Origin of the sequence: Janthinobacterium sp. HH104 (genome assembly GCF_001758715.1) — a bacterium.
Taxonomy (GTDB): domain Bacteria; phylum Pseudomonadota; class Gammaproteobacteria; order Burkholderiales; family Burkholderiaceae_D; genus Janthinobacterium; species Janthinobacterium aestuarii.
The window spans coordinates 514,393-572,063 of record NZ_LRIB01000013.1; the positions used below are offsets into that span (position 1 = coordinate 514,393).

General features: G+C 62.7%; 46 protein-coding genes and 1 tRNA gene (1 of these 47 running past the window's edge). 19 read left to right on the forward strand and 28 right to left on the reverse strand.

Annotation, left to right across the window (positions count from 1 at the left end; translation table 11 throughout):
- Positions 1–524 precede the first annotated feature (524 nt).
- From JAB6_RS03170 to JAB6_RS28320, 6 genes are all read right to left on the reverse strand, one after another.
- Positions 525–3,791, reverse strand: coding sequence for a hypothetical protein (locus JAB6_RS03170; protein ID WP_070301335.1), 3,267 nt, complete (start codon positions 3,789–3,791; stop codon positions 525–527).
- 10 nt (positions 3,792–3,801) lie between these two features.
- Positions 3,802–5,217 (reverse strand): hypothetical protein, encoded by a 1,416-nt coding sequence (locus tag JAB6_RS03175; RefSeq protein WP_070301336.1) that lies wholly within the window; start codon positions 5,215–5,217, stop codon positions 3,802–3,804.
- A 61-nt stretch (positions 5,218–5,278) separates the two neighbouring features.
- On the reverse strand, positions 5,279–6,187 hold the full coding sequence (locus JAB6_RS03180) for a YafY family protein (RefSeq protein ID WP_070301337.1): 909 nt from the start codon (positions 6,185–6,187) through the stop codon (positions 5,279–5,281).
- A 229-nt stretch (positions 6,188–6,416) separates the two neighbouring features.
- Positions 6,417–7,499, reverse strand: coding sequence for a hypothetical protein (locus tag JAB6_RS28835; RefSeq protein WP_139143264.1), 1,083 nt, complete (start codon positions 7,497–7,499; stop codon positions 6,417–6,419).
- Positions 7,492–8,706 (reverse strand): phage/plasmid replication protein, II/X family, encoded by a 1,215-nt coding sequence (locus tag JAB6_RS03190; RefSeq protein WP_070301339.1) that lies wholly within the window; start codon positions 8,704–8,706, stop codon positions 7,492–7,494. Before JAB6_RS03190 ends, JAB6_RS28835 begins: the two co-directional genes overlap by 8 nt.
- Positions 8,707–9,050: 344 nt before the next feature.
- Positions 9,051–9,428, reverse strand: a complete 378-nt coding sequence (locus tag JAB6_RS28320; RefSeq protein WP_083292497.1) for an AlpA family transcriptional regulator — start codon at positions 9,426–9,428, stop codon at positions 9,051–9,053.
- Between the two features lie 198 nt (positions 9,429–9,626).
- Between JAB6_RS28320 and JAB6_RS28325 the strand changes: the two genes are divergently transcribed.
- The gene (locus tag JAB6_RS28325; protein ID WP_083292498.1) at positions 9,627–10,412 is read left to right on the forward strand and encodes a DUF2285 domain-containing protein; all 786 of its coding nucleotides are present in this window, start codon (positions 9,627–9,629) and stop codon (positions 10,410–10,412) included.
- Between the two features lie 101 nt (positions 10,413–10,513).
- Here the strand turns inward: JAB6_RS28325 and rng are convergent, their stop codons facing one another.
- From rng to JAB6_RS03240, 10 genes are all read right to left on the reverse strand, one after another.
- The gene (gene rng / locus JAB6_RS03195) at positions 10,514–11,977 is read right to left on the reverse strand and encodes a ribonuclease G (RefSeq protein WP_034747098.1); all 1,464 of its coding nucleotides are present in this window, start codon (positions 11,975–11,977) and stop codon (positions 10,514–10,516) included.
- A 43-nt stretch (positions 11,978–12,020) separates the two neighbouring features.
- A complete protein-coding gene (locus JAB6_RS03200) occupies positions 12,021–12,641 on the reverse strand; it encodes a nucleoside triphosphate pyrophosphatase (RefSeq protein WP_070301340.1) in 621 nt (206 codons plus the stop codon).
- Between the two features lie 8 nt (positions 12,642–12,649).
- Entirely contained in the window at positions 12,650–13,120 is a 471-nt protein-coding gene (gene rlmH, locus JAB6_RS03205; protein ID WP_034747108.1) for a 23S rRNA (pseudouridine(1915)-N(3))-methyltransferase RlmH, read from the reverse strand.
- A gap of 6 nt (positions 13,121–13,126) precedes the next feature.
- Positions 13,127–13,816 carry a ribosome silencing factor gene (gene rsfS / locus JAB6_RS03210; protein ID WP_070301341.1) on the reverse strand — a complete coding sequence of 230 codons (690 nt, stop codon included), beginning with the start codon at positions 13,814–13,816 and terminating at the stop codon, positions 13,127–13,129.
- Positions 13,817–14,488, reverse strand: coding sequence for a nicotinate-nucleotide adenylyltransferase (gene nadD, locus JAB6_RS03215; RefSeq protein WP_302622640.1), 672 nt, complete (start codon positions 14,486–14,488; stop codon positions 13,817–13,819).
- Positions 14,485–15,399 carry an oxygen-dependent coproporphyrinogen oxidase gene (hemF, locus tag JAB6_RS03220; protein ID WP_070301342.1) on the reverse strand — a complete coding sequence of 305 codons (915 nt, stop codon included), beginning with the start codon at positions 15,397–15,399 and terminating at the stop codon, positions 14,485–14,487. The genes nadD and hemF overlap by 4 nt, the downstream gene beginning before the upstream one ends.
- Before the next feature lie 107 nt (positions 15,400–15,506).
- Entirely contained in the window at positions 15,507–17,057 is a 1,551-nt protein-coding gene (locus tag JAB6_RS03225; RefSeq protein WP_070301343.1) for a class I SAM-dependent methyltransferase, read from the reverse strand.
- A gap of 70 nt (positions 17,058–17,127) precedes the next feature.
- A complete protein-coding gene (locus JAB6_RS29230; protein WP_070301344.1) occupies positions 17,128–17,937 on the reverse strand; it encodes a hypothetical protein in 810 nt (269 codons plus the stop codon).
- A gap of 125 nt (positions 17,938–18,062) precedes the next feature.
- Entirely contained in the window at positions 18,063–19,331 is a 1,269-nt protein-coding gene (purD, locus tag JAB6_RS03235) for a phosphoribosylamine--glycine ligase (RefSeq protein ID WP_046686096.1), read from the reverse strand.
- A gap of 60 nt (positions 19,332–19,391) precedes the next feature.
- A complete protein-coding gene (locus tag JAB6_RS03240; protein WP_034747129.1) occupies positions 19,392–20,117 on the reverse strand; it encodes a YebC/PmpR family DNA-binding transcriptional regulator in 726 nt (241 codons plus the stop codon).
- Between the two features lie 143 nt (positions 20,118–20,260).
- Between JAB6_RS03240 and JAB6_RS03245 the strand changes: the two genes are divergently transcribed.
- From JAB6_RS03245 to JAB6_RS03260, 4 genes are all read left to right on the forward strand, one after another.
- Positions 20,261–22,744, forward strand: a complete 2,484-nt coding sequence (locus JAB6_RS03245) for an alkaline phosphatase (RefSeq protein ID WP_254671437.1) — start codon at positions 20,261–20,263, stop codon at positions 22,742–22,744.
- A gap of 141 nt (positions 22,745–22,885) precedes the next feature.
- Positions 22,886–23,806, forward strand: coding sequence for a DMT family transporter (locus JAB6_RS03250; protein WP_070301346.1), 921 nt, complete (start codon positions 22,886–22,888; stop codon positions 23,804–23,806).
- 28 nt (positions 23,807–23,834) lie between these two features.
- Positions 23,835–24,224, forward strand: coding sequence for a methylglyoxal synthase (locus JAB6_RS03255; protein ID WP_034786684.1), 390 nt, complete (start codon positions 23,835–23,837; stop codon positions 24,222–24,224).
- Positions 24,225–24,247: 23 nt separating this feature from the next.
- A complete protein-coding gene (locus JAB6_RS03260; RefSeq protein ID WP_070301347.1) occupies positions 24,248–25,237 on the forward strand; it encodes a quinone oxidoreductase in 990 nt (329 codons plus the stop codon).
- Positions 25,238–25,547: 310 nt separating this feature from the next.
- On the opposite strand, the gene JAB6_RS03265 is transcribed toward JAB6_RS03260, so the two are convergent.
- The gene (locus JAB6_RS03265; RefSeq protein ID WP_070301348.1) at positions 25,548–26,177 is read right to left on the reverse strand and encodes a DUF4136 domain-containing protein; all 630 of its coding nucleotides are present in this window, start codon (positions 26,175–26,177) and stop codon (positions 25,548–25,550) included.
- 197 nt (positions 26,178–26,374) lie between these two features.
- Here JAB6_RS03265 and pepN point away from each other — a divergent pair, with 197 nt between their 5' ends.
- The 3 genes from pepN (at position 26,375) to JAB6_RS03280 (ending at position 30,367) form a co-directional block, all read left to right on the forward strand.
- The gene (gene pepN, locus JAB6_RS03270) at positions 26,375–29,029 is read left to right on the forward strand and encodes an aminopeptidase N (protein ID WP_070301349.1); all 2,655 of its coding nucleotides are present in this window, start codon (positions 26,375–26,377) and stop codon (positions 29,027–29,029) included.
- 143 nt (positions 29,030–29,172) lie between these two features.
- Positions 29,173–30,174 carry a class 1 fructose-bisphosphatase gene (locus JAB6_RS03275; protein ID WP_034747152.1) on the forward strand — a complete coding sequence of 334 codons (1,002 nt, stop codon included), beginning with the start codon at positions 29,173–29,175 and terminating at the stop codon, positions 30,172–30,174.
- Between the two features lie 117 nt (positions 30,175–30,291).
- Positions 30,292–30,367: transfer RNA gene (locus tag JAB6_RS03280), tRNA-Thr, on the forward strand.
- 68 nt (positions 30,368–30,435) lie between these two features.
- Here the strand turns inward: JAB6_RS03280 and JAB6_RS03285 are convergent.
- From JAB6_RS03285 to JAB6_RS03300, 4 genes are all read right to left on the reverse strand, one after another.
- Complete coding sequence (locus JAB6_RS03285; protein ID WP_034747155.1) at positions 30,436–30,855, reverse strand: cupin domain-containing protein; 420 nt, start codon at positions 30,853–30,855, stop codon at positions 30,436–30,438.
- A gap of 77 nt (positions 30,856–30,932) precedes the next feature.
- A complete protein-coding gene (locus JAB6_RS03290) occupies positions 30,933–31,760 on the reverse strand; it encodes an AraC family transcriptional regulator (RefSeq protein ID WP_070301350.1) in 828 nt (275 codons plus the stop codon).
- 83 nt (positions 31,761–31,843) lie between these two features.
- Positions 31,844–32,926: a porin gene (locus tag JAB6_RS03295; protein WP_254671439.1), complete on the reverse strand. Its 1,083-nt coding sequence runs from the start codon at positions 32,924–32,926 to the stop codon at positions 31,844–31,846.
- 16 nt (positions 32,927–32,942) lie between these two features.
- Positions 32,943–34,817, reverse strand: coding sequence for an amidohydrolase (locus JAB6_RS03300; protein WP_070301352.1), 1,875 nt, complete (start codon positions 34,815–34,817; stop codon positions 32,943–32,945).
- A 245-nt stretch (positions 34,818–35,062) separates the two neighbouring features.
- Here JAB6_RS03300 and JAB6_RS03305 point away from each other — a divergent pair, with 245 nt between their 5' ends.
- Both JAB6_RS03305 and JAB6_RS03310 read left to right on the forward strand, forming a co-directional pair.
- Complete coding sequence (locus tag JAB6_RS03305) at positions 35,063–35,761, forward strand: YoaK family protein (RefSeq protein WP_070301353.1); 699 nt, start codon at positions 35,063–35,065, stop codon at positions 35,759–35,761.
- Between the two features lie 6 nt (positions 35,762–35,767).
- On the forward strand, positions 35,768–38,848 hold the full coding sequence (locus tag JAB6_RS03310; RefSeq protein WP_070301354.1) for a sensor histidine kinase: 3,081 nt from the start codon (positions 35,768–35,770) through the stop codon (positions 38,846–38,848).
- Here the strand turns inward: JAB6_RS03310 and JAB6_RS03315 are convergent.
- Positions 38,822–39,454: a response regulator transcription factor gene (locus tag JAB6_RS03315; protein WP_070301487.1), complete on the reverse strand. Its 633-nt coding sequence runs from the start codon at positions 39,452–39,454 to the stop codon at positions 38,822–38,824. The genes JAB6_RS03310 and JAB6_RS03315 overlap by 27 nt on opposite strands.
- A gap of 210 nt (positions 39,455–39,664) precedes the next feature.
- Here JAB6_RS03315 and JAB6_RS03320 point away from each other — a divergent pair, with 210 nt between their 5' ends.
- Entirely contained in the window at positions 39,665–40,351 is a 687-nt protein-coding gene (locus JAB6_RS03320; protein ID WP_034747885.1) for a hydrolase, read from the forward strand.
- 73 nt (positions 40,352–40,424) lie between these two features.
- Complete coding sequence (locus JAB6_RS03325) at positions 40,425–40,703, forward strand: XapX domain-containing protein (protein WP_070301355.1); 279 nt, start codon at positions 40,425–40,427, stop codon at positions 40,701–40,703.
- Between the two features lie 11 nt (positions 40,704–40,714).
- Here the strand turns inward: JAB6_RS03325 and JAB6_RS03330 are convergent, their stop codons facing one another.
- From JAB6_RS03330 to JAB6_RS03340, 3 genes are all read right to left on the reverse strand, one after another.
- Complete coding sequence (locus tag JAB6_RS03330) at positions 40,715–41,356, reverse strand: response regulator transcription factor (protein ID WP_034747888.1); 642 nt, start codon at positions 41,354–41,356, stop codon at positions 40,715–40,717.
- Between the two features lie 14 nt (positions 41,357–41,370).
- Positions 41,371–42,114: a sensor histidine kinase gene (locus JAB6_RS03335; RefSeq protein WP_070301356.1), complete on the reverse strand. Its 744-nt coding sequence runs from the start codon at positions 42,112–42,114 to the stop codon at positions 41,371–41,373.
- A 164-nt stretch (positions 42,115–42,278) separates the two neighbouring features.
- Positions 42,279–43,256 carry an alpha/beta fold hydrolase gene (locus JAB6_RS03340; RefSeq protein WP_034747184.1) on the reverse strand — a complete coding sequence of 326 codons (978 nt, stop codon included), beginning with the start codon at positions 43,254–43,256 and terminating at the stop codon, positions 42,279–42,281.
- 187 nt (positions 43,257–43,443) lie between these two features.
- On the opposite strand from JAB6_RS03340, the gene JAB6_RS03345 reads away from it, so the two are divergent.
- From JAB6_RS03345 to JAB6_RS03375, 7 genes are all read left to right on the forward strand, one after another.
- The gene (locus JAB6_RS03345; RefSeq protein WP_217494597.1) at positions 43,444–43,857 is read left to right on the forward strand and encodes a DoxX family protein; all 414 of its coding nucleotides are present in this window, start codon (positions 43,444–43,446) and stop codon (positions 43,855–43,857) included.
- Between the two features lie 333 nt (positions 43,858–44,190).
- Positions 44,191–44,544, forward strand: coding sequence for a YqjD family protein (locus JAB6_RS03350; protein ID WP_034747191.1), 354 nt, complete (start codon positions 44,191–44,193; stop codon positions 44,542–44,544).
- Between the two features lie 240 nt (positions 44,545–44,784).
- Positions 44,785–47,196, forward strand: a complete 2,412-nt coding sequence (locus JAB6_RS03355) for a catalase (RefSeq protein ID WP_070301357.1) — start codon at positions 44,785–44,787, stop codon at positions 47,194–47,196.
- A 197-nt stretch (positions 47,197–47,393) separates the two neighbouring features.
- On the forward strand, positions 47,394–49,088 hold the full coding sequence (locus JAB6_RS03360) for an MFS transporter (RefSeq protein WP_034747197.1): 1,695 nt from the start codon (positions 47,394–47,396) through the stop codon (positions 49,086–49,088).
- Positions 49,075–50,256 (forward strand): HlyD family secretion protein, encoded by a 1,182-nt coding sequence (locus JAB6_RS03365; protein WP_070301358.1) that lies wholly within the window; start codon positions 49,075–49,077, stop codon positions 50,254–50,256. Before JAB6_RS03360 ends, JAB6_RS03365 begins: the two co-directional genes overlap by 14 nt.
- A complete protein-coding gene (locus JAB6_RS03370; protein ID WP_070301359.1) occupies positions 50,253–51,647 on the forward strand; it encodes an efflux transporter outer membrane subunit in 1,395 nt (464 codons plus the stop codon). The genes JAB6_RS03365 and JAB6_RS03370 overlap by 4 nt, the downstream gene beginning before the upstream one ends.
- A gap of 91 nt (positions 51,648–51,738) precedes the next feature.
- Positions 51,739–52,479, forward strand: coding sequence for a tetratricopeptide repeat protein (locus tag JAB6_RS03375; protein ID WP_070301360.1), 741 nt, complete (start codon positions 51,739–51,741; stop codon positions 52,477–52,479).
- 39 nt (positions 52,480–52,518) lie between these two features.
- Here the strand turns inward: JAB6_RS03375 and JAB6_RS03380 are convergent, their stop codons facing one another.
- The 3 genes from JAB6_RS03380 to JAB6_RS03390 all read right to left on the reverse strand — a co-directional run.
- The gene (locus tag JAB6_RS03380; protein ID WP_070301361.1) at positions 52,519–53,496 is read right to left on the reverse strand and encodes a hypothetical protein; all 978 of its coding nucleotides are present in this window, start codon (positions 53,494–53,496) and stop codon (positions 52,519–52,521) included.
- A gap of 131 nt (positions 53,497–53,627) precedes the next feature.
- The gene (locus JAB6_RS03385; RefSeq protein ID WP_070301362.1) at positions 53,628–56,744 is read right to left on the reverse strand and encodes an efflux RND transporter permease subunit; all 3,117 of its coding nucleotides are present in this window, start codon (positions 56,742–56,744) and stop codon (positions 53,628–53,630) included.
- Between the two features lie 9 nt (positions 56,745–56,753).
- Positions 56,754–57,671 carry the 3' portion of an efflux RND transporter periplasmic adaptor subunit gene (locus JAB6_RS03390; protein ID WP_070301363.1) on the reverse strand. 249 nt of this gene lie beyond the right edge of the window, so only the last 918 of its 1,167 coding nucleotides appear in the window; its start codon lies off the right edge, out of view; its stop codon occupies positions 56,754–56,756.

A 57,671-nucleotide genomic window follows, 5' to 3' on the forward strand; every position in this document is an offset into this window, starting at 1 on the left:
GGATCGGCGTCCCTTCCGTCATCATTCCAGACGAACGGAATGTGCTCATCAATCCGAAGCCACTTGTATGCACGCGTTGTGTTCATGCGCAAGTCAGGGGTGTGCCGTAAGTCGACCAGTTAGCGAAAAGCCACCATTATCGATAGTTAGCGGACGAATTTAAATGCGAGTTTTTCGCATGACATCATCATCATCATCCCTCTGCCTTCAGATATGCCTTCATACTTGCTATAACCGAGATTAAAGTAAAAAAGCCACGATCATCGCCGGCTGTGGATTCTGGCCGGGGATCAACTCGCGGTCTTCCGCCACGGCTTGTCTTCTACGAACTCAGCAACAGCGGCCACTACGCCGGACTGTGGGAGCAGCTTCATGTGCCGTCGCGCAGGAAGGCTTGCGAGCTGATATGTTTGACTTGCGACAGACTAATGGCGGGAACCCCTGTCTTCTCGGTCAGCTTCAGCGGGGCCAGCAGCACCTTGCTTTGCTAGTGTGACCGCTCATTGCTGACCCGGAAAAGAATATTATTCTATTAACTCTTGGAGGATATAGCGCCCAACAAGCAAGACGGTTTCTTCATGCTTGTTGGCATAATGAACGCCTAACATGCCACCGTCGTTGGCTGTCAGATGACGCCAGACACCGTCTTCGAGCGCGATCTCCTTAAAGAGCTTGCCATCCTGGCTCAGACGAAGCGCCGAACCACCGTTGGAGGTGAACAGGCTCAGGTCTTGCAGCTGGAAGTGGTCGTCCACATGCAGCGTCGCCTCGTGCCGGCGCCAGTCATAGCCTTTGGTCGACACAAGAATGTCGCCGGAAGAGAAATACATTAGCTTGCCGTCCAGTTGCGAAAAGAGAGGCTTGTTGCCGGAATGGGAAAAGCGCGTGTCGCTATCCCAGTCGCAGGTTTGCCAGGATTTGCCCGCTCCGTAGTACATCACGAAGGGGGGCGTGTCGGGCTTTTTCTTGTTGCGCTGATAGGACCAACTGTATTCGCAAAACGCCAGCAGCGCGTTTTCTCCGGGTAGCGAACGCATCGTTTTCACCTCAACGCCATCGTTAAGCTGCGGCGTCTGGTCCCAGCGTTGCCACGGCCCATCAAGGGTCTGCGCAGAAAAGAGTATGGACTTGGGATAGCTGTCGGTTTTCGTGGAATCGCTCCAGATGCCTTTTTCAATATAGGTATATTTTTGGTATTGCGTCGTCACCCAAAGCCACATGCCTTTGAAGTACATGATATTTTCATAAGAAAGGTGGCCGTCGTTCAGCGACAGCTGACTGTTTTTTGCGCCGCCCGGTCCGGCGCTATGCTGCCAGACTAAGGCGTCGCTCGAATAATAGATGCCTTCATCGCGCGTCCCTTCTCGTAGCGAGCGGTTCTTGATGATCCACATGCCGTTGACGACGCTGATGCTATCCAGCCAGACTTTAAATTGCGGAACATCGATCTGGATCTGCCGCCAATTGACGCCGTCCTCGCTGCGATAGAACGCGTCATCCGAATCGATTTTGGCGGCAATCAGCCAGATTTTTCCGTCCGTCTTAATATGGTTAATCTGCTCCGGATCGCACGGAGGATGCTCGACCCGCTGCCAATCGGTAGCGAACATGTGTTCCTTGCCATTCCTGCTGATGGTCACGGATTGCTTTGCCAGCTTCTCGCGCTGTTGTTGACTCAGGTATTCCGCGCGCTTCTGTTCCTTGATCGCATGGACGGACTTATCGAAGTTCCCTTCAATGAAGAACTCGATCTGTTTCATGACATTGCCGCAAGCTTCCTCGAACGCATTCAGCGTGCCCTCGATCTGGTTGTAGTAACGCTGGAACTGGTCGCCCCAATCCTCATTCTCAGCCGCGTTGTCCAAATTAAAATCGCTATGGCCGATGTCATCCTTGAACTCGAAATTAGGAATGTTCCAACGTCCAACCACGCCGTTTGCATGATGCAGCGCGTAACGGTGCTCGGACAGAAAGTCCAGCGCTTTCTTGCGGGACTCGTTCAGGCTGGACATCGCGGACTTGCGGCCTTGGGTGCATAAGGTGGCTGCGGCCTTTTCAGTCAGTCTGTCGAGGAAACTGCCGTCGGAGTAGCTGAAGAAATACGAATGCTCCATGCCTTTCACGTACACCTTGCTCATATCAGAGATAAGACTCATTCCCGCCCAGCTGGCGGCATTGAGGCGCTTCACCGCATCCGCGAAGTAGCCACTAAAACGGAGCTTACGGTATCGGATAGCGTTCTCCCAGCCTTGCGTGCACGGGGCCAGCTTGAGCGCCGCCTCCAGGACTCTGGACTCGTCGTCGTCGCCAATGATGGCCAGAAGTTGCGGCAGGGACTCCTTCAACTGGGTCGGCTTAAGAGCGCCTAGTAGCGCCTTGATTTGCGGGCTTTCAATTGGCTTCTGCGCCAGCGTTAGCAGGAAGAATGCATCGAGCAGCCAGGTGAATTTCTTTTGGTCGTCATCCAGCAGCGTCAGCATAGTGGCCTGGTATTCGTTCAGTTTGCGCGGATTGTCGGCCAGTCTGAGGATGTCTTCGCGAACTCCGGGCTGGCTGCCTTTCGCAGCCAACAGCGCGATGAACTCCAGCGCCTGCGCATTGAAAGACGCCGCAGTGTCAACGCACAGTGCCAGCAATAGCAGATAGCTGCGCTTCGATTCGTCGCTGTGTTTGCCGTCGAAGAAGGTGTGTGCATGGATATCCGGCAATGAGGGGAGCAGCGTTACGGTTTCTTCTGGCGGAGGTTTCCCGGCGGCCACTTCCAGAATCGGGTTCAAGCCATGCTGGTCCTTGTAGACATCGATAGCGACCTGGCTGCCACCGATGATTTCATACATCAGATGACGGATGCTGTAGCTTGTGCTCAGGCCAGAGAACTCCTTGCCGAAAAATTTGGAGATGATTTTTTCGCGGGCCGCATCGCTATTGCAAAGCTCGCTGTCGCTAGTTAGATCGACGATCCTCTCATATTGATCGGAAAGGAAATACAGCGCATTGAAGCCGGTGCCGGAAATATTTTTCTGGATGAAATGCGAATCCACGATATGGACATCGAACGACAGATCGATCATGTTGCGGTACTGGTCGATGCCGGGGAAGGCTATCTGGTCAATCAGTTCACTGATGAAGTCGATTAGCTTGACCTCTTCGTCGCAGTTAACATCGAGCTTTTCCAGCGTGTTGACCAGGTAGTTGCCGATATCGCGCGTACACAGCGCCACGCTCGGATGGCTGCGCATGAAGTCGTAGGTTAGGCGCAGGATCAGCAGGATTTTAGGTGTCGATTTCCATTGGCGCTTGTTCGCCTCTATGTGCAATGCCCAGTTGTTGAAGCTGGTGTTGTTTTCAACGTGGCGCAGTCGCTGGTCGATCCTGTCGACCGCTTGTTCGAGGAAGTCCCGGGTTTCGATGATGGTTTCATTCATCGTGCCCAGATTGTTGCGGATGACCGCGATGGCCTGCGAGTTTATCAAATTCTGGTACTGCAATTGCTGCAGGTAATGCCAGGCAAACTTTTGCATTTGCAGCATATCCATCTGGTTCAGCAACTGGTCTTCACTGGTCTTGCCACTGATGGCGCAGGCGAGGCGCTTGACGAACCCAGCTCCGGATTGCTGGGCAAGCCGCTGCTGGCTCGTCGTCACCAGTTTCGAGGCGTCCAGCGCCAGTTGCTGCGTCACCGCGGAGTTGTACTTGTGCTTGGCGACTAGCGCATTGACGGCATCGAACTCCGCCCCTTCCAGGGACGCTTCAAAGATTTGTTTTTGTTCCACTGTGGGTGCTTCATTCATTTTTCATACCTCAGAGCTTGTTGATCTTATCTTTCAGGCGCACGCTTTGCACCTGCATGGTTTTGACTTGCTGCGCGAAATGCTGTTCGGAAAAATACAACCCTTTGTGGAAATCGGCATAGTATTCTTGCGAGCGATGCAGGTACTGCAGCGTATCGTGAGCGGTAACTCCATTGCTGACGACCCGCTCCGTCGCAGCGAGCGTCAGCTGAAACGTTTTTTCGACGTGATTGTCCAGCGCGATACTCATCGCCAGCGAGGTGATCATGCCGCCGATCAAGCCGCCGATCAGTGCCCCCGGCGGCCCGGCCAGCGCGCCGATCGACGCGCCCACCGAGGAACCGACGACGGCGGCGCCGGTCTGGAAGACATTCTTGCCAGTACGCGTCTCCAATTCTTCACGGCTCATTTTTCCGGCGGAGAACAGCACTAGGCATTGCACCAAATCCACCACGCAGATGGCCGCGCCGGCGACCGTGCCAGTAGACAGGCTACGCGTGAAGGTGGAGCCGGCGAACAGCTCAGGCAGCGAGCGTGCAGCCATGCTGACGCTCGCCGTCGCCACGCCCGCCTTCAAGAAGCTGTCGGCGGCGGCGATCACGGTGTCTTTCAGGATCATGCGCGCCGCCTGCTCTGCGCTGATTTCGCCATTCCTGACCTGCTGGATGTGCTGGAATGCGTTAATGCAGCCGGCGACGACGCCGGTGATTACGGCCGCCGTCGTTGCCGCTTTCAGGCTTTGCTGAAGCGTGGATTTGTTCAGGTAGCCGTCCTGCATCTGTTCATGCCGCTTCTTGCCGGTCCTGGAGCCGCTGCCGAGCTGCTCTGCTTCGGACTTGCTCAGTGGTGTGGATTGCGCACCGTCGGCATCCAAATGCCCGACGGTGTTGTCACGAACCTTTTCCGCCGCGCGCGCCACTTCCGGGCGTGTTTCCTGGTTCTTCATCGCTGTTCTTTGGGCGGAAGTCCGCACGCCGTCGATCTGATCGGATGGACCGACGAACACATCGGTGTTTTCGTACTTGTGCACGCCGTTCTTGGAGGCGCGAAAGGCTTTTTGCGTTTCATCGGCGTTCTGGAAGTACTTCAGTTGCGCGCCTAGCACCTGTTCGCCGTCCTTCATGACGACGATGTCGTGCAGCTGATGGTTGCGCTCCAGCGGCGAGTTGGCGAATCCATCGGTGAATGCGCGCACGTCCTTGTTCTTCAAAATGGCGTCCAGATTGAACGACTCCGCATGAAAGGTTTCGGCGGCGATTCCGCCTTTGATGGCGTTGTTTTGCGCGGTCATGGAGATATTGCTCATCAGGGTGTTGGCCTGGTTGATTTCCTCCAGCATCCGCCCGATTTGCTCCGCCGCCTGCGCGGGCAAGATGGGGCAGGCGCTGACCGCCTGTGTGATGGCTTTTTTGCGTTCATTATTCATGGTGGCTCCGAACTCTTATATTGGCAAAATTGGCGGCGGAAAAATGTAGGCTGAATCCATCTCAACCTTCCCACATCTGGATCGCCTGCTTCAGGCCCCGAACCAGTTCCTCCTCCCACGCCCGCGGCTGGAGTATCCGCACATGGGGCAACCAGTGCCGTACAACCGGCAATAATTGATTGATGTGATTGATCCGGGTGTTGACCAGCAGCGAGCCGTCATCTTCTGCGTGTTGCCGTTGATGCGGCAGCAGCGGTTGGCGACTGAAGTAGTGGGCGACATCGGGGGCGACGCGCAGCAGCACGTCCGTGGTTTCCGTGGTGAACCACACATCGTCCTGGACATCGATGTAGTCGGCGTGCGCGGGATTGAATGGAAACTGCGCCGCTTCGTCTACTTCCAGTTGATCGATCAGCGCAACGCTGAAGTTCTTGAGCCGTGCGCCTTCCTCCGCAGCCACATACCAGATGCCGTTTTTGTGAATCAGTCGGTATGGCTGGGCAAGTCGCGGCCGGGCTTTATAGATGAATCTGCAAGGATGCCGTTTGGCGATGGCAGCATGGAGCGCGGTAAAGGTACGGGTGCCGCGCAAATCCTCTTGGGGAGTCGCCTGTACCTGGGTAGCACGGTGTACTTCGGGCGTGTTCAGTTGTTCCAGCAGATAGCGCAGGCTGCCGTCGGGGAACAGGTGTTCGGTGCCGGATAAGCGGGCGTAGCCGTGCAGGTGTTTGACGGGAATGCTGCTGCGGGCAGCGTGCGTCAGCTGCCAGCGGCCTTCCGAGTCGCGTTCGGCGATGCCGAGCAAGCGCTCCCCCAAGTCGCGTTCGATGGTGCGCACGTCGACCCCGTGCTCTTCGGCCAACTGGTGCTTGTCGATTCGGTCGCCCTGATGCAGGCGGGCGAGGATGCGGGACAAGCGCTGGGCCAGTTTTTCCCCTTTTCCGCTATTGGTCGTGTTGGTAGATGTCATGGGGCAATATAGTTGCCTCGCGCGACAGGTAGTGTCGCGGGGCAGGCAGCACCCCGAATATTTGAGGAGAAACCTTTAGTCTGAATCGTTAATTCTTTATGGAAACTTTCGGGGGAGTTTACCAAATGATAAGAAAAATAGGAAGTAGAGTTTTAGCTAAGGGGAACTGTCTTTTCTATTCATACTGCACCCCTATGCAACATCGATGCCCTTCCTATTAATATTGGTTCTAAACGTTGTCGTATTCACTACGTAGGCTATCGAGCAGTGCCGGCCAGTTCTCTGCGCAAAAGCGGAATGAAATATCGCGCGACTTTGGTGAATGGTCGCCTGGATAAATAAGCTGTTTCACGAGCAAATCTGGGCGTTGCCACTGGTACTCATGCCAAGGTTTTTTGATATCGATACCTGTTTGCTCCAGAATTACCTTTTGTGCAGTGCGCCAACCTTTCCGTTTTCCAGAGTCAAGATTGGGTGGCCTGAAAGGGAAGCCGGAAAACATCTTGGGGTCTTTGCCTGTGAAGTACTCGCGCAACAGCTGTTCGTTCCTCGGCCCCAGTTGAGCAAGTGCAGCGTTGCTCGGTTCCGGGTGTTGGGCCAACGGGCCATCCAGGCGCAGGATTCCACGCACCGCTCGATCAAAAATGTGCTTATATCGATTCCCAGCATACCCGGCATCCCAATTGCTTAGTTCGGCCCAATCGTATCGCTGGAGGTAGTTTTCATCAAGGGTGACATCAATACAAACGAAATTGGTATTGGGCCTAAAGTCGACTGACACCGTCACTCCTAGAAAATCGGTATTCGACTGATCTTCGCCGGCAAACGTGCTGCCGGGCGCAGCACGATATTGACTCTGACTATCAGCGTGGGACGGCATAATCTGTAGACCTAGCAGCAATACGTGTTGGCGAATCAATTTTTTGAAATTAGAGGCCTGTTCTGCATGCGCAAACGGCAGAATATAGGTGATAGATGCGGATTGCACTGACACATGCCCGATCCCGATCTGATCAAGCGCGGATTTTGGCAAACCGGTACGGGCCAGCGCGATTCGCACCAGTTCTAATCCTGCACGCCCGGCAGCAAACACGCTAGTGCCAAGTGCAATATTTGGTGGTAAGACCGCGTGTGGCAGCGTGATGTCGGCTACCACGGAAGTTGCAAGAGCTTTGCCGTTGATCGTCTTCCATAGCGTAAAAAATATGGCCCCTGGGAGGTTGTTGGCACCGTTCCCAAGGTCTGGTACAAGGACAAGTATTTCAGTACCCAAGTGTTCAAGATCAATGTGAATACGCACGAATTTAGTCATGATTGCCAACCTCTTTTTCTTCAACGTCGTAGTGGTAAGGATCAACGTAGATTGAACTGATGCCACGTTGCCCGATCTCTCTAGTGCGCGCGATCCATTCAGCTTGCATATCGCGGTCATAGAACAGCGCGGGGTCTGATTTGATTGCAGCAGGAATCGGCACGAAGTTCTCGATGCGCAAGATTTCACCCAATTCAATTGGCATTTCTATCGTACCCGGCGGGGGCAGGAATATATCTATGCTGTACTGTTTCTTTAGCACTCTGCGATGACCAATCAGCAGTTTTTCATCGCCCTTGAACAACCTCTGAAGATCCGCACCGCGTTGCCACAGAGCTACGGTAGAGCGATAGGGCGGGCGGATAAGCCATAGCTCTTCATCTTTCAAGAACCGCCGCAAGCTACCTTTGAGATCGTAGTTGTCCAGCAAATTCAAAAACATGCTGGCGAGTGTCTTGGGGGAAAGCATGGATGGCGTAACAGGCTTCCCGTCAAATTCCCGGCTCAAGTGTTTTAAGCGATAAACGGCCTCGAAGCGGACGGTGGTTTCCGCAAGACTCATCAGGGCAGCAGCGTTTGGGCTATCAGGCAGATTATGTTCGCGTCGCTTTTGCTTCATTTCCAGTGCTTTTACATATGCCTTTAACGACGCGAGTTGGGAATGCTGATCAAAGTAGACTGTCTCGTTGGGGTAGATGCTGGTTGTGACGCCAGCGCTTAGGGCAGCATATGCTAATGCGTTAATAATGGCTCCTGCATTGAAGCCGTCAGGTACTTTTAGCATAGCGGGGGTATCGATCCTCGTTACCTCAACACCTTCCCCCATTCTGAAAACCATAGCCTGACGCGGGTGCTGGAATTCCAGTGGATACTGACACCTGACAGCATCCAGCATCGAATACGCAGTCATGACCGCGTCGCCCGAGGTGACAATATTGTGGCCGACGTAGTGCATAGAGTTGCTGCCCTCTACTTCCAGCTTTGTCCCAGATTTTTTCGACCGGACTCGCAACGGCATTTGTTTGCCTGAGTTCGATTTTAGTTGGCCCTTGGCCCAACTGGAGTTATGTACGATCTCAGGATCATCGCTAATTTGTGCGAATTCCCGTTGAAGCTTAACGCCGAAAACACCGTGAACTCGAAGACCCATGGTATCGATCATGATGCAATCCATCATGTGCTGTAACCGCTTTTTGTCCTTGTTCATTTCAGTTCCTTTCAATGGTCATGCTGTTTTTTTGCGTTGCCTAGCCGCTAGACCATGCTATGGCAGGCTAAGTAGCGACCTTAATCGCTGTTGAAAACGGTATAAACAGTTATTCTTTAAGGGGAGCATCATTGGCAAGTAGATAGCTCTCTTTGTTAGCTATGTACGGATGCAGTTGCCATGTCTGCAAACTGATAATGACCGTCTATGTATGGTGTGTTTGTTGCCATGTTGTACGGTATTACGGTATTACGATGTTGTGCTGACATGACGCAGTTGACGTGCACGCACTAACGATCCTGCGAGACAATCAAACACATGCACGTTCATGCCGTGTGACTTGCCTAGATGGCTGTAAGCAACGAGACGAATTTCTTTATGTCCACTTTTTGCCTCGAACGCGTGTTCAGTGCTTTTGCCGCAAGTATCGCGTTCACCTCTTCAGAAATCCACGCTACAGACCTTGCTGAGACCTTGATAGGTGGTGGAAAGACTCCAGCTTTAACATCGCGCCATAAAGTAGACCTCGCGATGCCGGAACTCTCTGCTGTTTCCTTTTCTTTACGAACGGCTCGATTTGGGCTGTTTCGGGCGGTGTTGATGAGTTCTTGAAATGCTTCGGGAAGCGAGTCCAGAGCTGGGGTGACTAATAGCCGATCGTCAACCTTGTCAGCATTCTTATGGGGAGCCTTATATATTTCTCGATGTTTTACAGTTTTCATTTCTTCTCCGTGGGCATGTTTAGTATGTCGCGACAAGAAGAATTTTCTCATCAAATAGATGCAATTAAAACAACATTATTGATTGTAGTCATTGGGCACGAAAAGAGCCAATTACGCGTTATTCCGTGAAAAAGTTATAGTCTTTTGATGTATCCTGACTGTTCTGCGTGAAAAGATTTAGTTATTTAAGGGAGCTGCATGAACACATCCAAACCACAGGTTCAAGAAGTGAAGAGACAACGTCCTAGCTGGGATGATGAACATGCTTATGACATCAGTGTGAACTGGTCATTTAGGAGGTGGGCTTGGGAGTTTTTAAGGCGAAATCCTGAGTATCAGGCGATCAAACCGAATGCCCGAGGACCTGGATACAGGGACCTCTATGCTAGGTTTGGGCGGACAACTCTAAAAGACTTCAATCAGCACTACGATACCCCTACGCCTGGGGATGAAAGCCGGGCGTGGCTGCCTGAGCGGCACAGCGGTTTTTATGTACCCAAGTTTTCCAGCGAACGTGAACTTAATCTGACCTTGAAGCAAGGTGAAGTAGCAGTGGTGCTCGATCTAAGTCGTACAATTAGTGCAGGGAGGGCGGCAGTAGAGTCAATGCTCTCGCATGTCCGAGCAGATTTAATGGCGGAGATGGATCGTTATGAGTCATTGCTTCGACTTAAAGATGCGCCACTTCCTAAGATCAAGAAACCTCGACGGCACAAGCTCCTCATTCGTTTGCGAATTCTGGATGCCATTTATGCAAACGCTTCCGATGATGAAATAATTACGTGTATATATCCACCATACAATCGGACAAGGACTTTGCCAACAGGAGATGCGCTTTCGCGGGCGCGCAGAATGCTTAGCGAGGATAAAAAGCGAGCACGGGCTTTAATGAATGGCGGGTACCTTGAATTGGTGCCGCTAGATTATCTTCAAGATAAAAGCGGCACCAAGGAGGAAGATGACAGTAAATCTGATGAGGAGTAATGAGTAAACTGCAGTGCTGCTGTTTGTGTAGTCAGCTGCGTAGCTAAAACATTATTTTACAAAATTTGTAGATAAGCTATTGATTTAATTGTATAAATTTCCTACATCAAAATCACGTCGTACTGCTCCTGGTGGTAGGCATTCTCCACCTGCAGCGAGATTTTCTTGCCAATGAAATCACCGAGCATGGCCAGGTGCTGCGATTCTTCTTCGAGGAATAAATCCACGACTTCCTGCGAGGCGAGGATGCGGAATTCGCGCGGGTTGAACTGTTTTGCCTCGCGCAGCAGTTCGCGCAGGATTTCATAGCAGATCGTGCGCGAGGTCTTGACTTGTCCCTTGCCGGCGCAGGCGGGGCACGGTTCGCACAGGATGTGGGCCAGCGATTCGCGCGTGCGCTTGCGCGTCATTTCCACCAGGCCCAGCGGCGAGAAGTTGCTCACTGAAACCTTAGTGCGGTCGCGCGACAGCGTGCGCTTGAGTTCGGCAAGCACGGCGTTGCGGTGCTCGGCATTGTCCATGTCGATGAAGTCGAGGATGATGATGCCGCCCAGGTTGCGCAGGCGCAGCTGGCGCGCGATGGCGTGCGCCGCTTCCAGGTTGGTCTTGAAAATCGTGTCGGCGAAATTGCGCCCGCCGACGAAACCACCTGTGTTGACGTCGATGGTGGTCATCGCTTCCGTCTGGTCGACGATCAGGTAGCCGCCCGATTTCAGGTCGACCCGGCGGCCCAGCGCGCGCAGGATTTCCTCTTCCACGCCATACAGGTCGAACAGCGGGCGCTCGCCCGTGTAGTGCTGTAAGCGTGTCAGTTCGCTGGGCGTGTAGATCTCCGCGAATTCGCGCAATTTCACATAGTTTTCGCGCGAGTCGACCTGGATGGTGGCCGTTTCATCGCCGACGAAGTCGCGCAGCACGCGCTGCGCCAGGCTCAAATCCTGGTGCAGCAGGCTGGTGGCGGGACGCGTGCGCGCGCCGTGCGTGATGGTGCTCCAGGTTTTTCTCAGGTAGTCGACGTCCGCCTTCAGGTCCGCGTCGGACGCGTCCTCGGCCATGGTGCGCACGATGTAGCCGCCCTTTTCGTCGGGTGGCAACAGGCTTTGCAGGCGTACGCGCAACTGCTCGCGCTCCGCTTCCTTTTCGATTTTTTGCGAGATGCCGATGTGCTTGTCTTGCGGCAGGTACACGAGCATGCGCCCGGCGATGGAAATCTGCGTCGACAGGCGCGCGCCCTTGGTACCGATCGGGTCCTTGATCACCTGCACCGTCAGCACCTGGCCGTCGAAAAGGATTTTTTCGATGGGAGCGGGCGTGGCGTTCTGGCCGTCGTGGCCGCGTGCTTCCCAGATGTCGGCCACGTGCAGGAAGGCGGCGCGCTCCAGGCCGATGTCGATGAAGGCCGATTGCATGCCCGGCAACACCCGCACCACTTTGCCGGAGTACACATTGCCGGCCAGGCCGCGCGTGAGCGTGCGCTCGATGTGCAATTCCTGCACGGCGCCCTGCAGGATGAGGGCGACGCGCGTTTCTTGCGGCGTGATATTGATCAGGATGTCTTCGTTCATGGAGGCGCGGGAGTGGAGGCAACGAATGACATCATACCCGGGATCAGGGCAGGGGCAAACCTGCTTCACGCAGCAATTGCGCCGTCTCGTACAGGGGCAGGCCCATGATGCCGGAATGGCTGCCTTCGATATGCTCGACGAACAGGGCGGCGCTGCCCTGGATGCCGTAGGCGCCGGCCTTGTCGTACGGTTCCGGCGTGGCGCAGTAGGCGGCGATCGAGGCGGGCGAGAGCACGCCGAAGCGCACTTGCGATACCTGCGTGCGCTGCTCGGCGAAGTTTTTGTAGTGCACGGCGATCGAGGTGAGTACCTCGTGCGTGCGGCCCGACAGCTGCTCCAGTATGGCCACGGCCTCGGCGCGGTCGGCCGGTTTGCCGAGGATGACGCCGTCGATGGTGACGGTGGTGTCGGCCGCCAGTACGGGACGCGGGGTCAGGTGGCGGCGGCGCACGAGGTCCCACGCGAAGGCGGCTTTTTCATTCGACACGCGGGCGACATAGTCGAGCGCCGATTCACCGGGGAGGACTTCCTCGGTGACGTCGGCGCCGCGCGGGCCGTCGCTGCGCAGCAGCAGCAATTCAAAATCGACGCCGATCTGGCGCAGCAGTTCGCGCCGGCGCGGGCTTTTGGAAGCGAGGTAGATCTTGTGATCAGCCGTTTTCATGGAGGAGTTCAGACGCGGTGATAGGGGTGGTTTTGCGTGATCGACCACGCGCGGTAGAGCTGCTCGGCGAGGATCACGCGCACCACGCCGTGCGGCAGGGTCATGCTGGAAATGCGCAGCATGCCTTCGGCACGTGCCTTGAGTTGCGGATCGAGGCCGTCGGCGCCGCCGATCAGGAATGCGGTGTCGCGGCCATCCTGCTGCCACGCCATCAATTGCTGTGACAGGCCGACGCTGGTCAGGTCCTTGCCGCGTTCGTCGAGGGCGATGATGCGCACGCCCTTGGGCAGGACGGCTTCGATGCGTTCGCGTTCGAGCGCCATCGCCGTGGCGGCGGTCTTGCTGCCGGAACGCTCCACCGGCTTGATTTCTTTCAGCACGATGCGCAATTCCGGCGGCATGCGCTTCGCGTATTCTGCGAAGCCCGTCTCTATCCAGGCCGGCATTTTATGGCCGACCGCAGCGATGATGAGCTGCATCGAGGCTTACTCTTCGACTTTTTTGATACGCTTGATCACGGTTTTTGCCGGTGCAGCATCGGCTGCCGGCTTGGCCGCGCGTGGGGCGCGTACTTTTTTCTCTGGCAGTGCTTTCAGTGCTTTCACGGCAGCCGCTTCGGTCTTGGTTGGCGCGACTTTCACGGTCTTGCCGACGGCTTTGGAAGCGGTAGCTTTTTTCGCCGGGGCTTTCTTGGCGGCGGTGGCAGCCGTGGCTTTCTTGGCCGGTGTCTTTTTCTCGATCACGGGCGTCGCTTCCACATTGGCCTTGCTTGCCGCCAGATGGCCGCTGACCTTTTTCGGCTCGTCGCCGGCCGCTTTTTTCGGCGCGCGCTTGGCGGCGCCCAGCTTGACCGGCGTGTCGCCCCAGATTTCTTCCAGGCGGTAGTAGGCGCGGATAGGCGCTTGCATGATGTGGACGATCATGTCGCCCAGATCGACCAGCACCCATTCACCGGTTTCCTCGCCTTCCATGCCGATGATCTGGCCGCCGGCATCCTTGACCTTGTCGCGTACCGAGGCGGCCAGCGCCTTGGTTTGACGGTTCGAGGTGCCGGAGACGATCGCGATGCGGTCGAACAGGCTGGTCAGGTGACTCGTTTCGAAGACGGCGATGTCTTGGCCTTTGACGTCTTCAAGGGCGTCAACGACGAGGGTTTGCAGTTTTTTGATGTCCATTTAGCTTTTGTATAAATTATGTTGTTCAATATAGTCTAGCACTAGCGGGGAAACAAGCGAGTTCGCCCGATTCCCCCGTTGTAATGCCGCACGTATTTCGGTGGCGGAGATATCCACCGCGAAGTCCTGTGCCAGATAAGTCAGACCGTGCGGCGTGTTGCGGATGCTTTCCAGAGACCCCAGGCGGCGCGAAAATTCGTCGGCGACCACTTGCGGTACTGCTGTGTCATTCAGCGCGAAGCCGGGGCGGGCCGCGACGCAGATATGCGCGTATTCAAATAATTGCTGCCATTCGCGCCATGTCGCGAGCCGCTGCAGCTGGTCGGCGCCCATCAGGAAAACGATGGAAGCGCGCGGTCCCAGCTCGGCGCGTACCTGGCGCAAGGTATCGATGGTGTAGCTGGCCTGGCCATGTTCGCTGCGCTCGATTTCCTGGCGGTCGATCACCACGGGCAGGGGCAGGCCGGCAAAGGCCAGGCCGGCCATCTCGGCGCGCTGCTGGCCGGTGGCACCCAGGCTACCCTTTTGCCAGGGCGCGCCCGCCGGAATCACGCGCAGTTCATCGGCGTGCAGCAGGCTGGAAAAATGCGTGCCCAGCGCGACATGGCCCATATGCACCGGATCGTAGCTGCCGCCGAGCAGCGCCACGCACGCCGTACTACCGTCGGTCACGCCTGCAGCCAGTCGCGATGCACGAGGAAGTCAGTATACAACGCCGCTTCCGGACTGCCCGCTTCCGGGTGCCAGTCGTAGCGCCACTTGACCACGGGCGGCATCGACATCAGGATCGCCTCGGTGCGTCCGCCCGACTGCAGGCCGAACAGGGTGCCTCGGTCGAACACCAGGTTGAACTCGACATAGCGTCCGCGCCGGTAGCACTGGAAATCGCGTTCGCGTTCGCCATACGGCGTGTCCTTGCGGCGCGCCACGATCGGAACATAGGCCTCGATGAAGGCGTCGCCGGCGCTGCGCATCATGGCGAAACTGCCGTCAAAGCCCAGGGCGTTGAAGTCGTCGAAGAAGATCCCGCCGGCGCCGCGCGCTTCGCGCCGGTGCTTCAGGTAGAAATAATCGTCGCACCACTGTTTGAATTTCGGATGCAGCTCGTCGCCAAACGGCGCCAGCGCATCGTGACACACCTGGTGGAAATGCTTCACGTCGTCCACGTCGCCGTAATACGGCGTCAAATCCATGCCGCCGCCGAACCACCATACGGGTGCGCCATCGGCATTCACGGTGCTGAAAAAGCGCACGTTCATGTGCACCGTGGGCGCGTAGGGATTGCGCGGATGCAGCACCAGCGACACGCCCATCGCTTCCCATGCCTTGCCACCCAGTTCAGGGCGCGCGGCCGCTGCCGATGGCGGCAGCGCGGCGCCGGTGACGTGCGAAAAATTCACGCCGCCACGCTCGAACACATTGCCTTCCTCGATCAGCCGCGAAATGCCGCCGCCGCCCTCGGGGCGCTGCCAGGCATCGGTCAGGAAGGGCTTGCCGTCCTGCGCTTCGAGCGCCTGCACGATACGGCTTTGCAAATCGAGCAAATAAGCCTTGACGGCCGAAGGGGAGGGAGTTGACGACATCGCGTGGGCCGACGAGGCCGAAATAAAAAAGTAAGGACGGATTGTACCCTGTTACGCGTTTTTGTGATAGGGCGGCGCTGGCGCTGTGGTTTTGCGGCCAGCGCCCCTTACAGCATGTGCAACTGCTGCAGCACGGGCAGTTTCTCACGCAGGAATTCCTCGATGGCTGCATTGAGCAGCTGCTGGTGCGCCGCCTCGTCGTCGCATGCCGCGCCCTCATTGAGCAGGCGGCGCCCGCAGTGCGCCATGGCGCTGGCCGCCTGTGCCTGCAAGGTGGCCAAATCCGGCTGTTCCCCTTCCTGGATGAGCAGCGAAAACAGCAGCCGGTCGATGAATTCCGTGTCGATGCCGCTGCCTGCCAATGGCGAACACAGGACACGATTGCCGTCGCCGTAGCGCAGCTGCGCGCCGATGGCCTGGTTCAGGCGGCGCGCGGCCGCGTCGCCGCTGCCATCCTGCGCCCCAGCCGGGAAATACATCACGACCTGGCTGCCGGTGACCAGCACGGCCGCCACCTCCGCCAGGCTTTGCACGCTCTGTCCGGGCAAGGAGGGCAGTGCGGCCAGGTCGGCCAGACTATGCGGGCCGGTCGCCAGCGCATCGCAGACGGCGCCGTAGACCTGCTCGTTTCCTGTCACGATGCCCGCCTTGGTCTGGAAGGTAAAGGCCATTTTTTCACGCGGCACCAGCATGGCCAGGTGCACGCTGGCGAGGCACTCGGCCTGGCGCACGGCCCCCATGCGGCGCGCGCCCCGTACCAGCACATCCTTGCGGAAGCTGGTATTGAGAAAATAATCCTTCATCATTTCGCGCATGGCGGCGTCGGGCAGCAAGTCGATGGTGGCTTGCTGGTCGGCGTTCAGATACAGCGCGGGAAAGGCAAAAGGCAGGTCGGCGGAGCCGGCAAAATCGAGCTTGGCGCGCGCCACATCGCGCATCACGTCCGTGTGGTACAACGGCTCCCAGTTCTGGTTCAGGTATTCATGCACGCTGTAATGGGGATCGCTGTTGATGAGCGCATTGAGGCGCGGCGCGAGTGCGGGATTGTCCGCGATGTAGCCAGCCTGCAGGTTCTGCAACTGCTGCACGTAGGCGATGCCAGCCTGCATCTGCAAGTCGCTGCGGCCGGGGAAGCTGGCGGCAAATTCCAGCAGCAGGCGCTGCAGGGGCAGGGCGGAACTCCAGCCAGGCATGGCGTTATAGCTGAGCGAAACGATGCCGCCCGGTTTCAGGTAGCGGGCGATGAAGTCGACGATATGCTGGCGGTTCTCGCGGTTGACCCAGGTGTAGATGCCGTGCAGGGTAATGAAGTCGAACTGCGGCAGATCGGGCACGTGGCCCTGGGCCAATTCTTCAAAGCTGTTTTCCAGCAGGGTCAGATTGCTCGACTGGGCCTTGGCCGCCAGGGCGCGTGCGCCAGCGACATGGGCCGGGTTGAAATCGTTGCCGTAGAACCGGCCGTTGGCATTGGCGGCTGCCAGGACATTGAGCGTCTGGCCACGGCCGAAGCCCAGTTCAAAGTAGGTGTAGGGCTGGTCCAGGGGCACCGGTTCGACGCCGTTGAGGATGCAGCTGAAATTGAGGTGATGCGGACTCAGGTCGCTGTAAAAACCGTTGGTGTACTCGATATCCGACACGTATCCTTCATTCCAGGCCATGGCTTCCCCGCATTGGTGGCAAAACGGCAGTATGCCATCATGGCCGCCTGCGCGGGAAGTGCGTTGTGGTTCAAGGCGCCGGCGGCGTGGCGCCGTCCTGCACGACGGTGATGGACAGGTCCGGCCCGGCGCCCGGCAGGCGCGCGCTTTCGACGGCGTGCGCGGCGTTCTGCTGCAGCTCAGGCCGCTCGACGCCCTGCTCGGCGATGGTGGCGGGAGAGGGAGCATGCCGGGACATGATGGAGCGGCCGGCAACGGCCAATACCACCACCAGCAGCAGTACTGGCATCACCCATGTCACCGGGCGCGCATACGCGGGGCGATGGGCCCGCTGCGCGGCGCCATCGACGATGATGCGGCCCAGCTCCGAGCCGCGCTGGCGGGTGCGCAGGCGCAGTGCCTCGAATTGGGGCGCGGACAAGGTACCTTGCCGTAGCATGTCGCGCAGGGCGGCGACCGGCGAGGCGAGCAGGCGGTCCGCCGGCAAGCGGGCGTGCGCAGCGTCGCGCTGCCACTGGTCGATCAGGTCTTCGTCGTACAGGGTGTCGATGGCCTGGCGGTTGACTTGCCGCAGCGCGTCGGCGGCCAGTTGCTGGCGTTCGAGCAGGGCCGCGCCACCATGCTGGCGCGGCAGGTCGCGCACCCGCTGCAAAAAGTCGTCCTGTGGCAGCAGGTCCGTGAGCAGCAGCCATGCCAGGGTGTCGACAAGCCCCGCGCCAGCGGCCAGTTCCGGCACGTCGATGCCTTCTTCCTCGTTATGCTTGCGCTGCAGTTCGATGATCTCCAGTTCGGCGATGGCGTCGTCGAGTTCATCGTCCGTGAGCAGACCGAGCTGGCGTATCTGGGCGAGGGAAGGATGAATGTGGCTGGGGCTGGGCATGGGCGGCAGTTTTGTCTGAAAGATAAAATCTTAGCGCAAAGCCCGTTTTCCCGGCGCGCCAATTAAAACGGGGCCGGGGCGGATGACTTCCGCGCCGGCCCCGCCGTTTGCCGCTAAAGGGCTGATCAGTGTTTCAAACCGCGCCAGCCGATGTCGCGGCGGTATTGCGCGCCGTCGAAATGGATTTTTTCCACGGTTTCATACGCCTGCTTCTGCGCCATCTTGATGCTGTCGCCCAGGCCGACCACGCACAGCACGCGCCCGCCATTGGTGACCAGGCGTTCGCCGTCGATGCGGGTGCCCGCATGGAAGGTGACGGAGTCCGGCGTTTCGGCCGGGATGTCGCCGATCGCCGTACCCTTGACAGGATCGTCCGGGTAGCCGGCGGCGGCCATGACGACGCCGACGGCCGTGCGGCGGTCCCATTCCAGTTCCACGGCGTCCAAGGTGCCGTTGACGGCGTGTTCCATGACGGTGACCAGATCGGTTTTCAGGCGCGCCATGATCGGCTGCGTTTCCGGGTCGCCCATACGGCAGTTGAATTCCAGCGTCTTCGGCGTGCCCTTGTCGTCGATCATCAGGCCCGCGTACAGGAAGCCCGTGAACGTGATGCCATCCTTGGCCATGCCCTGGATGGTCGGCACGATGATTTCGCGCATGACGCGCGCATGCATGGCCGGCGTAACGATCGGCGCCGGCGAATACGCGCCCATGCCGCCCGTGTTCGGACCCTGGTCGTGGTCCTTCAGGCGCTTGTGATCCTGGCTGGTGGCCAGCGGCAGGATGTTCTTGCCGTCGCACATGACGATGAAGCTCGCTTCTTCGCCTGCCAGGAATTCCTCGATGACGATGCGCGCGCCGGCGTCGCCGAACTGGTTATCGGACAGCATCATGTCGACCGCCTGGTGCGCTTCTTCCAGAGTCATGGCAACGACGACGCCCTTGCCGGCGGCCAGGCCGTCGGCCTTGATGACGATGGGCGCGCCCATGGCGTCGATGTAGGCATGCGCGGGAGCGACGTCGGAGAACGTCTGGTAGGCGGCCGTCGGGATGCCGTGGCGCTGCATGAAGGCCTTGGCGAAGTCTTTCGACGATTCCAGCTGCGCCGCTTCCTTGGTCGGGCCGAAGATTTTCAGGCCGCGCGAGCGGAACAGGTTGACGATGCCCGCTGCCAGCGGCACTTCCGGGCCGACGACCGTCAGGCCGATGTGTTCCTGCTGAACGAAGTCGGCCAGCAATTGCGGGTCGCTGATGTCGAGGTTGACCAGGCGCGCATCGCGCGCGGTGCCGCCGTTGCCCGGCGCGACATACACCATCTGTATGCGTTCGGACTGGGCCAGTTTCCAGGCCAGGGCGTGTTCGCGGCCGCCAGAGCCGACTACCAGAATTTTCATAGGGACCGTTCGTTCAATGTGGGTTGCAGGGCGGCGGTGCCGCCCTTGAGTACAGAGTGATTAATTCTCTATCAGCGCGTTGGTAAACACTTCCTGGACGTCGTCCAGCAGTTCCAGCGCGTCGATCAGCTTTTGCATCTTGATGGCGTCGTCGCCCGAGTACACGGTTTCCGTCGCCGGTTTCATGATGACTTCGGCCACTTCGGCCTTGAAGCCGGCCGCTTCCAGCGCTTCCTTGACGGTGGCGAAATCGTGCACGGGGGTCACCACTTCGAAGCCGCCTTCTTCATCGGCGATGACGTCGTCGGCACCCGCTTCCAGGGCCGCTTCCATCAGCTTGTCTTCGTCGGTGCCCGGCGCGAACAGCAGCTGGCCGCAGTGCTGGAACATGAAGGCGACGGAGCCTTCGTTGCCCATGTTGCCGCCGTTCTTGTTGAAGGCGTTGCGGACTTCGGCCACCGTGCGCACCTTGTTGTCGGTCATGCATTCGACGATGACGGCCGCGCCGCCCACGCCATAGCCTTCGTAGCGCACTTCTTCGTAGTTGGCGCCATCGACGCCGCCGCTGCCGCGGTTGATCGCGCGCTGGACGTTGTCTTTTGGCATATTGGCGTCAGCCGCCTTGTCGACGGCCAGGCGCAGGCGCGGATTGGTGATGGCGTCGGCGCCGCCCATGCGGGCCGCAACCGTGATTTCCTTGATCAGGCGCGTCCAGATTTTGCCGCGCTTGGCATCGGTGGCAGCCTTTTTATGCTTGATATTGGCCCATTTGCTATGTCCTGCCATGTCGAATCTTCCTTAGACGGGTGTTCAATTGTGGCCGACATTTTAGCATATCGGCCCCTTGGCAAGCGGCATGGCCCCGTCATCAGGATGACATAATCTGTTGCTAAAGTGACGCGCTTTCACCATATCGAGGGCGCGACATCATGGCAAGTCAAATGGACAGGCGGCAATTTCTGAAATTGGGCGGCTTCATTACCGTCTCCGTGGCCACCGCCGGCCTGGCCGCCTGCGGCAGCACCGATTACAGCGATCCTGGCGTGCCGCTCGCTTCGGGCGGCGACTGGAAATTCCCGCAAAGCGTCGCGTCGGGCGACCCGCGCGCCGACAGCGCCATGCTGTGGACGCGCGTCGTGCCCGCCAGTTTCGACGCCGTCGCGCCCGCCGTTGCCGGCAAGTCCGACGTTGCCGTGCGCCTGATCGTCAGCGCCAGCGACAATACGGCCGCCCTGGGCGGCAACACGGCCCTGGCGGGCACGCCCATCGTCGACGCGAAATTGCCCCTGAAAGCCGATTTCGACAATACCTTGCGCCACAAGGTGACGGGCTTGCAGCCTGGCCAGGTGTATTTTTACCAGTTCATCGCCGGCGACGTGCGCTCGAACGTGGGCCGCTTCAAGACGGCGCCTGCCGCCACGGCCGACGTGCCGCAGCTGCAGTTTGCCTACCTGACGTGCCAGGACTGGAGCATCAACCACTGGGGCGCGCTGTCGCACATCGCCGCCAATGAAAACCTCGATTTCATCGTCCATCTGGGCGACTACATCTATGAAACGGTGGGCGAAGCGTTCCAGAGCGGCGCCGTGGAAAGCCGCCACGACCAGCTGAAGCTGCCCGACGGCACGTTCAAAAGCGGCGCGTCCGGCGCCAAATACGCGACCACGGTGGCCGATTACCGCTACCTGTACAAGAAATACCGCACCGATGCGCGCCTGCAGGCCGTGCACGAGCGCTTTGCCTTCATCGCCGTCTGGGATGACCATGAATTCACGGACGACGCCTGGCAGGATGCCTCCACCTACGAGGGCATCGTGGCCGCCGACGGCTCCGATCTGCACCAGCCGGCCCGCCGCCGCAGCGCCAACCAGGCGTGGTTCGAATACATGCCGGCCGACGTCACGTTCGATAGCGCCGCGACCACGTTCCAGAACATCCAGATCTACCGCGATTTCCAGTTCGGCAAACTGATGCAGCTGGTGATGACGGACGAGCGCCTGTACCGCGCCGACCATGCGATCGCCGAGTCGACCATCAACCCGGCCACGGGCAAGCCGCTGGGCAGCATCGGCAGCCGCTACCTGGTACCGCAAGCGCTGTTCGACAGCGTGGAAGGGCAGAAAATGGCGGCCGCCACCAAGGCCGGCGCGGACCCGCTGACCGCCGTTGGCATGCTGGGCAGCACGCAACGCGACTGGTGGAAAAGCAAGATGAAGGCTGCGACTTCGACCTGGAAACTGTGGGGCAATGAAGTGTCCTTGCTGCGCATGGGCTTGAATGGCACGGACGCGATCGCCACCCTGCTGGCGCTGAGCGCCATGAGCAAGTTGGGCCAGGCCATCGCCAGCACCTTGCCGCTGGTGGGGGGCAGCGTGCCGCTGGCGTCCGCCATCGTGGCAGCTTCCACGGCGGGCGCCGCGCAAAGCGTGGCGCAAGCGGCGGCCATGGCCATTGCCGGTGCGGCAGCCAACACCGGCGCGCAGGGCGCCGCTGCCGTGGGCGCCGGATTGAGCACGGCCCAGGCCGGCATCACGGTGGCCGCCTACAACAGCGCTTCGCCGGTCGCCGCCGCGCAAGTGATCGCCTTTGGCTGGATCAAGCCCGACGTGCAAGCCAAGGGCGCCGCGTCGAGCTTTGTCGCCGCATCGGGCCAGCAAGCGGCGCTGGCGCCGTTCTTCACGCGCTTCCTGCTCAATTGCGACCAGTGGGATGGCTACAACAGCGAGCGCAAGAACCTGATGTCGCACCTGAAAACCAATGCCATCGGCAACGTGGTGGCGCTGACCGGCGATATCCACTCGTTTTTTGCGGGCACCGTCAGCGACGATTTCGACGCGGCAGGAGGCGGCACGCCCGTCATGGTGGACCTGGTGTCGGCAGGCGTCAGCTCCGATTCCTTCTTCAGCTACCTGAAGTCGGCGGCCGGCAGCATGGGCGATATCGGCACTCTCGTCAGCTACCCGCTGGCCATTCCCGTCACGGGCCTGGGCACGGTCAATCTCGACGTCAATCTGCTCGACTACACCATGGGCAAGACGGCGCCCACCGTCGACAGCCTGCTCGATCAATTGCGCGTGCAGTTGCGCGGCGCTTTGGCTGCCAAGGGCGTGCCGGAAGCGCAACTGGAGGCGACGGTCGCCGCCGTGCAGGCCGGCTTGAAGGCGAGCACTGACTTCAGCACGACCCTGCTGGGCCTGGCGCAGCAATTGTCCGGCCTGGGCAACAACCCGTGGATCAAGCACCTGAACACGGATGCGCAGGGCTACACGGTGGTGACTTTGACACCAGGCAAGCTGGTGGCGCAGTTCAAGCAGGTGAATAAACTGATCGGCACGGCGGCGCCGGCGAATGTGATTGCACGGGTGACGACGGCGACGGTGACGGCGGGCGCGGCGGCGGTAGTCGTCTCCTAAATGCTGCACTGGGATGTTGTCGGGTTACGCCCTTTGGGCTAACCCGACCTACGCCTGACCTGCGCGCTATTTTGGGGTCAGACCCGCCGGGTCTGACCCCAGCACTCAGCTTCCTTTCGCTTTTGCCATTACAATCTGGACATGAGCTCCAGTTCCCCGCAAGCAACCCCATCTTCGCTTTCCCGTTCCGTCTACCTCGGTGGCCTGACCATCGCCGTGGGCGGAGCGGTGCTGTTTTCCACCAAGGCCATCGTCGCCAAGCTGCTGTACCGCTACCAGATCGACGCCGTCACCCTGATCGCCTTCAGGATGATCTTTTCGCTGCCCGTGTTTGCCGTCATTGCCTGGTGGAAGATGCGCACGGAGCCGCCGTTATCAAACAGCGACCGGCTGCGCCTCGTCGGGCTGGGCCTCGTCGGCTATTACCTGTCCAGCTATCTGGATTTCCTGGGCCTGCAATACATTTCCGTGGGACTCGAACGATTGATCCTGTTCCTCACGCCCACCTTCGTGCTCCTGATTACCACCGTGTACTTCAAGCAGAGCATCAGCCGCTTGCAGTGGCTGGCCTTGTTCACGTCCTACTGCGGCATCGTGCTGGTGTTCGTGCATGACTTGCAGGGCGGCGCCAGCAATGTGGCGCTGGGTTCCACTTTGGTGCTGGGCTCGGCCTGCTCGTATGCCGTGTATCTGCTGGGCTCGGGTGAACTGGTGAAACGCATCGGCTCGATGCGGCTCGTTTCCTACGCGATGTGCGTGGCCAGCTTTGCCTGCATCGCCCAATTTTTCATCCTGCGCCCCGTCGAGCTGCTGATCCAGCCCATGCCCGTGTATGGTTTATCCTTGCTCAATGGTATCTTTTGCACGGTGATGCCCGTCTTCATGACGATGATCGCCGTCGAGCGCATCGGCGCGCCCGTCGCTTCGCAGGCGGGCATGATCGGCCCCGTGTCGACCCTGTTCTTGGGCGCCATGATCCTCGATGAACCGATCACCAACTGGCAATTGGCGGGCACCAGCCTGGTATTGGCCGGTATTTACTTGCTGTCGAAAAAGAAATAATTCCTCCACCCACTGAAAAGTCCTCACCATGAAAACACGCATCGCCCTGATTGCCCACGACAAGAAAAAAGATGACATGATTACCCTGGCGGGCGAATACCTGGATTTTTTGAAGGGCTGCGAACTGTCGGCCACGGGCACCACGGGCGGGCGCCTGATCAACGAGCTGGGGCTGGCAGTCGAGCGCAAGCATTCGGGCCCGTTCGGCGGCGACTTGCAGATCGGTTCCCTGCTGGTGGAAGGCTTGATCGATTGCGTGATCTTCCTGCGCGACCCGATGACGCCGCAGCCGCACGAGCCAGACATCAACGCGCTGGTGCGCGCCTGCGACGTGCATAACGTGGCGTGCGCGACAAATCTGTCGTCGGCGCACCTGGTGCTGTCGCAACTGCAGGCGCGGGCCAGCGCGGCCGCCTGATTCACCCAGACAAGGAGATGAGCATGAGTGCAACGATTACCACCAAAGCTATCCGCGTGCAGCGCACGGGCGGCCCGGAAGTGATGGAATATGTGGACGTGGAACTGCCGCCGCCCGGTCCCGGCGAGGCGCGCGTCAGGCACGAGGCCATCGGCCTCAATTTCATCGACGTGTATTTCCGTACGGGCCTGTACCCGCAGCCGCTGCCCAATGGCCTCGGCGTCGAGGGCGCGGGCATCGTCGAGGCGGTGGGTGAGGGCGTCACGGAAGTGAAGGTCGGCGACCGGGTGGCGTATGCGGCGCGCATCAATGGCGCGTATGCGCAGCAGCGCAACCTGCCGGCGGCCCTGCTGCTGGTGCTGCCCGAGCGTATCGCTTTCGACACGGCCGCCGCCATGATGCTGCAAGGCTTGACGGTGCAATACCTGTTTCACCGCACGGTGGCGCTGAAGGCGGGCGACACCATCCTGTTCCACGCGGCCGCGGGCGGCGTGGGCCTGATCGCCTGCCAGTGGGCGAAGGTACTGGGCGTGAACCTGATCGGCACGGCCGGCTCCGATGAAAAGGTGGCGCTGGCCAAGGCGCACGGCGCGGCCCACGTCATCAACTACAACACGGAAAACTTCGTCGAGCGCGTGCGCGAAATCACGGGCGGCAAGGGCGTCTCCGTCGTTTACGATTCCATCGGCAAGGATACGTTTACGGGCTCGCTCGACTGCCTGGCGCCGCTGGGCATGATGGTCAGCTTCGGTAACGCTTCCGGTCCCGTGCCGGCGTTTACGCTGAGCGAACTGGCCTCGCGCGGTTCGCTGTTCCTCACGCGTCCAGCCCTGTTCAGCTATGCGTCGAACCGCACGAACCTGGAAGAGATGGCGACCTCGCTGTTCGGCGTCGTCAGCAGCGGCGAAGTGCAGATCGAGATCAATCAGCGCTACAGCCTGGCCAATATCGCCCAGGCGCATACGGACCTGGAAGGGCGCAAGACGACGGGCTCGACCATCATCGTGCCATGAGCGGCGGCAATGACGGCACGCCGAAATTCGGCCGGCTGCTGATCGCGCTGTTATTGGCCGTGGCCCTGATCGGCGCGCTGACCTTTGCGGCCGAGGCGTATTATTCTTAGGAATGAAATGCAGACATGAAAAACCCGGCTGATGCAGCAATGCACAAGCCGGGTTTTTTTAAGCATACTTCAGACTTTCCGCGCCTGACAAAACCGTAGCGAGCGGAAGGGAGCTGCGGTCGAGAAGCGCAACTGTACGAAGGTACAGTGAGCATCGCAGGCCGTAGATCGCGGCGCGCAGTAGGTTTTGGCTGGCGCTCTCAGTCCACCTTGACTTCGACTTTACGGGGTACGCCGCTCTGGCCCGGGAAGTCGGCAAAGGCGCTCGCTACCATGGCCGGCATCACTTGCGACGTGGCGCGCTTGTTGCTGCTCGATTGCACGGTCACGTCGTATAGTTTCTTGCCGTTGCGGTCATTGATCGTGATGCGCAATTCGCGCTCGTATTTATGGCGCACGCTTTCTTCCACGTCCAGCGGACCATACCAGTAGGGGTTGTAGCCGAAGCGGCCATAGCCTGGCCAGGCGCCGTAACGGTAGCCGTAGCGGCCAGGCCAGTAGCCTGGACCATACCAGAATGGATCGGTGGCTTGCAGCACGCGCTCAGGATAGTCGACGGTGGAGAAATTCATCGCTACGCGCAAATTGGCTGCCGCAGGGCCGGAAGCTTCGCCAAAGCCGTGCTTGGCCAGTTCCGCGCGCACCAGGTTCTGGTAGCTGCGGTATTCCAGCGTGTCGTTTTCTGCCGCTGGCGCTTCAAACGCATACGATTTGTCCTGCAATTGCGCAGGCCACTCATGAAAGACGGTGACATCGCTGCGTATGGTGGTGGCGCATCCGGTCAGCAACACGGTCAATGCGGCCATCATGATGGTGAGATAACGTTTCATTGCATGACCTCCAGATAGTAGACACAATTCATCGCTTAGTATTATAAGAATAGTTCTATTTGTTTCTATTCATTATTACAGAATGTTACCGAGCATGTCGGCGTGTAAGGGAATCCAACATTCCTGAGCCGAATCGCGACTATCGGGGCCTGGTGTTGGTAAAATAGGCTTTTGCCTCCGCTCCCACCCAAATCCCTATGCGCACAGACAGCCCTCAGACGATTTACCGCAAAGATTACACGCCGCCCAGCTTCCTGGTCGACAGCGTCGAACTTGGTTTCGATCTTGATCCCGCCCGCACAGTGGTGGCGAGCCGGATCCATCTGCGCCACAACCCGGCCAGCGCCAGCCGCAGCATTGAATTGCACGGCGAACATATCGAACTGGTGATGGTACGCCTGAATGGCAAGGTGCTGAAGCCGTCGCAGTACAAGCTGACGGCAGGCATGCTGACCATCCCCAAGGCGCCGGACGAGGTGCTGCTCGATATCGAGACCGTGCTGGCGCCGCAGGACAACACGTCGCTGTCGGGCCTGTACGTATCGAACCATAATTTCTTCACGCAGTGCGAAGCGGAAGGCTTCCGCCGCATCACCTTCTTCCCGGACCGTCCGGACGTGATGGCCAAGTACACGGTCATGCTGCGCGCCGACAAGGAACAATATCCGGTGCTGCTATCGAATGGCAACCTGATCGAAGAGGGCGACCTGGGCGACGGCCGCCATTACGCCAAGTGGGAAGATCCGTTCAAGAAGCCTTCCTACCTGTTCGCCCTCGTCGCCGCGCGCCTGGTGTGCCAGGAAGAGCGCTACACCTTGAAGTCGGGCCGCGAAGTGCTGCTGCAAGTGTGGGTGGAAGAGGGCAACCTCGATAAGACCGACTACGCCATGCAGTCGCTGAAAAACTCGATCCGCTGGGACGAGGAACGCTTCGGCCTGGAGCTGGACCTGGACCGCTTCATGATCGTCGCCGTGGGCGACTTCAACATGGGCGCCATGGAAAACAAGGGCCTGAATATTTTCAATACCAAGTACGTGCTGGCCAATTCGCGCGTTGCCACCGACGTCGATTACGCGGGCATCGAAGCGGTGGTGGGCCACGAATACTTCCACAACTGGACCGGCAACCGCGTGACGTGCCGCGACTGGTTCCAGCTGTCGCTGAAGGAAGGCTTGACGGTATTCCGCGACCAGGAATTCTCGGCCGACATGATCGGCACGGACACGGGCCGCGCCGTCACGCGCATCGACCAGGTGCGCACCTTGCGCCAGGCGCAGTTCCCCGAAGACGCGGGTCCGATGGCCCATCCCGTGCGTCCCGACTCCTTTGTCGAGATCAATAACTTTTATACGGTCACCATCTACGAGAAGGGCGCCGAAGTGGTGCGCATGTACCAGACCCTCGTGGGCCGCGACGGTTTCCGCAAGGGCATGGACTTGTACTTCGAGCGCCACGATGGCCAGGCCGTCCAGTGCGACGACTTCCGCGCCGCCATGGCCGAGGCGAATGGCCGCGATTTCACGCAATTCGAGCGCTGGTACAGCCAGGCCGGCACGCCCATCGTCACCGCTTCCACGCGCTACGATGCGGCCAGCCGGACGTTCGAGCTGACCCTGGCGCAAAGCTGTCCCGCCACGCCGGGCCAGGCGAAGAAACTGCCGTTCCACATTCCCGTCACCGTCGGCTTGCTGGCTGCCGATGGCCGCGACCTGCCGCTGCACGTCGATGGCGTGGCAGCTGATGGCGCCACCAGCGTCGTGCTGGAATTGACGCAAGCGTCGCAGACTTTCCGCTTCACGAACGTGGCGGAAGCGCCCGTGCCATCGCTGCTGCGCGATTTTTCCGCGCCCGTGGTGCTCGAATACGGCTATACCGACGCGGAACTGCTGCACCTGTTCCGCCACGACAGCGATCCCGTCAACCGATGGGAAGCGGGCCAGCGCCTGGCCATGGAGCGGCTGTTGAAACTGACGGGCGCCGTCGCCGCCGGCGAGACCCTGGCGCTGGACGACACCTTCATTGCAGCGCAGCGCGCTTTGCTGGCCGACGACACGCTCGATCCCGCCTTCCGCGAGCTGGCCCTGATCCTGCCGTCGGAAACCATCATCGCCGAGCGTATGGCGCAAGTCGACCCGCAGGCGATCCATGCGGCGCGCCAGTTCATGCGCCGCACCATCGCGGCAGCCCTGAAGCCTGAATTGCTGGCGCAGTACCACGCCAACCAGACGCCGGGCGAGTACAGCCCGGACGCCCTGTCGGCGGGCAAGCGCGCGCTGAAAAACCTGGCCCTGTCGTATCTGCTGATCGCGCCCGAAGCGGCGGAGCTGGACCTGGCGCGGCTGCAGTTCGACAATGCCGGCAACATGACGGACCGGGCAGCAGCGCTGGCGGCGCTGATTCATTCCGGCTCGCAGCCGCATGCGCAGGCGGCTTTGACCAGCTTCTATAGCGATTTCGAGAACGAAGCGCTGGTGGTCGACAAGTGGTTTGCCATGCAGGCGGCCGCGCCAACGACCGATGTGCAAGCCGTGCGCCGGCTGATGACGCATCCGGCCTTCACCTTGAAAAATCCGAACCGCGCGCGCAGCCTGATCTTCAATTTCACCAACGGCAATCCATCGCAGTTCCATGCACAGGACGGCAGCGGCTACGCCTTCTGGGCCGAGCAGGTCATCGCGCTCGACGCCCTGAACCCGCAAGTGGCCGCGCGCCTGGCGCGCTCCATGGACCGCTGGCGCCGTTACGTGCCCGCGCTGCAAAGCCCCATGCGCGACGCGCTGGAAAAAGTCGCCGGCCAGGCCAGTTTGTCGAACGACGTGATGGAAGTCGTTTCCAAGGCATTGGCAAATTGATTGCACGTCGGATTACGCCCTGCGGGCTAATCCGACCTACGCGCATGCATGGGCATTCATCATTTGTAGGTCGGCTTAGCGCCAGGGGCGCGTAAGCCGACAGGCACCGAACGAGACGTATTTAAAACTAACGAAGGGGTTTCATGAAACGCATCAGTCTTACGCAATACCTGGTTGAAGAGCAGCGCTCGAACAACAGCATTCCGGCCGAACTGCGCCTGCTGATCGAAGTCGTTGCGCGCGCCTGCAAGACCATCAGCCACGCCGTCGGCAAGGGTGCGCTCGGCGAAGTGCTGGGCACTGCCGACACGGAAAACGTGCAGGGCGAAGTACAGAAAAAACTCGACATCATCTCCAACGAGATCCTGCTCGAAGCGAACGAATGGGGCGGCCACCTGGCGGCCATGGCGTCGGAAGAAATGGAATCGATCCATCCGATCCCGAACCGCTATCCGAAGGGCGAATACATGCTGCTGTTCGACCCACTCGATGGCTCGTCGAACATCGACGTCAACGTCTCGATCGGCACCATCTTCTCCGTGCTGAAGGCGCCGGACGGCATGGGGCAGCCGACGGAACAGGACTTCATGCAGGCAGGCAGCAAGCAAGTGGCGGCCGGCTACGCCGTGTACGGCCCGCAAACCATGCTGGTGCTGACCTTCGGCAATGGCGTGAACTGCTTCACCCTGGACCGCGAAATGGGTTCGTGGGTCCTCACGCAAAGCAATATGCAGATTCCGCCGACGACGAAGGAATTCGCCATCAATATGTCGAACGCGCGCCACTGGCATCCGCCCGTGAAGCGCTATGTCGATGAGCTGCTGGCCGGCGACACGGGCCCGCGCGGCACCAATTTCAACATGCGCTGGATCGCCTCGATGGTGGCCGACGTGCACCGCATCCTGAACCGCGGCGGCATCTTCATGTACCCGGCCGACCTGCGCGACACCTCGATGCCGGGCAAGCTGCGCCTGATGTACGAAGCGAACCCGATGGCCTTCATCGTCGAGCAAGCGGGCGGCGCGGCCACCGACGGCCAGCAGCGCATCATGGACATCGCCCCGCACAAGCTGCACCAGCGCGTGCCCGTCTTCCTCGGTTCGAAAGACGAAGTGGCCCGCGTGACGGCCTACCACGCTGAGTAAAAAAACCGCACTTTTCCACGATTTTTAGCGGCCCGCAGCAAGGCCGCTAAAAAAATGCAAAAAAGTTCGCGTTGACACTAGCAAATTTTGTGCATTGTTTGTAGAATGTGGGTCTTCGCCGTTGTAGCTCAGTTGGTAGAGCAGCACATTCGTAATGTGAAGGTCGCCAGTTCGATTCCGGCCAACGGCACCAAGTTTCATCAGAAAACCCGCTTACTTGCAAAAGTCAGCGGGTTTTTTGTTATTTGTCGCTTTCCTGTTTCAGATCCACTGGTCGTTCTGCACCGTGCGTTCCCCCGCGCCGCCGTCGCCCGTATTGACCACGCCGCGCGGTTCGATCAGCAGCAGCCTCGTTTCGGCGCTGGCGCACGGCTTGTGTTCGACACCCTTGGGCACCACGGCCAGCTGGCCGGCAGTCAGCACGATGGCGTGTCCTTCCGCATAGCCAGGGCCGCGCACGGCGATGCGCAATTCGCCGTCCAGCACGATGAAGGTTTCATCCGTGTCGGCGTGCCGGTGCCACTGGAATTCGCCCAGTACCTTGACGACCTTGAATTGGTAGTCGTTCATTTCGGCGATGACGCGCGGTTGCCAGTGCCCGTCGATCAGGTCGATCTTGCCTGCCAGGTCGATGGATTGGCCCTGGCCGCGCGTGGTGGTGGTAATGGTAGTGTCTGGCATGCTGTGCTCCGTTCAAGTGGCGATGCAGCCAGAATACGCAGGTGCTTGCCGGCCGTATTGAACGATCGTGGGTGTTTTCAGCGTGTGCTGGCGCCGCCAGCGTAACGCAGCCAGCGGCCGGGCGTGATTCCATGGGTTTTCAGGAAATGCCGCGTCATGTGGCTCTGGTCGGCAAAGCCTGCCGCCATGGCGGCCGAGGCGAGCGTCCTGCCTGCCAGCAGCAGGCGCCGCACCATCTCCAGGCGCCGCATCGTCAGATAGCGGTATGGACTGGTGCCATAGAAAACGCGAAAGTCGTGCGACAGGCTCCAGCGGTCGCGTCCCGTCGCCGCTTCGAGTTCCTCCAGGGTGACGGCGCGCGTGCAGTGCGCTTGCAAGTAGTCGCGCGCGCGCCGCGCCGCCAGGAAATCGCCTTTTGGACGCTGCGCCGGCGTGCCGGCCGCCGCCGCCAGCGCATGCGCCAGTTCGGCCAGCGCCTCGCTCTGTTCCAGCGCTTCGAGCGGGTGGCCGTCGTGCGGCAGCAAGGTTGAAGTGGCCGCCGCCAGGCGGGGATCGGTCGACACGCCGCCCTCGATGAAGGGCAACGCGCGTCCGCCCAGCACGTCCTGAAACAGCGCCGGTTCGATATACAGCATGCGGTAACGGAAGCCGGCGTCCGTACCCGCCTGGCCATCGTGCGCCTCGTCGGGATGCAGGATCATGGTATTGCCGGGCAGGCTGTCGCGCTGGCCGCGGCGGTAGCTGAAACGCTGCACGCCCGCCAGCGTGCGGCCGATGGCGTAGGTGTCGTGGCGGTGCATGGCATAGGCCTTGCCCTGGAACCACGCCTCGATGCGTTCGATTCCCTGTACCGGTTCGGCGCACTTGACCCAGTCGCCAAGCGCCGGCGCTGATGCTCGCTTCATGGTGTCTGTTCGCAGATGCCTGCCCTGGTTGCGGAACGAAGACTGTACGCGCCGCGCGCAGGGCTGTCCATGAAAACCGTGCCTCAGAAGTTGTGCTTGATGCCCAGCGCCACGCCCGACAAGGTGGCGCCTGCAGCACCTGTTTCGCGTCCGACGCTGTTGATGGCAAAGCCGGCGATGCCGTTGCGGCCGTTGGCCAGCCGCGTGTAGTAGGCAAACAGGCTGCTGCGTTTCGACAGCTGGTAGTCGTAGCCGATGGTGGCGTGGGTGGCGCCCGTGCCGGCTCCCGCGCGCACGGTGCCGATGGTTTCCAGCGCGCTGCCGGTGGCGCTTTGCGCGTGGGCCAGACCGACACGCAGGCCGTGGCGGCCGAACTGGCGCGTGGCGGAGGCATACACCGTGCGCCGGCGCAGCTCTCCCGTCGCCGTGGCATAGCGCAGGCTTTCCAAGGCTAACGCCAGCTGCGTGGCGCTGTCGATCCGCCACGCGATGGCCAGCTTGCTGCCACGGTCGCTCAAGCCTCGTCCCTGGTAGTCGCGGTGCTCTTCCAGCGCCACGGTGGCGTACAGGGAGCCGCCGTCGTAGAGCAGGGCGGCCGACGTCAGTGCCGGATGCGCACCGTTGGCCGGCCGTTCTTCCGCCATGCCGCGCGCCACGCGCAGCGACCAGCCCTGCCACTGCGGCGTCCAGTAATGCACGCTGTTCTGCTGGCGCCGGTCGAACGAATACGTGTTGCTGGTATTGTTTTCGGTCGCGCCCGCGCCGTTGCCCATCAGGCTCATGTAGCCGGCCGTGGTGGGATAGAACGGGTCGAGCGCGGAGGTGGCGCTGTTGTAGGGCAGGGTCCAGTTGCCGGCAAACAGCGTGCCCCACGGCCCGGCGATGCCGGCACGCGTGTCGCGCGCGGCGATGGAACCTGCGCCCGTGTCGGGCGACAAGGTACCCTCGACCTGGAACAGCGCCTGCCAGCCGCCGCCCAGGTCTTCGCTGCCGCGAAAACCGAGTACCGAGCGGTTGTTGGACAGGCGCTGCACGCTGTCGCCGCTGCCGGACGAGCGCAGCGCTTCGAGCGCCACGTTCAGGCGGCCGTACAGCTGCACATTTTCCTGTGCCGTGGCGGGCAGGGCTGCCGCCAGTGCCAGGGCACCGGCGGCGCATGAAAACACGCGCGCCATACGCACCTCAGAACGCAAAGCAGCTGCACCCCAGCGCACCCCAGAAGCCGGAATGGCTGGACACGGGTACGGAACTCTTGCGCGCCACGTCGTGGGCGTGGGCATGCACGCCGCAGGCGCCTTGGCACTGGTGCTGCTGCATGACGCTGGTTTTTTGCGGCGGCGCGGCGCGGTAGTGGCCGGCCACGTTTTTCACGGGCGACCAATCGGGCAGCACGGGAATGGCAGGCGGCGCCAGCTTGGTAAATTCCGCCTGGCCGTAGACGACCTTGCCGCCGACGATGGTAAGCACGGACTCAATCGACTTGATCGCCTCTTCATCGATGCTGAAGAAATCCGCGCTCAGCACGGCCAGGTCGGCCAGCATGCCTTCCTGGATGCGGCCCTTCTTGCCTTGCTCGCTGGAGAACCAGGCGCTGCCCGCCGTCCACAGTTCCAGCGCCGTGTCGCGCGACAAACGGCTGCCCGCGTCGTACAGGCGCAAGCCGCCCACGGTGCGGCCCGACACCAGCCAGTACAGCGCCGTCCACGGGTTGTAGCTGGCGACCCGGGTGGCGTCCGTGCCGCCGCCCACGGGCACGCCAGAGGCAAGCATGCGGGCGATGGGCGGCGTGGCCTTGGCCGCTTCCGCGCCGTAGCGGTCGACAAAGTATTCGCCCTGGAAGGCCATGCGGTGCTGGATGGCGATGCCGCCGCCCAGCGCCTTGACCCGGTCGATGTTTTTCGGCGTGATGGTTTCGCAGTGGTCGAACATCCAGTGCAGGCCATCGAACGGGATATCGCGGTTGACCTTTTCAAACACCGTCAGCATGCGCTCGATTGATTCGTCGTAGGTGGCGTGCAGGCGGAAGGGCCAGCGTTTCGACACCAGGTGGCGCACGACCTTTTCCAGTTCGTCGTCCATGCCGGGCGCCAGGTCCGGGCGCGGCTCGAGGAAATCCTCGAAGTCGGCGGCGGAAAACACGAGCATTTCGCCGGCGCCGTTATGACGGTAGTAATCGTCGCCCTGGCCCGGCGTGACCATCTCCGTCCACTTCTGGAAGTCCTGCAGTTCCGCGCCCTTGTTTTGCGTGAACAGGTTGTAGGCGATGCGTATCGTCAGCTGCTCTTTTTGCGCCAGTTCCTCGACCACCGCGTAGTCTTCCGGATAATTCTGGAAGCCGCCGCCCGCGTCGATGGCGCTGGTCAGGCCCAGGCGATTGAGTTCGCGCATGAACTGGCGCGTGGAATTGACTTGCAATTCGCGCGGCAGGGTTGGACCCTTGGCCAGGGTCGCATATAAAATCATGGCGTTCGGACGCGCGATCAGCATGCCCGTGGGATTGCCGGCAGCGTCGCGCACGATTTCGCCGCCGGGCGGGTTCGGCGTATTTTTATCGTAGCCGACCACGCGCAGGGCGGCGCGGTTCAGCAGGGCGCGGTCGTACAGGTGCAGGATGAAGACAGGGGTGTCCGGCGCGGCCGCGTTGATCTCGTCCAGAGTCGGCATGCGCTTTTCTGCGAACTGGAATTCGTTCCAGCCGCCGACCACGCGCACCCACTGCGGGTTCGGCGTGCGCAAGGCTTGCTCTTTCAGCATGCGCAGGGCGTCGGCCAGCGAGGGCACGCCTTCCCAGCGCAATTCCAGGTTGTAGTTCAAGCCGCCGCGGATCAGGTGCAGGTGCGAGTCGTTCAGGCCGGGAATCACGGTGCGGCCACCCAGATCGATCACACGGCTGTCGGGCGTGCGGTGGCGCATGACGTCATCGGCATCGCCCACGGCGAGGAATTTGCCGTCGGCGATGGCCACCGCGCTCGCTTGCGGGCAGCTTTTGTCGACGGTATGGAAGCAGCCATTGAGCAGTATCAAGGGTGCGGCGGCGGGGAGGGTGTGTTCTGGCATGGTGCAGCTCCATGGTTGCGGTGCGGGGAGGGCCGGCGTGCGCGGCGCGAAAGTCACGTCGGCCAGTGTAGCGGACGTCCCGCGCCTGAACACGGGCCAAAAGATCAGGTGAAGCGGGCCGCACTGGCCGAAGGACGGGGGCGCAGGCCGGCCGCATGCCTTACCATGCAGGCAGTGGCGCCGGGGCGCTTCCCTGGCGCGTTTTTTGTTTTTTTAGTGCATTGCACGGTATCAGGAGTCATTCGATGGATCAGCCACCACACAGCCGCTTGTTCGGCACCAGCCTGGGATTTTTAGCCGGGTATGTCGATACCCTGGGTTTTATTGCCCTGTTTGGCCTGTTTACGGCCCACGTCACGGGCAACTTCGTGCTGATCGGCGCCGCCCTGGCGGACGCATCGCGCGCCTCCATCCTGCTGAAGTTTCTCGCTTTTCCCGCCTTTATCGCCGGCGTCGCCGTCACGCGCCTGATGGTGCTGGCCGTCGAGCGCCGCGCCGGCCCGTCGCTGACGCTGGCCATGCTGCTGCAGTGGGCCTTGCTGGCCGGCTTCATGGTGTTTGGCATCCTGGCCGAACCGATCGGCAAGGACGTCAGTTCCATGGCCATGGCGGCGGGTTTGCTGGGCACGGCCGCCATGGGCGTGCACAGCGCCACCAGCCGGCTGTTGCTGGCGCACCTGGCGCCCACCTCCATGATGACGGGGAACGTGACGCAGATCGTCATCGACACCGTCGACGTGCTGCGCGGCGCGGCCGATGCCGCCACCCATGCGCGCTGCGGCAAGTTCTTCTGGCCGCTGGCAGCCTTCGCCCTGGGCGCCATCGCGGCCGCCTTTGCCTACCTGGCTTTCGGCTTTGTGGCGCTGGCCGTGCCCTTGCTGCTGCTCGCCGGCCTGATCATCGTGCAGCACCGCAGCGGCCACGCGGCCGTGCCTGCCGCCTGACCGGCCGTGCGCCTGCCCGTCCTGGCCGCGCTGTGCTGGCTGCCCTTGCTGCTGCTGTTCAGCCCTCCCGGGCTGGCCATCGACGCGGCGCGCGGCATCCACCAGCTGCAGCACACCAGCTGGACGTCCAGAGATGGCGCGCCGGACGACATCAGCGTCATCGCCCAGGGCGGTGACGGCTTCCTGTGGCTGGGCACCCATGCGGGCCTGGTGCGCTTTGACGGCCTGCGTTTCGAACCCGTGCGTGCGCGCCAGGGCGCGTTTCCCGATACGGTGACCCTGGCCCTCAAGCGCGCGGCTGACGGCGGCATGTGGGTGGGCTGGCAAGTGGGCGGCATCAGCCATGTCAAGGATGGCGTGGTGCGCAATTACGGCGAGGCGCAGGGCCTGCGGCCCGGTTCCGTCTGGGGTTTTGCCATCGACGCCACGGGCGCCGTGTGGGCCGCCGGCGTGGCCGGGGTGTCGCGCTTCGACGGCCGGCGCTGGCAGGCGATGGGGCCGGCGCAGGGCTACACGGCGCAAAAGGCCTCGGCCGTGTTCGCGGACCGCGGCGGCAGGCTGGGCGTGTTCAGCGAACAGGGCCTGTTTCTCTGGCAGCCGGGCCAGGCGCGCTTTGCGCCGCCCGTGGGCCGCCTGGACCTGCGCGCGCCGCCGCAGCAGGGGCCGGACGGCCGCCTGTATCTGCTGGAGCTGCGCGGCATCCGCATCATCGACTCGCTCGAGCGCTACGACCAGCTCGACCACCGCTGGATCTACCGCGATACGAGCGGCACCAGCGGCAGCATGCTGGTCGACCGCCAGGGCACCTTGTGGTTCGACAGCCAGTTCGGCCTGCACCGCACGCGCAGCGCCGGCGCGCTGGAGCCGCAACAGCTGGGCATCAGCGGCGACACGGAATCGTTCCTGCCCCGCGACGGCTTGAGCAATGTGCTGATCGGTTCCCTGTGCGACGACAATGAAGGCAATGTCTGGGTTGCCACGTATGCGGGCCTGGACCGCTTTCGCCAGGCCGCGCCCGTGATCCTCAGCGCGCGCGCGGGACCCGAGGCGCCCGAAACCTTCCGCGCGCAGCAGCTGTCGCCCGGCACCGGCGGGCGCATGTGGCTGTCGCGCGAAGGCGATGCGCCGCTGATGCTGGCGGCGCCCGACGGCAAGGTCTTGCGCGCCCCTGCGCTGGGGCCCGTCACGTCCATCATGGCGGCGCCGGGTGGTATCCGCGTGGGCACTCGCGCCGGCCTGCTGCGGCTCGATGGCGACGATGGCCGCGTGCTCGAGACGATTGCCTATCCGCCGAAAGCGGCCGCGTTGAAACGGGTGCGCATGGCCGTGAACGCGCCCGACGGCAGCCTGTGGGCGATTTTCAGCGGCGCCGGCGTGTTCCAGTACGCGGACGGCGCATGGCGGCGCGAACCAGCCTTGCCCGAGGGCGGGCGCAAGGTGCCGCTGGCGCTGCTGGCCGATGCGGCCGGCCGCCTGTGGCTGTCCTATCCGGACGGCAGCGTGGTGGTGCTGGACGGCGGGCGCCTGGCCAGCTATGGTCCCGCACAGGGCCTGGACCTGGGCAAGGTGCCCGCGCTGATCGAGACGGGCGGCCAGCTGCTGGCGGGCGGCCAGCATGGCCTGGCGCTGTGGCACGATGGGCGCTTCGTGCCGCTGCGTGCCGCGGTGCCCGGCGTTTTCGACGGCGTGGTCGGCATGCTGCGCGCGCGCGACGGCAGCCTGTGGCTCAATACGGGCAATGGCGCCGTGCGCGTGGCCGCCGCCGAAGTAGCCCAGGCCCTGCGCGATCCATCGCATCCCATGCAGGCGCAGTTGTACGATGGCGCCGATGGCTTGAACGGCAAAATGAGTTTGCTGCATAACGACTCGATTGCCGAAGCGGATGATGGCAGGATCTGGTTTTCGCGCCAGAGCGCAACCTTCTGGATCGACCCGCGCCAGCCGGCGCCGCCGCTGCCGGCGCCGCAGGCCGAGATCGGCGCATTGATGGTCGATGGCGAGAACATCGCTGCCGCCGATTATGAGCGCCTGCCGGCCGGCACGCGCGACGTGCAGTTCGCCTACAACGCCAGCAGCCTGGGCGCGCCGTCGCGCCTGCGCTTCCGCTACCGGCTGGAAGGCTATGACAGGGACTGGCAGCATGCGGACGAGCGGCGCCAGGCGCAATACACGGGCCTGGGGCCGGGTGCCTACCGCTTCCAGGTGATGGCTATCAATGGCGACGGCGTGGCCAGCGCGGTGGCGCAATTGCCGTTCCGCGTGCTGCCCGCCTTCTACCAGACCTGGTGGTTCCGCAGCCTGTGCGCGGCGGCGCTGCTGGCGGCCGCGTATGGCGTTTGCCGCTGGCGGCTGGGCCAGCATGCCGCGCGCCTGCAGACGCGTATGGAGGCGCAGCAGGCCGAGCGCGAACGCATCGCGCGCGAACTGCACGATACTCTGCTGCAGGGCACGCAGGCGATGATTCTGCACTTTCACAATGCCAGCATGGCCATCGCCGAGGATGATCCCGCGCGCGCCGCCATGCTGCGCGCGCTCGACGACGCCGACCGCATGCTGGGCGAAGGACGCGACCACGTGCACGACTTGCGCGCCGGCGACGATGCCGGCGCGCGCTGGAGCGCTATCCTGCAGCGCGAAGGCGAACGGCTGGCGGCGCAGCACGGCATCGTGTTCCGCTATGCGGAGGAAGGCGAGCCGCGCATGCTGCATGCGCGCGCCGCGCACGAAATCTACCGCATCGCCAGCGAAGCGCTGCGCAATGCCTTCCAGCATGCGCGCGCGCAGGTGGTCGAGGTGGCGGTGCGCTATGCGTGCGGCGGCATTGAACTGCTCGTGCGCGATGATGGCCAGGGCTTGCCGCCCGTGGTGGCGGCCAATGGACAGATTCCCGGACACTGGGGCATGCCCGGCATGCGCGAGCGCGCCGCCAGGCTCGGCGCGCGTCTGTCGGTGGGCGGGCGCGACGGGGGCGGCACGCAGTGGCACCTGCGGGTGCCGGCGCGCCGCGCCTGGCCGGTGGCGCAGGGCCCGCTGCGCCGCTGGTGGCAGCGCTGGCGCCGCTCAGGCGTCGAGGATGCCGCGCCGTAGCGCGATGGTGACGGCGTGGGTGCGGTCCCTGGCGCCCAGCTTGGCCAGGATGGTGCTCATGTGCGCCTTGACGGTTTCTTCCTTGATCTGCAGCAGGGCACCCGTTTCGCGGTTGGAATTGCCTTGCGCGACCTGCTTGAGTACGTCCAGTTCGCGGTTCGACAGCACGTCGCTGCACGCATACAGCGCCAGCTCCGCCTCGATCTCGGGCGTGATGTGGCGCCGCCCCGCGTGCACGTTCTGTATCGCCGCCAGCAATTCGTGGCGCAGCGCGCTTTTCAGCACATAGCCGCAGGCGCCCGCGCGGATGGCGCGCAGCACTTGCGTGTCGCCCTTGTAGGTGGTCAGCACGATGATGCGCGCCTGCGGATGGCGCGTGCGGATGGCGCCGATCGCGTCGAGGCCGCTCATGACCGGCATCTGCAAATCCATCAGCGTGACATCGGGCAGCAGCGCGTCAAATTGTTGTGCCGCCTGCTGGCCATCGGTCGCCTGGCCCACCAGTACCACGCCGGGAAAGGCGCGCAGCAGGGCCGCGATGCCGTCGAGCAGCAACTGGTGGTCGTCGGCGATGAGGACGCGTATCGGTGCCGTATCGCTGCGCATGATGTTGTCTGGCAAAGAAGAGTTATCGATCAAGAGTCGTCGGAACATGGTAAGCAAAAGGTATTTTACCGCAGCGCCCGCCCTCCTGTAGGAGCTATTTCCCAGAGGCAATCAACATGCCAGCCTATATTTAGATAGTGGTGCGGGCGCGCCGCCAGGCATACGATGCACGGCAGTACCCACTCAACCCCAACCTTCATGGATGACATCATGACCAATCCGAAACTGGAAGTCCTTACCCCCGACAATTGCCAGATCATCTTCATCGACCAGCAGCCGCAAATGGCGTTCGGCGTGCAGTCGATGGACCGCCAGGCGCTGAAAAACAATACCGTGGGCCTGGCCAAGGCCGCCAAGGTGTTCAACATCCCCACCATCATCACCACGGTGGAAACGGAAAGCTTCTCGGGCCACACCTACCCGGAACTGCTCGACGTCTTCCCCGGCAAGGATATCCTCGAGCGCAGCTCGATGAATTCGTGGGATGACCAGAAGGTGCGCGATGCACTGGCCGCCAACGGCAAGAAGAAAGTCGTCGTGTCGGGCCTGTGGACGGAAGTGTGCAACAACAGCTTCGCCCTGTGCGCGATGCTCGAAGGCGACTACGAAATCTACATGGTGGCCGATGCCTCGGGCGGCACCTCGAAGGAAGCGCACGACTACGCCATGCAGCGCATGATCCAGGCAGGCGTGGTGCCGGTGACGTGGCAGCAGGTGCTGCTGGAATGGCAGCGCGACTGGGCGCACAAGGCAACCTATGACGCCGTCATGGCCATCGTGCGCGAACACTCGGGCGCCTACGGCATGGGCGTCGACTACGCCTACACGATGGTGCACAAGGCGCCGCAGCGCATCCATGGCGAACACACGACCCTGGCGCCGGTGCCGGCCAAGTAATCGCCGCGCGGCTATGCCATGCGCCGCGCGCCTGACCGCGCGCGGCGTTTTTTTTCATCGAAAGGAATGCGCCATGAAGTTATATGTGATTTCGCTGGCCGTGGGCTTGCTCGTTGGCATCATCTACGCCGTCTTGCAAGTGCGCTCGCCGGCGCCGCCAGCCATTGCCCTGATCGGCCTGCTGGGCATGCTGATCGGCGAACAGATCGTCCCCAGCGTCAAGCGCCTGATGGCGGGCGAAGCCGTGACGGTATCGTGGCTGCGCAGTGAATGCGTGCCGAAGATCAGCGGCGTGGAAGCCAAGCCAACGCTGGCCAAGGCCGAGCCGCAGCAGGACGACAGCGCTGCCTGATATCCGTGGCCTTAGAACGCGCCCAGCAAGCCGCGCCGGGCGGCCACCGTGGCCGCCTCGGTGCGGCTTGATACGTTGAGCTTGGTCAAAATATTATTCACGTGGAATTTGACGGTGCCCACCTCGATGCCGGCGCTGCGCGCGATCATCTTGTTGCTCTTGCCTGCGGACAGGTGCAGCAGGATGTCGTGCTCGCGTTTCGACAGGCGGTTCGCGTCGATGCGGCTGGCCTGCTGCGCCGCCAGTTCCGGCGGCAGGTAGTGCCTGCCGGCGGCCACCTGGCGGATGCACTGCGTCAGTTGCAGGAAGCCGGAATCCTTCAGCAGGTAGCCGCGCGCGCCGGCGCGCAAGGCCCGGTGCACGCTGTCCTCGCCCTGGTAGCTGGTGAGGATGACGATCTTCGCTTGCGCGTCGTCTGCGCAGATGCGCTCGATCGCCTCGATGCCATGCATCTCCGGCATGTTCAAATCCATCAGCACCACGTCGGGCCGCAGCTCCCGGTACAGCTCCACGGCGGCGAGGCCCGTGCCGGCCTGGCCCAGCAGACATAAACCAGGCAGCGAGGCGATCAGCGAGGCCAGGCCGGCCAGGATCAGCGGGTGGTCGTCGGCGATCAAGAGGGTAATCGGCGGATCGGCCGGAGGCGTGGTCATGTCCATGGTTGTCCTCATAACGCTGGCAGGGTGAAGTGGAAGACGCTGCCGTGGGGCGCGCCGGGCGCATGCCACAGGCGGCCGCCATGTGCGTCGACGATGCGACGGCAGATGGCCAGGCCCATGCCCATGCCGTCCGGCTTGCTGGAATACAGGGCGTCGTACAGGCGGTCGGCTGCCTGCGGCGCGATGCCGGCGCCATTGTCGGCGATGCTGAAATGCTGCACGCCCCCATCGAGGCGCGAGGACAGCAGCACCGTGCGCGGCCTGCCGCTGGTGCCCTGCAGGGCCTCGATGGCGTTCATCAGCAGGTTCAGGAGGACTTGACGGAATTGCACCGGGTCGGCGTGCAGCAGCGGGCGGCCAGCTGCCAGCTGCGTTTCCAGGTGGATGGCGTGGCGTTGCAGCGGTGCGCGCAGCAGCGGCAGCAGGTCTTGCACGGCGTCGTCGGCCACAAAATGATCGTGGTTGCCCGGCGCCTTGCAGGCCAGGCCATGCACGCTGCGCAGCACGGCGCTGGCATGGCTGCCGGCGCTGGCGACCAGGGCCAGCGCCGCGCGCGCCTCGTCGAGGCGGGGCGGATCGTGGTCGAGCCAGCGCAAGGCGGCATCGGCATTGAGCGCGATGGCCGCCAGCGGCTGGCGCACCTCGTGCGCGACCGATGCGGCAAATTCACCCATGCCGTCCATGCCGCCTATGTGCTGCGCGTGCGCCAGGCCGGCGTCTTGCTTCTGAGGGAAATAATGCATGCTGGCCATCGCCGTGCTCCTGTCGCTGTCGCGGCGTATGCCGCATTGCAACAAGTATGCACGCGCCGTCAGGCAAGGCAGTTATACGAATGGGGGAGGCGGGCGGTTTTTTTATGCGGCGGAGGCGATAAACACCGCCGGGCGGGCCGGCGGTGCGGGGAAGCGAAGAACGATCAGGACTTGATAAAGGCCAGCAAGTCTTCGTTCAGGCGGTCCTTGTGGGTAGCCGGCAAGCCGTGCGGCGCACCTTCATAGATGACCAGCTTGGCGTTCTTGATGAGCTTGGCCGCAGCCTTGCCGGACGCGTCGATCGGCACGATCTGGTCGTCGCCGCCGTGTACCACCAGGGTCGGCACGGAGATTTTCTTCAGGTCGGCCGTGAAGTCCGTCTCGGAAAATTGCTTGATGCAATCGTAGGCGTTCTTGATGCCGCACTGCATGCCCTGCAGCCAGAAGGTGTCGCGCATGCCTTGCGACACTTTGTTGCCGGGACGGTTGGCGCCGAAGAAGGGCACGGTCAGGTCCTTGAAGAATTGCGAACGGTCGGCCAGCACGCCGGCGCGGATGCCGTCAAACACCGACATCGGCAAGCCGCCCGGATTGGTGTCCGACTTGACCATCTGCGGCGGCACGGCGCCCACCAGCACGGCCTTGGCCACGCGTTTTTCGCCATGGCGGCCGATATAGCGGGCCACTTCGCCACCACCCGTCGAATGGCCGACCAGGGTCGCGCCCTTGATGTCGAGCGCGTCGAGCAGGGTAGCCAGGTCGTCGGCGTAGGTATCCATGTCATTGCCCTGCCATGGCTGGCTCGACAGGCCGTGGCCGCGGCGGTCATGCGCGATCACGCGGTAGCCGTGGCTGGCCAGGAACATCATCTGGTCTTCCCAGGCGTCGCCCTGCAATGGCCAGCCGTGGCTGAAGACGACGGGCGTGCCCGTGCCCCAGTCCTTGAAGTGGATGACGGTGCCGTCCTTGACGGTGACGCTGTTGACGGTGAGCTTGCCCGGTGCGGCAGCGGCAGCGGCAGGCTTGGCGGCGGCGCTGGCGCCACCGGCGGCCAGCAGGCCCGCACCGGCGGCGACACCGGCGACGCTGACGAGCAGCTTGCGGCGGGAAGTGACTTCTTCGGCTTCGATTTTCTTCGACATGATGCATTTCCTTCGGGGATGGGGGAGGGAGGCCGGTTACGGCCTGGACCAGTGATGGCATCGGCCAGTCTAGGCCTTCGCGCGCGCCGGCGCCTCTGCCAAAAGACCAGTCGCGCCCACGTGTCCGCCTGCCTATGATGGCTGGCAGCGGCGCGCCGCGCCGACTGGCTTTCCCACTGGAGCGATCATGAAGAAAAACTGGATGGCGGCGCTGGCCGGCCCCTTTTTACCCGATGCGGGTATGCTGTTTGCGCGCCTGACGGGCGCGCTGCTGGTGCTGCACGTGCACGGTCTGCCCAAGCTGCTGCATTTTTCCGATGAACTGGCGCATATCGACGACCCGCTGCACCTGGGCCGCGCCATCACCCTGTACTGCGCCCTGTTCGCGGAAATCCTCTGCCCGCTGCTGGTCGCCGCCGGCTTGCTGACGCGCCTGGCCTGTCTGCCATTGCTGTTCCTGCTGGGCGTGTCCATGCTGCTCGTGCACCCGGACTGGAGCATCGCCGACGGCCAGTTCGGCTGGCTACTGATCATCGTCTTCGGCACCATCGCCATCAGCGGCGCTGGACGCTATTCGCTCGATGCGCGGTTGCGGGCGTAAGCGGTGATGTCAACGATGTGTCGGGTTACGCTCCGCTAACCCGACCTACGCCTAAATAACACCATTTCACCCCGATCCCCGCCCGCCCCACTAGGCCGGCGGGGATTGTTATTTCCAACAGGAATTTAAGTCTGTGTCTCAAGGTGTGGCAGCGCACGGTGGCGCGGGGTGGACGCAGTTAAGGTAGTGCCAACAGCTTGCTGCTGATCCACTGTTTGATATGGCTCAGCCCGGCAGCGTTTAGCCGCTTCTTTTTCCCCGAAGCGAGGAGAATCATGATTCGGTCACGGCATCGAGCATGGTTGAAATTATTCACTGTTAAAGGAAACCATCATGAACGCGATTGAAAAAACCAGCTCCGATATGAATGGCACCGCCCAGGATACCCGTCAGGATTTGCACCGCACCATCGACAAGGTGGCAAGCCAGGCCCAGCCCTTGGCCGACAAGGTGGCCACGCGCGCCCATGACAGCGTCGACCAGGTGGGTGAACGCCTCGGCCAGGTCAGCGACAGCGTCAACAAGGCTTCCGAACGCCTGATGGCGCGCGGTAAGCAATTGGGCGCCGCCTGCCAGCGCGCCGGCGAAACGGGCCGCGGTTATGTGCGCGAACGCCCGGCCGTGTCCCTGCTGATCGCGGCAGCGGCTGGTTATGGCCTGTCGAAACTGCTGGGTTCGCGTAAATAAGTTCTGCGCCTTCCTGGAAGGTACTGTCGTGGGCGCTGTTCCCTCCGCCGTCATGGCGGGTGGGCCGGCGCCCACGCGCACAAGGTAGTAGCAAGCAGTAAAGGAGAGTGATGATGCGCTCCATTTTGTTGTGGTTGATCGGCATACCTATTCCCATCATTATTTTGATTGCCCTGTTCGTGCGCTGAATGAGGGAGTTGTAGCGTTACTTCCCGGGGCAAACTACTCACAGGAGATGTAATGGCTACCAACAAGAAAACGCCGTTCACGGACGGTGCGGGTTCCGTATTGAGCAGCATGTCCGGCCCATCCGACAGCAATGCGCCGCACAGCTTGGGCGCGGACAATGACGTGACCCGCGCGCTGCTGCAAAAGACGGCCGCCGGCCAGCAGTTGTCCGCCGCCATGGCCGTCAATCCCAAGGAAGATGGCCAGTATGGCGACGCAGCGCGCACGCCGGTCGAAGGCGTGCATGTGGCAACGGGCGAACCGCTGGCCACGGCCAGCACCACGGGCGAAACGACAGTGTCTCCTAAGACGGGCGACGGTCACCCGGCACTTGGCGAAAATGCGCGTAACGCCTCGCTCGACGGCGCCCGTGCCGACGACAGCGGCTGCGTGCTGACGACGAACCAGGGAGTGCCCGTGGGCGACAACCAGAATTCCTTGAAGGCGGGCTTGCGCGGCCCCACCCTGATGGAAGATTTCATCCTGCGTGAAAAGCTCACGCATTTCGACCATGAGCGCATCCCCGAGCGCGTCGTGCATGCGCGCGGTTCGGCCGCCCACGGCTATTTCGAATGCTACAAGGAACAGAGCAAGCTGACGCGCGCCGCGCCGTTCGCCAAGGCGGGCAAGCGCACGCCCGTCTTCGTGCGCTTTTCCACGGTGGCCGGCGAACGCGGTTCGACCGATACGGCGCGCGACGTGCGCGGCTTCGCCGTGAAGTTCTATACGGACGAGGGCAACTGGGATTTGGTCGGCAATAACATCCCCGTCTTCTTCATCCAGGATGCGATGAAATTCCCCGACGTGGTCCACGCCGTCAAGCCCGAGCCGCACCACGGCATGCCGCAGGCGGCCAGCGCGCACGACACCTTCTGGGATTTTGCGTCGCTGTCGCCGGAAATCACGCACATGCTGATGTGGGTCATGTCGGACCGCGCCATCCCGCGCAGTTACCGGATGATGCAGGGCTTCGGCGTGCATACCTTCCGCCTCGTCAATGCCAAGGGCCAGTCCGTATTCTGCAAATTCCACTGGTCGCCGATGGCCGGCACGCATTCGCTCGTGTGGGACGAGGCCGTCAAGATCAGCGGCGCCGATTCCGACTTCCACCGGCGCGACCTGTGGGAAGCCATCGAGTGTGGCGAGTATCCCGAATACGAGCTGTCCTTCCAGGTTTTCACGGAAGCGCAGGCGGAAGCGTTTCCCTTCGACGTGCTCGACCCGACCAAGCTGATTCCCGAAGAAGTCGTCCCTCTGATCCCCGTCGGGAAAATGGTCCTGAACCGCAATCCCGACAATTTTTTTGCCGAGACGGAGCAGGTGGCCTTCTGTACGGCGCACATCGTGCCCGGCATCGATTTCAGTAACGACCCGCTGCTGCAGGGGCGTATCCATTCCTATGTCGATACCCAGCTGACGCGCCTGGGCGGCCCGAATTTCCATGAGATTCCCATCAATGCGCCGCTGGCGCCCGTGCATAACAACCAGCGCGACGGCATGCACCGCCAGGCCATCAACCGGGGCCGTGTCGCGTATGAACCGAACTCGCTGGCGGGCGGCTGTCCGTTCCAGGCGGGGGCGAAAGGTTTCAACAGTTTTCCCGCGTCCGCCGAAGGCGACAAGGTACGCGGCAAGCCCGAGAAGTTCGCCGAGCATTATGGCCAGGCGCGCCTGTTCTGGATCAGCCAGACGCCTGTCGAACAAGAGCACATTGTGCATGCGTTCCGCTTTGAACTGAGCAAGGTGCAGACGGTGGCGATCCGCCAGCGCATCGTCGCCATGCTGCGCAATGTCGACGAGACCCTGGCGCAGCGCCTGGCCGATGGCCTGGGCCTGGCGTTGCCGCCCGTCATGCCGCGCGCTTCCCTGGATCCGCTGCCCGCGTATCCGCCATCGCCAGCCCTGTCGCTCTTTTTCCGTCCCGGCAAGATAGGCATCCATACCCTGCGCGTGGCCATCCTCGTGGGGCCGGGCAGCGATGGCGCGCAGGTGCGCAGCATCTATGCCGCGCTGCTGGCCGATGGCGCCGCGCCGCGCCTAGTGGGCAGCCACCTGGGCAAAGTCGATACGAGCGGCGGCGTGCCGCTCGATGTGGAAATCTCGCTCGAAGCAGGGCCGGGGGTATTGTTCGACGCCGTCGTGGTGCCCGACGGCCAGGGCGCCGTGCAGCAGCTGGGCAGCGACGCCAACGCGCTCGACTTCCTGCGCCTGCAATACCGCCACTGCAAGCCGATGCTGGCCATAGGCGCGGGCAAGGACCTGCTGGACAAGGCTGGCGTGCCGGTGACCCTGCCCGATGGCAAGCCCGATCCCGCCATCATCGTCGCGCCTTCCGGCGACCTAGCGAAAGCCGTGGCTGCGTTCAAGAAGGCGCTGGCCGCGCACAGGGCGTTTGCGCGCGAGACGGATCCGCCGCGGGTGTGAGTGACTGCGTCTGCACAGGGGCCGGATCCGCCGGCCCCGCTGCATACCCTGTTTGCGTTTCGTGCGCAACGCCCTGCAACAATGTAAACAATAAAAACGTCCCGCGGTGATATGCTGCTGACTAGAACTGTTCATTTGCAACTATTTCTATAACAGCAGCAAGGAACGGCTTCAGCAAACCGGATCGCGATTACCGCATGGACAAGTACACACCTCGCACCTGGGGGCCGGGCGAACGCCCGACCTTGCCCGGGTCGCCATCGATGCCCGAACATTCGACGCCCAAGCGTGTCGCGTATTTCATCGTCGGCCTGATCGTCGCGCTGACGGGGGGACTGGGCAACGGCCTGGTGACGGCCAATTTGCTGAACCTGCAAGGTTCGCTGGCCGCCTATGCCTACCAGATGCAGTGGCTGCCGGCCGCCTATGTGATGACCATCGTTTCCATGAATCTGCTGCTGGTGAAGTTCCGCCAGCAGTTCGGCCTGCGCCTGTTTACGGAAGCGTTCCTGGTGCTGTATGCGCTGGTGACGTTCGCCCACTTGTATGCCAATACCTTGCCGTCGGCGATTGCCGTGCGCGCCGCGCATGGCATGGTGGGCGGCGCGCTTGGGGTGCTGGGGCTGTACTACACCTTGCAGGCGTTTCCCGCACGGCACCGCCTGAAGGGCGTGGTACTGGGCCTGGGTTTTGCCCAGCTGGCGCTGCCCCTGGCGCGCATCTTCACCTCCGAACTGCTGCAGATCGGCGAATGGCACGGCTTGTACCTGTTCGAACTGGGACTGGCCCTGCTGGCGCTGGGCTGCGTGCTGGCCCTGAAACTGCCGCCCGGCGACCGCGTGCAGACGTTCGAGCCGCTCGATTTCCTCACCTTCATCCTGTTCGCACCCGGCGTGGCCCTGCTGTGCGCCGTGCTGGCTCAGGGGCGCACGGCGTGGTGGATGGAGTCGGAGTGGGTGGGCGTGTGCCTGGCGTGCTCCATCGTGCTGATCGCCGCCTCGCTGGCCATCGAGCATAACCGCGCGCGCCCGCTGCTCAACACGCGCTGGCTCACGACGGGCAAGATCGCCAAGCTGTTTTTATCGGTGCTGCTGTTTCGCATCGTGCTGTCCGAATCGACGGGCGCCGTCGGCTTTCTGCAGGCGCTGGGCCTGAACACGGACCAGATGCAGAACCTGTTCGTCGTGGTGCTGCTGGGCAGCGTGGCGGGCCTGGTGGTCAGCGCGCTGACGATCAATCCGGCGACCTTGAACCGCTCGCTGATGTTCGCGCTGCTGCTGATCGCCGCCGGCGCCCTGATCGACGCGCACGCCACCAGCCAGACGCGCCCCGTCAACATGTATGTGAGCCAGTTCCTGCTGGCCTTTGGCGGCACGTATTTCCTCGGTCCCACCATGGTGGCCGGCATGGGCGCCGTGATTGCCGAACCGCGCAACCTGGTGAGCTTTTCCGTGATGTTTACCATGACGCAGAACCTGGGCGGCCTGCTCGGTGCGGCCATCGTCGGCACCATCCAGACGGCGCGCGAAAAATACCATTCCAGCTACCTGGTCGAGCACCTGAGCATGCTGGATCCGCAGGTGGCTGCGCGCGTGCAGTCGGGCGCCGCAAGCTATGGCGGCGTACTGATGGACCCTGCGTTGCGCAGCGCCCAGGGCGTGGCGCGCCTGGGCGCCGTCGCCACGCGCGAAGCCAATGTGCTGGCCTATAACGACGTTTTTTTGATGATCGCCGGCGTTGCCATCGCCACCCTGATCTGGATGCTGGTCAGCCAGTCCTGGACCCGCATCACCACCGGCGCGCGCCGCCTGGTCGGGCCCGTGCGCGATGCGCAGACGGCCATGGCCATCGTCCCCATTACCAATTCGGAACCGAGCAATGACAGAAAATAATACTCCGCCACCAGCACCGACAACGCCCGCAGCCGCGACCACGCCGGCGCCAACCACTTCCACGGCGCAGCCGGACCGGCGCCACCAGTGGCTGTCCGCGCTGGCCTTTGCCGCCGTGGCCCTGGTGGGCGTGCTGATCGTGCTGTACGCGTGGCGTCTGCCGCCGTTCACGAGTCCCATCGTGACGACGGAAAACGCCACCGTGCGCGGACAGGTGACCATCATCGGCACACAGCTGTCGGGCTATGTGGTGGAAGTGACGGTGCAGGATTTCATGGACGTCAAGGAAGGCCAGCTGCTGGTGCGTATCGACGACCGCATCTACCAGCAGCGCTACGAGCAGGCGCAGGCCCAGCTGGCCGCGCAGCAGGCGGCGCTGTCGAACTGGGCGCAGCAAAAGGCCAGCGCACAGGCGGGCATTTCCGTCAGCGAGGCCGTGATGGCGAATGCGGAAGCGCAGGCGCGCAAGGCCAGCGCCGACCTCAATCGCGTGGAACAGCTGGTGGCCGATGGCTCGCTGTCGCAGCGCGAACATGACCAGTCGCGCGCCACGCAGGCGCAGATGGCGGCGGCGCTGGCGCAGGCGCGCGCCAATCTCGACATCGCCCAGCAAAGCGTGCATAGCGTGGTGGTCAACAAACAGGCGCTGGAAGCGGCCGTGGCCAATGCGCAGGCGGCCGTCAAGGCGGCCAAGATCGACCTCGATAACACGCGCATCGTGGCGCCATCCGATGGCCAACTGGGCCAGGTGACGGTGCGCCAGGGCGCATACGTGAATTCGGGCGCGCAGCTGATGGCGCTGGTGCCGCGACAGATGTGGGTGATCGCCAATTTCAAGGAAACGCAGATGAACGGCGTGCAGGAAGGGCAAAGCGCCACTTTCCACGTCGACGCGCTCGACGGCGCCGTGCTGACGGGCCAGGTGGAGCGCATTTCGCCGGCCACCGGTTCCGAGTTTTCCGTGCTGCCGGCCGATAACGCGACGGGCAACTACCTTAAAATCGCCCAGCGCATTCCCGTGCGCATCCGCATCGATCCGGGGCAGGCGAATGCGCGCCGGCTCGTGCCCGGCATGTCGGTGGTGGTCAGCGTCGATACGTCTGCCGTGCTGAACGACTCGGCGGACAATCCGGCGCCGCCACCGCCGCCGAAGAAGGCCAAGCCATGAAGCGCCGTTTCCTGCTGATGGCCGGCGCGCTGGCGCTGGCCGGTTGCGCCGCCAACGCGCCACCGCAGCCTGCGTCGGCACTGCAGCTGCCATCCGGCTGGCGCGCGCAAGCGGCCGGTGCGCCTGCGGCGACCGAGGCCCATGTCGAGCAGTTGTGGTGGCAAGCCTTTGGCGACCCGGTCTTGAGTGACCTGGTGGGCGAGGCGCTGGCGCGCAATGGCGACTTGCGCGTGGCGCGCGCCCGCTTGCAGGAATACCGCGCGCGCCTGGCGCAGGCCGACGCCAACCGCGCACCCAGCCTCGCCTTCGACGGTTCGCCCACGCGTACGCGCACCCTGGCGTCCAGCGGCAAGCCGTATGTGACGAATGTCTTCCAGGCGGAACTGCAGGCCAGTTATGAGATCGATGTGTGGGGCCGGCTGGCGAGCCTGAGCGATGCGGCGGGCGAGAGCTACCGCGCCGAGCAGGCGAGCCTCGATGCGGCGGCCCTGTCGATCGCCGCCAGCGTGGCGACCGCTTACCTGAATCTGCGGGGACTCGACGCGCAGCTGGCGCTCACGCAATCGACCCTGCAGCTGCGGGAACAGTCGCGCGAGCTGGCGCGCAAGCAGTTCGAAGTGGGCTACAGCTCGCGCCTGGAATGGCTGCAGGCGCAATCGGAATACCATGCGGCGGCCGAACAGGTGCCGCAGCTGCAGCGGCAGATCTTCGAACAGGAAAACGCGCTGGCCATCCTCGTCGGCGGCAATCCGGGCCCCATCGCGCGCGGCTTGCCGCTGGCCGAGCTGGCGGCGCCCGACGTGCCGGCCGGACTGCCATCCGAATTGCTGCGCCGGCGGCCCGACATCGCGCGTGCGGAACACAACCTGGCGGCCGCCAACGCCAGCCTGGCCGCCACGCGCGACCAGCTGCTGCCCTCGTTCAAGCTGACGGCCGTCGGCGGCGGGCAAGCCACGACCCTGACCGATTTTCTGCATGCACCGACCGCCCTGTGGCGCCTGACGGCGCTGGCGGCCGGCCCCCTGTTCGATGGCGGCCGGGTGCAGGCGCAGACGGATGCGGCGGGCGCCCAGCGCGACCAGCTCGTGTACACATATGAAAACGTGGTGCGCAATGCCTTCGCCGAAACGGAGAACAGCCTGGGCGCCATCTACCGGCTGCAGCAGCAAGCCGTGGAAAACGATGCGCGCCGCGCCACGGCGGCCGACACTTTGCGCATCGCGCACAACCGCTACCGCAACGGCTACGCCTCCTACCTGGAAGAACTCGACGCCCAGCGCACCCTGTACAGCGCCGACGTGGGGCTGCTGCAGCTGAAGACGCGCATCCTCGTCGCCTCGGTCGACCTGTACCGCGCCATGGGCGGCGGCTGGTCGGCCAAGGCGCAATAGGCGCGTGTGCACGGCGCGGCCAGTGTAATATTCTGAGCAGGGAAAGCGGCGGCATGGTGCCAGCTGCTCCCATCACGAACGAGGTCGCAGCATGACGATTTTTGGCATAGGCATCCACATCCTGATCGCGGTATTTTTTGCGATCCATGTGGTGCGCAACGGGCAGCAGCTGTACTGGCTGCTCATTTTATTCATGTTTCCGCTGCTGGGCAGCGTGGTGTATTTCTTCGCCATCTACCTGCCCAATTCGCGCCTGCCGCAAGGCGCGCGCAAGGTCGCTTCGGTGGCCGTGCAGGTGCTCGATCCGAACCGCGAATTGCGCGAGGCGAAAGCGGCCTTCGAGTACACGCCGACGGCGCAAAACCAGATGCGCCTGGCCAGCGCGCAGCTCGAGGCGGGCGATGCAAAGGAAGCGGCATCGACGTACGAAGCCTGCCTGCAGGGGGCGTTCGCATCGGACCTGGAAATTCGCCTCGGTGCGGCGCGCGCCTACCTGGAGTGCGAACGTGGCGCCGAGGCCTTGACGCACCTCGAATTCATCCGCCGCACGGATATGCATTTCCGTCCCGAGATGGTGTCCCTGCTGACGGCGCGCGCGCTGGCGCAAAGCGGGCGCCAGGTGGAAGCAAAGGCGGAATTCGACGATGCGCTGACGCGCTACAACAGTTTCGAGTGCCGCGCGGAGTGCGCGATCTGGGCGCTGCAGCAGGGCGACAAGGTATTGTCGGAACGCCTGCTGCTCGATATCGACAGCGCCATGGCCCGCTGGAGCAGCCATACGCGTGCCATGTATGCGCCGCTGCTGGCGCGCCTGGAAGCGGCGCGCAAGTAGCTGGCTTACGTGGGGTCAGACCCGGCGGGTCTGACCCCATTACACGCCAGGCACCGTGTTCTTCCCTTCAATCAGTTTATATCCCTTGCCATCGAAGCCGTAGCGCGCGTGGTTGTTCAGGGGCGTGGCGATGCGCGGCGGGTCTTCGTCGGGCTTGACCGTGACGCCGGGCTTGATCTTCTCGGAGGCGCCCTTGAAATCGATCAGCAAGTCATCATAGGCGCCGCCATTGCGCGCCGGCGCGAAGCGCCAGTTCCCCTTGACCATCCAGCACTCGTCCGTCTCGGGCCCGCAGGCGCCCATATTGTCCGAATACAGGTCGATGGCACCATCGAGTGAGGTGACCTTGCCGTCGCCGATTTCAAACAGGGCCAGTTGCGTGATGGTGTAGCCCTGGCCCGTATAGCCATGGCGGATCGCCAGTCCCGGCTTGTTCGCGCTCAGCATGACCCAGTGGACTTCGCCGAGCTGCCCCGACGAACCCAGGGCGGCGATGTTTTCCAGGCGTTTCACGACTTGCCACTGGCCGTCTTCCGGCTGGCCCTTGGGCGCCAGAAAAAAGACATTCAGCAGCCCCGGTGAAGCATGCGCCGATTCGGCCGTGCCTTCCGTGTTGGCCGTTTCCGCATTCGCCACCAGGATGGCGCTGCCATCGGGCAGCAGCTTGTGGCTGACGGCGCTGACCACGTAACTGAGCTTGTCGACGTGGTTATCGGGATCGGGCAGGTCGGCCAGCGCATCTTCGCTGTCGCTGCGGTAGTCCTTGCCGAAGACGGCGCGCATCATGCCCACTTCGCGCTCGCGCGCCTGGGGCGTGTTCATCGCTTCCGTCCGAGGGGCGGTGGCGGCCGGCGGCGGCACGTGTTCGGCCGATGCGGTGTCTGCTGCGGCAGCGGCAGCGGGGACTTCGGTGACCACGTCAGCTGCCAGGTCGGCGCTGGCGGGGGCGGTCTTGTCCGAGCAGGCGCCGAGCAGCGCGGATGCCATCAGCAGGACGAGCGGAGTGCGGTAATTCATAGGCAGGGCAGATTGCGTTCATGGAGAATGGGCGCAGTATGCCAGATAGATGAAAGCGAGGGAGCGCGGCCTGGCGGCCGGTCCCTCGTTTCCTTGCCCGCAGGGGGCGATTTTGCAATTGACCGTGGCGCTTATTTTTCCAGCGCCACCTTGTCATCGCGCCGCAGCGGCGCCTTCTGGCGGCGCAGTTTCGCCATGCCGCGCTTGAGCAGGTGCTCGAGGTCGTCGATGTAGGTGAACACGGCCGGCACCACCAGCAGGCTCAACAGGGTCGACGTGATCAGGCCGCCGATGACGGTAATGGCCATCGGGGAACGGAAGCTGGGGTCGGCGCCCCAGCCCAGCGCCAGCGGCATCATGCCGGCGCCCATGGCGATGGTCGTCATCAAAATCGGGCGGCTGCGCTTGTGGCAGGCGTCGACCAGCGCATCGAAGCGGTTCATGCCGGCCTGGCGCGCCAGGATCGCATAGTCGACCAGCAGGATCGAGTTCTTGGTGACGATCCCCATCAGCATGATCAGGCCGATCATCGAGGGCATCGACAGGGCGCTGCCCGTAATCAGGAGCGCCACGAAGGCGCCGCCGATCGACAGCGGCAGCGCCGCCAGGATGGTCACCGGCTGCATGAAGTCCTTGAACAGCAGCACCAGCACGCAGTAGATGCACAGCACGCCGATCAGCATGGCCAGGCCGAAGCTGGCGAACAGCGAGGCCATCTCCTGCGCGTCGCCCAGTTCGGCGATCTTCACGGACGGCGGCAAATTCTTCATCGACGGCAGCGCACGCGCCTCTTCATTCAGTTCGCCCAGGGTGCGCGAACCGAGTTCCACGTCGAGGGTCACGTTGCGGCTGCGGTTCAGGCGGTCGATCTGCGCCGGGCCGCTTTCCATCGTCACCGTGGCCACGTTCGCCAGGCGCACGGGGCCATTCTTGCCGGGCACGGTCAGGCGCTCGATGGCGGCCAGGTCGGCGCGCACGCTATTGGGCAGCTTGACGCGGATCGGTACTTGCCGCTCGGGCAGGTTCATTTTCGTCAGGTCCGTGTCGTAGTCGCCGGCCGTGGCCACGCGCACGGTTTCGCCGATGGCCGCCGCCGTCACGCCCAGGTCGGCCGCCTTGGCGAAATCGGGACGCACGATGATTTCCGGGCGCACCAGCGAGGCGCTGGAATTGACGTTGCCGATGCCCTTCAGGCTACGCAGTTCGCGCTCGACCTTTTGCGCCGCCGCCATCAGCGCCACCGGGTCTTCCGAGCGCAGCACCAGCTGCATCTTGACGCCCGTGTCGGGCGGTCCCACCGTGAAGCGGGCGCCGGGGATGGTATCGAGCTTCTGGCGCAGCTGCGTTTCCAGGTCCGCCATCGATTCCTTGCGCTCCGTGCGGTGCACGGTGGTCAGGGTCAGCACGGCGCGGCGCGCCTCGGCCGCGGCGCCGGGGGCGAAGGCGTCGCCGCTGGAGCCGCCGCCGATCGAACTGAAGACACCCTCGATGCCCGGCGTGCGCATGGCCGCATCGCGCGCCAGGGCCGCCACGGCCTGCGTTTCGCCCAGGGTGGAGCCGGGTGGCAGTTCCAGGTTGATCTGCGTCTGCGCACGGTCGGCGGCCGGCACGAAACCGGTCGGCAGCAGCGGCACGAGCGCGATGGCGCCGACAAAGAACAGGGCCGCGGCGATGGCCGTGATGCCGCGGTGGTTCAGGCACCAGCGCATGACCGTCAGGTAGCGCGTCATCAGCCAGCCATCCTGCTCTTCCTTGTGCGGCAGCGGTTTCAGGATGTAGGCCGCCATCATCGGCGTGAGCAACCGCGCCACCACCAGGGAGGCCAGCACGGCCAGCACGGCCGTCCAGCCGAACTGCTTGAAGAACAGGCCGGGAATGCCGCTCATGAAGGCCGTCGGCAGGAACACGGCCACCAGCGCGAAGGTGGTGGCGATGACCGCCATGCCGATTTCGTCGGCCGCCTCCATGGCCGCTTCCATCGGCGACTTGCCCATGCGCAGATGGCGCTCGATGTTTTCGATTTCCACGATGGCGTCGTCGACCAGCACGCCGACGACCAGGGCCAGCGACAGCAGGGTGACGGTATTGAGCGTGTAGCCGAACCAGTAGATGCCGAGGAAGGCGGGCATCACGGACAGGGGCAGGGCGGCGGCGGCCACCAGGGTGGCGCGCCAGTCGCGCAGGAACCACCACACCACCAGCACGGCCAGCAGCGCGCCTTCGTACAGCAGCTCCATCGAGCCGTCGAAGTTTTCCTCGACGGGGAAGGCATTGTCGATCGACTGCTGCAGCACCACGTTCGGGTTTTCCTTCTGCAGGTCGGCGATGGCGTCGCGCGCGCCCTTGGCGACAGCCACTTCGCTGGCGCCCTTGGTGCGGAACACTTCAAAGGCGACGACCGTCTTGCCATCCTGCTCGGCCAGTGCGCGCGGTTCGGCGATGGTGTCGCGCACGGTGGCGACCTGGTCCAGGCGCACATGGCGCCCGTCCGGCAGCGGCACTTCCACGCGCGACAGTTCATCGGCCGTTTTCACTGTGGCGATGGTGCGCACCGACTGCTCGGCGCCGCTGATGTCGCCCCTGCCGCCAGGCGCTTCGCGCTGCACCAGGCGCAGCTGGCGTGACACGTCGAGGGCCGACACTTTCAATGCGGCCATGCGCGCCTCGTCGAGTTCGACCTGGATCTCGCGGTAGACGCCGCCGACTCTGGTGACGGCGCCCACGCCGGGCACCGTCAAGAGGCGCTTGGCCACCGTATTGTCGACGAACCAGGACAGGTCGGGAGAGTCGAGCGGGTTGTCCACGCCCGGTTTCGCGGTGGCGATAAAGGTCAGCACGACCCTGCCGGCCGTGGAAGCCTTGGTGACGGTGGGGTCGCGCAGCTCGGCCGGCATGTCCGCCTTGACGCGGGCGACGGCGTCGCGCACATCGTTGACGGCTTCGGCGATCTGCTTTTCCAGGATGAATTCGACGGTCACCGTGACGACGCCATCGAGCACCTTGGTGTAGATGTTTTTCACGCCTTGCAGGGTGGCGACGGAATCTTCGATCTTGCGCGCCACTTCCGTTTCCAGCTGGGCCGGCGCGGCGCCGGGCAGCACCGCGCTGACGGTGACGATGGGCAGTTCGATGTCAGGGAAATCCTGCACCGGATTGGCCTTGTAGGCCAGCAGACCGGCCAAGGTCAGCAGCGCGAACAGCATGATGGCCGGGATCGGGTTCTTGATCGAGAGGGAGGAAAAATTCATGGCCTCTCCTTACTTTTTCGCTGCCGGTGCTACAGCAGCCTTGGGCGCTGCCGGAGCCTGTACATTGCGTACCAGGTCTCCGTCATTGAGGAAGCCGGCGCCGCTGACGACGATGGTGGTGTCGGCCGTGATGCCGCCAAGGATTTCGATGCGGTCGCTCAGGCGCCGTCCGGCCTGCACCTTGATCTGGCTGACCCGCTGGTCGGGATTGAGGCGGAAGACATAGCTGAAACCATCGCGCACGGCGATCGCCTGCTGTGGCACGGTCAGCGCGCCCGAGGTGCCGAGTTCGAATTCGCCGCTGGCGTACATGCCGGCCTTGAACGGCGCGTTGCTGCCCGTGCCTGCAGGCAGATCGACATACACGAGGGCGGAGCGCGTCTGCGGATCGACGGTAGGGGCGATCATGCGCACCTTGCCTGTCAAGACGCTGCCGTTGGCCGCCTTCACTTGCGCCAGGGTGCCCGGCTTCAGATTCAGCAGCTCGGTGGCCGTCACTTCGGCGCGCCATTCGAGGCGGCCCTGGCGGATCATGCGGAACAGTTCCGTGCCGGCGCCCACCACCGACCCCACGGTGGCCGAGCGCGAAGAGATGATGCCGCTGTCGGGTGCCACCACCTGCGTGTATTTCAGGCGCAGCTGCTGCGACGCCAGCTGCGCCTTGGCCGACGCGATGCGCGCGTTGGCCGTCTGTTCTGCCGTCAGGTACTGGCTGATCTGCTGCGCGCTGATGGCGCCCGTGCTTTGCAGCGAGCGGGCGCGCTGCGCGTTGGCGGCCGCTTCCGCCGCATTGGCTTGCGCTTCCAGCACGGCGGCCTTCGTTTGCGCCACGTCGGCGTTCACCGTGTCGTTCGAGAACACGGCCAGCACCTGGCCGGCGCGCACGACGTCGCCGACATTGACGCGCACGTCGGTCAGGCGTAAGCC

Excerpts from the sequence above, each read along its gene's own strand:
- JAB6_RS03170 (WP_070301335.1), bottom strand. The coding sequence starts at position 3,791 with ATGAATGAAGCACCCACAGTGGAACAAAAACAAATCTTTGAAGCGTCC.
- JAB6_RS03175 (WP_070301336.1), bottom strand. The coding sequence starts at position 5,217 with ATGAATAATGAACGCAAAAAAGCCATCACACAGGCGGTCAGCGCCTGC.
- JAB6_RS03180 (WP_070301337.1), bottom strand. The coding sequence starts at position 6,187 with ATGACATCTACCAACACGACCAATAGCGGAAAAGGGGAAAAACTGGCC.
- JAB6_RS28835 (WP_139143264.1), bottom strand. The coding sequence starts at position 7,499 with ATGACTAAATTCGTGCGTATTCACATTGATCTTGAACACTTGGGTACT.
- JAB6_RS03190 (WP_070301339.1), bottom strand. The coding sequence starts at position 8,706 with ATGAACAAGGACAAAAAGCGGTTACAGCACATGATGGATTGCATCATG.
- JAB6_RS28320 (WP_083292497.1), bottom strand. The coding sequence starts at position 9,428 with ATGAAAACTGTAAAACATCGAGAAATATATAAGGCTCCCCATAAGAAT.
- JAB6_RS28325 (WP_083292498.1), top strand. The coding sequence starts at position 9,627 with ATGAACACATCCAAACCACAGGTTCAAGAAGTGAAGAGACAACGTCCT.
- rng (WP_034747098.1), bottom strand. The coding sequence starts at position 11,977 with ATGAACGAAGACATCCTGATCAATATCACGCCGCAAGAAACGCGCGTC.
- JAB6_RS03200 (WP_070301340.1), bottom strand. The coding sequence starts at position 12,641 with ATGAAAACGGCTGATCACAAGATCTACCTCGCTTCCAAAAGCCCGCGC.
- rlmH (WP_034747108.1), bottom strand. The coding sequence starts at position 13,120 with ATGCAGCTCATCATCGCTGCGGTCGGCCATAAAATGCCGGCCTGGATA.
- rsfS (WP_070301341.1), bottom strand. The coding sequence starts at position 13,816 with ATGGACATCAAAAAACTGCAAACCCTCGTCGTTGACGCCCTTGAAGAC.
- hemF (WP_070301342.1), bottom strand. The coding sequence starts at position 15,399 with ATGTCGTCAACTCCCTCCCCTTCGGCCGTCAAGGCTTATTTGCTCGAT.
- JAB6_RS03225 (WP_070301343.1), bottom strand. The coding sequence starts at position 17,057 with ATGGCCTGGAATGAAGGATACGTGTCGGATATCGAGTACACCAACGGT.
- JAB6_RS29230 (WP_070301344.1), bottom strand. The coding sequence starts at position 17,937 with ATGCCCAGCCCCAGCCACATTCATCCTTCCCTCGCCCAGATACGCCAG.
- purD (WP_046686096.1), bottom strand. The coding sequence starts at position 19,331 with ATGAAAATTCTGGTAGTCGGCTCTGGCGGCCGCGAACACGCCCTGGCC.
- JAB6_RS03240 (WP_034747129.1), bottom strand. The coding sequence starts at position 20,117 with ATGGCAGGACATAGCAAATGGGCCAATATCAAGCATAAAAAGGCTGCC.
- JAB6_RS03245 (WP_254671437.1), top strand. The coding sequence starts at position 20,261 with ATGGCAAGTCAAATGGACAGGCGGCAATTTCTGAAATTGGGCGGCTTC.
- JAB6_RS03250 (WP_070301346.1), top strand. The coding sequence starts at position 22,886 with ATGAGCTCCAGTTCCCCGCAAGCAACCCCATCTTCGCTTTCCCGTTCC.
- JAB6_RS03255 (WP_034786684.1), top strand. The coding sequence starts at position 23,835 with ATGAAAACACGCATCGCCCTGATTGCCCACGACAAGAAAAAAGATGAC.
- JAB6_RS03260 (WP_070301347.1), top strand. The coding sequence starts at position 24,248 with ATGAGTGCAACGATTACCACCAAAGCTATCCGCGTGCAGCGCACGGGC.
- JAB6_RS03265 (WP_070301348.1), bottom strand. The coding sequence starts at position 26,177 with ATGAAACGTTATCTCACCATCATGATGGCCGCATTGACCGTGTTGCTG.
- pepN (WP_070301349.1), top strand. The coding sequence starts at position 26,375 with ATGCGCACAGACAGCCCTCAGACGATTTACCGCAAAGATTACACGCCG.
- JAB6_RS03275 (WP_034747152.1), top strand. The coding sequence starts at position 29,173 with ATGAAACGCATCAGTCTTACGCAATACCTGGTTGAAGAGCAGCGCTCG.
- JAB6_RS03285 (WP_034747155.1), bottom strand. The coding sequence starts at position 30,855 with ATGCCAGACACTACCATTACCACCACCACGCGCGGCCAGGGCCAATCC.
- JAB6_RS03290 (WP_070301350.1), bottom strand. The coding sequence starts at position 31,760 with ATGAAGCGAGCATCAGCGCCGGCGCTTGGCGACTGGGTCAAGTGCGCC.
- JAB6_RS03300 (WP_070301352.1), bottom strand. The coding sequence starts at position 34,817 with ATGCCAGAACACACCCTCCCCGCCGCCGCACCCTTGATACTGCTCAAT.
- JAB6_RS03305 (WP_070301353.1), top strand. The coding sequence starts at position 35,063 with ATGGATCAGCCACCACACAGCCGCTTGTTCGGCACCAGCCTGGGATTT.
- JAB6_RS03315 (WP_070301487.1), bottom strand. The coding sequence starts at position 39,454 with ATGCGCAGCGATACGGCACCGATACGCGTCCTCATCGCCGACGACCAC.
- JAB6_RS03320 (WP_034747885.1), top strand. The coding sequence starts at position 39,665 with ATGACCAATCCGAAACTGGAAGTCCTTACCCCCGACAATTGCCAGATC.
- JAB6_RS03325 (WP_070301355.1), top strand. The coding sequence starts at position 40,425 with ATGAAGTTATATGTGATTTCGCTGGCCGTGGGCTTGCTCGTTGGCATC.
- JAB6_RS03330 (WP_034747888.1), bottom strand. The coding sequence starts at position 41,356 with ATGACCACGCCTCCGGCCGATCCGCCGATTACCCTCTTGATCGCCGAC.
- JAB6_RS03335 (WP_070301356.1), bottom strand. The coding sequence starts at position 42,114 with ATGGCCAGCATGCATTATTTCCCTCAGAAGCAAGACGCCGGCCTGGCG.
- JAB6_RS03340 (WP_034747184.1), bottom strand. The coding sequence starts at position 43,256 with ATGTCGAAGAAAATCGAAGCCGAAGAAGTCACTTCCCGCCGCAAGCTG.
- JAB6_RS03345 (WP_217494597.1), top strand. The coding sequence starts at position 43,444 with ATGAAGAAAAACTGGATGGCGGCGCTGGCCGGCCCCTTTTTACCCGAT.
- JAB6_RS03350 (WP_034747191.1), top strand. The coding sequence starts at position 44,191 with ATGAACGCGATTGAAAAAACCAGCTCCGATATGAATGGCACCGCCCAG.
- JAB6_RS03355 (WP_070301357.1), top strand. The coding sequence starts at position 44,785 with ATGGCTACCAACAAGAAAACGCCGTTCACGGACGGTGCGGGTTCCGTA.
- JAB6_RS03360 (WP_034747197.1), top strand. The coding sequence starts at position 47,394 with ATGGACAAGTACACACCTCGCACCTGGGGGCCGGGCGAACGCCCGACC.
- JAB6_RS03365 (WP_070301358.1), top strand. The coding sequence starts at position 49,075 with ATGACAGAAAATAATACTCCGCCACCAGCACCGACAACGCCCGCAGCC.
- JAB6_RS03370 (WP_070301359.1), top strand. The coding sequence starts at position 50,253 with ATGAAGCGCCGTTTCCTGCTGATGGCCGGCGCGCTGGCGCTGGCCGGT.
- JAB6_RS03375 (WP_070301360.1), top strand. The coding sequence starts at position 51,739 with ATGACGATTTTTGGCATAGGCATCCACATCCTGATCGCGGTATTTTTT.
- JAB6_RS03380 (WP_070301361.1), bottom strand. The coding sequence starts at position 53,496 with ATGAATTACCGCACTCCGCTCGTCCTGCTGATGGCATCCGCGCTGCTC.
- JAB6_RS03385 (WP_070301362.1), bottom strand. The coding sequence starts at position 56,744 with ATGAATTTTTCCTCCCTCTCGATCAAGAACCCGATCCCGGCCATCATG.